The following is a 57671-nucleotide window of genomic DNA, read 5'->3' as shown; positions in this document are numbered from 1 at the left end:
ACCATCGCCCTTTGACGGACTTGTCCAGTTAGGCCATTTTCCAGTAAATCTTGCGCAGCTTTCGGTCTATGGTCTCTCATAATCAATTCGCAGTTGTTGCACTGCCTCAAAGAGTAACAGGGCTTTTGGGTTCTCACCATGCCTGTTACATAGAACAGAGAAAAAGTGAAAGAATAACTGAAGATAAAATGCACTAATATCGAACACAAAATGCACTAACTTGGCGTTGCTCGTTGGGCGGGTTCTAATTTTTGTTATCTAACGAGACTCGACCCGCATTACAGGTGGGCTGTACCGCCGATATGGCTTATGATAATTACCCTAAGTGCTAATCTAGTTTGATTAAATGATCCACTGGCCTTGAAAACACCAAATCGAGGCACAAGATCAAAACCACGAAAAGAATAGTCGCTAACTTTTCCAAAAAAGAATTTTGAGCAGAGGGGCATGCTGACTTTCTCTGCCTCGCAGTATCCTGGCTTTGGCCCCCACGCTAAAGCGAAAAAAATGAGAGAAACGGCAAAGCCATGTTATCGAAACTAATCACCAAAGTAATCGGAAGCCGCAATGACCGCACACTGCGCCGCCTTCGTAAAGTCGTAAACGAAATCAATAATCTTGAGCCTCAGTTTGAAGCACTCAGTGATGATGACCTAAAAGCGAAAACTGCTGAATATCGTCAGCGTATCGAACAGGGGGAATCGCTTGATGTTATTTTGCCTGAAGCGTTTGCCACCGTGCGTGAAGCCTCTAAACGTGTATTCGGTATGCGTCACTTCGACGTGCAGCTGATTGGCGGTATGGTTCTTAACAATGGCCAAATCGCAGAAATGCGCACAGGTGAAGGTAAAACCCTGACCGCAACACTGCCTGCTTACCTGCATGCGTTAACGGGTAAGGGCGTTCACATTGTTACCGTGAATGACTACCTTGCTAAGCGTGATGCCGAAACCAACCGCGCGTTGTTTGAATTCCTTGATATGACTGTTGGCATTAACGTGCCAAACATGCCACCTCCAGAGAAAAAAGCGGCTTACTTAGCGGATATTCTTTATGGAACAAATAACGAATTCGGTTTTGATTACCTGCGTGACAACATGGCATTTCGTGCTGAAGACCGTGTTCAGCGTGAGCGCTACTTCGCAGTGGTCGATGAAGTCGACTCCATCCTTATCGATGAAGCGCGTACGCCACTGATCATTTCTGGCCCAGCTGAAGACAGCTCAGAAATGTACACGCGTATCAATGCACTGATCCCACAGTTGATCCGCCAAGACAAAGAAGACAGTGAAGAATATCGCGGTGAAGGTCACTTCACAGTAGACGAGAAATCGAAGCAAGCTCACCTGACTGAAAATGGTCAAGAGTTTGTGGAAGATATGCTGAAGAAAAATGAATTGATGGAAGAGAACGATACGCTTTACTCTCCAGCGAACATTTCATTGCTTCACCATATCAATGCCGCATTGCGTGCACACGTGCTGTTCGAAAAAGACGTTGATTACATCGTCAAAGACAACGAAGTTATCATCGTCGATGAGCACACGGGTCGTACTATGCCAGGCCGTCGCTGGTCTGAAGGTCTTCACCAAGCGGTTGAAGCCAAAGAAGGCGTTAAGATCCAAAACGAAAACCAAACGTTGGCATCTATCACCTTCCAGAACTTCTTCCGTTTGTACGACAAACTGTCTGGCATGACAGGTACTGCTGATACGGAAGCGTTCGAATTCCAATCCATTTATGGTTTGGATACCGTGGTTATTCCAACCAATAAACCTATGGTTCGCGATGACATGGCGGATCAGGTTTATATGACTGAGCGCGAAAAATTCGCCGCGATTATCGAAGACATCAAAGTACGCAGCGCAAAAGGCCAGCCAAGCCTAGTGGGTACTGTGTCTATCGAGAAGTCTGAACTACTTTCAAACGCCCTAAAACAAGCCGGTGTGAAACACGCCGTCTTGAATGCTAAGTTCCACGCGCACGAAGCTGATATCGTTGCTGATGCGGGTTCACCGGGTGCCGTGACAATCGCAACCAACATGGCAGGCCGTGGTACGGATATCGTGTTGGGTGGTAGCTGGCAGACTGACGTGGCTAAGTTGGAAAACCCGACTGAGCAACAGATTGCCGATATTAAAGCGAAATGGCGTGAGACCCATGAAGCGGTGAAAGCGGCGGGTGGTTTACACATCATTGGTACTGAACGTCACGAATCTCGCCGTATCGATAACCAGTTACGTGGTCGTTCTGGTCGTCAGGGTGACCCAGGTTCAAGCCGTTTCTACTTGTCGATGGAAGATTCACTGATGCGCATTTTTGCGTCTGACCGTGTGTCTAACATGATGAAGAAGCTGGGCATGGAAGAAGGCGAAGCGATTGAGCACCCATGGGTGAATAAGGCGATTGAAAACGCCCAACGTAAAGTTGAAGGTCGAAACTTCGACATTCGTAAACAGCTTCTAGAATTCGATGATGTTGCTAACGATCAACGTAAAGTGGTTTACGAGCTGCGTGATGAGTTGATGGAAAGCAATGACATTAGCGAGATGATTGAGCACAACCGCGAGGATGTGATCGGTGATGTCGTCGACCAGTACATTCCGCCTCAATCTCTTGACGAGATGTGGGACATTGATGGTCTGGAAAAACGTTTGAAAGCCGACTTTGACGTTGAGCTTCCGCTACAAGAGTGGTTGGATAACGACGACAAACTGTATGAAGAACAGCTGCGTGAGCGCATTCTGAATAACATCATTGATGTTTACCGCTCAAAAGAGAGCGCAGTCGGTGTTGAAACCCTGCGTAACTTCGAAAAAGCCGTCATGCTTCAAACGCTAGATACCCTGTGGAAAGAACACTTAGCGGCAATGGATCACCTTCGTCAAGGTATTCACCTACGTGGCTATGCACAGAAAAACCCTAAACAAGAGTACAAGCGCGAATCGTTTGAACTGTTTGAAGGCATGCTGGACTCATTGAAGTCAGACGTTGTAATGACGCTGAGCCGTGTTCGCGTTCAACAGCCTGAAGAAGTTGACCGCATGGAAGAGCAGCGCAGAGCGCAAGCGGAAGAGGCTGCTCGTCGTCAACAAGTTAGCCATGCAGACGCGGTCAGCCAGCTAGATGATGACCAAGGTGATGCTTCTGAAAGCGTCTCTGAAACGGTTGTTCGCGATGGCCGCAAGGTGGGTCGTAACGATCCTTGCCCATGTGGTTCAGGTAAGAAGTTCAAACAGTGTCACGGTAAAATTAACTAATTTTACGGTGTTAGCCCTAGTGGGTTAGACTCTGAATAACACCCGAAAGGCCGCTTAGCGGCCTTTTTTATGGAAAGAGAGTTCGTATTACATGGAAAAGAAGCAAATACACATCGCAGCGGGCATCATTCTTAGTGCCGATTGCAGTGAAATCTATATTACTCAACGCGCTGCTAAAGCGCACCAAGGCGGCTTTTGGGAGTTTGCTGGCGGCAAAGTCGAGGCAGGTGAAACACCAGAGCAGGCGGTGACACGTGAGCTTGATGAAGAAGTGGGTATTGTGGCTACAACGCTTGAGGCATTTACATCACTGGCACATGACTATCCTGATAAAGCCCTCCAGTTCGATTTTTATCTCGTGAAAGCTTTCAATGGCGAGCCATTTGGCAAAGAAGGACAGCCGGGGAGATGGGTTAAGATTGCGGAGCTTGGTAACTATCCGTTCCCAGAAGCGAATGATGCGGTGTTGGACAAGATCAAAAAAGTATTGGGTTAGAATTGTACGCTTAAGGACGAGTCATAAACGTTGCTTTGAGCAGCGTTACGCAAATGACTCGAGCCTTATATACCCAAGCACAGGTTACCTGAGTATATTATCGTCATCGTGTCTTATTGGTTTTCCGACCAACCATCACCGTCTGACATATCGGGTGCGCCAGCAATGCGCTTTTCTTCGTCGGCCCATTCACCTAGATCAATAAGCTGGCAGCGCTTGCTGCAAAACGGTCTGAAAGGACTGATTTCGCCCCATACAACGGGAAGTGAGCATTGTGGGCATTTTACGATGATAGGCTTATCTTGATTCACTGAAACCTCTTTTCAAAAACTGTTTAACACACCGCTATTGATAGTGCCATGGTATCTGCAACGGCTTGGTTTTCATCAAACGGCATGAAGCGTATAGCAAACCGAGATTTATGACCAGACACTAATGGAAATGCGTTGTAGTCCGGTGAAATCTGAATACGAAGCAAGGTCGCGCCTTCAACATCTTGTTGGTAAAAACCATTGATGACGATACTCGGTTGAAGCGCAGCGCCTCCTCGCGTCAAGCGAAGCCAAAACGTCAGCGCGTTTTCCAACGGTTTAAGGGAGCTTATCCAAGCATTAGCATCAGATTGGCGGTGCGCCAAAGGAAGGTTCAGCCAATGATGCAGAGACGGTAAGTCAAAGCTGCATGTTCCGCCTGGAATTGAGAATCGCTGGCGGATGGAGGAAAGAAACTTATCTTCTCTCAGTGCCTGTCCTAATCGAGGAGCTTGAAGTAAGACCTGTTGTAGTCGACGACTTTCTAGCAATAGCTGAGTCAGTTGTTCGGTATCGACATTCGGTACATTAAGCCATGCTTCTAACTTGGATCGTTGCTTTTCAAGATCTTTGGCAAGATCGCCTTTCACTTGCACTTGTTCCAAGATCTCAGCCAGCTCGAATAGGCTTTTGAAGAAAACACTCCAATGAGAATCACTGGTCAGTGACGATGACTGATTGATTTGTTTGAGAAGATACTCGAGCCGCAGGTAAACGCGAACCTGCTCATTCAAAGGGTGCTCGTATAAGGTATCGTTACTCATGGTGATTCTCAGTATCTTGTTCGGCTAAAGTCAGGTATTGAAGGTGCAACTTGTTCACTTGACGGATTAGTTCGTCCTGCGCGCATTCATTAACGATAACGTCATCGGCAAGGGCAAGTCTATCCTCTCGCGTTGCTTGAGCGGCTAAAATTCGCTTTACCTGCTCATTTGAGACGCTGTCTCGTCGTGATGCACGTTCAATTTGGGTCTGTTCAGGCACATCAACCACAAGGACGCGGTCACACAGGGCTTGTAGTCCGTTTTCAACAAGCAAAGGAATAACGAGCAAGCAGTAAGGGGATTGAGCTTGCTGAGTCTGGGTGCGCATTTCATGGCGAATTTTTGGGTGCAGCAATGCATTGAGCCAGTCTTTGTCTGCGGGGTGCGAAAAAACGTGCTCACGAAGCGCCGCACGGTTAAGTGCGCCGGTGTCATCCAGCATTGTCTCGCCAAATTTCGCGGCGATGGCGTTTAGTCCATCAGAGCCTCGCTCCACGACTTGGCGAGCAATGATATCGGCATCCACTACCTCAATGCCTTTGTCTGCAAACAGATTCGCCACCGTGGTTTTTCCGCTACCAATGCCGCCAGTGACGCCAATAACAAAAGCCATTTAATAACCCAAATAAGACGTTAAATACCAATCTAGGATGTTATTGCCCCAGAGCAGACTAATCCAGCCCGCAATCGCAAGATAAGGGCCAAATGAGAAAGGTGTTTCTTTCCCTGTCCCTTTTACGCGCATTAAGACGATGCCACAAATTGCACCAACAAATGAGGCAAATAAAATCACCATAGGCAGTGCTTGCCAACCGAGCCAAGCCCCAAGAGCGGCTAAGAGCTTGAAGTCGCCATATCCCATACCTTCTTTGCCAGTAAGCAGCTTAAAGAGTTGGAACACACTCCATAGCGACAGGTAACCTGCCATGGCACCAATCACGGCATCTTGTAGCGAAAGGGGAGATATACCGATTACAGCCAGTAACATCCCACTCCACATTAGCGGAAGCGTCATTTGATCTGGCAGCAGCATGGTGTCGATATCGATAAAGCACAGGGCAACCAGCACAAAAGTAGCCGCAATCACAGCCAGCGACCAGTAAGAACCCGGTAAGGTATATGCGGTGACGCCAACGAGCACTGCGGTTAGCAACTCAACGAATGGATAACGAACACTGATAGGCGTTTTGCAATGTCGACATTTACCACCGAGTACTAGCCAACTAAGAACGGGCACATTGTCGATGGCTTTAACGGGCGCCTGACAAGACGGACAATGTGAGCGAGGAAGGCTTAGATTGAATACCTCATCGTCTTTAGGCGCGGGCATCTCGTCAGGAAAGCACTCGTGGCACTCTGAGCGCCATTGCGCCTCCATCATTTTTGGAAAGCGATAAATGACGACATTGAGAAAACTGCCAACGATGAGTCCAAATAAAGACGCGAGAAATACATACAGACTCGGTGAGTCGAACAGCCAATCCATGTTGAAATCCAGTGGTAGTGTATAGCGACATGATAACGGGTTGTGAAGCCGGTCTCTATCCTCTTATTCACTGAATTTAAACATCTATCGAAAGTCAGAAGCATTTTCGTGTAATAAGAGAATTGAAATTACCAATGCAACAAAGAACTATAAATGACAATAGCTGGTTAGCCCATGACACTCATTAAGTCGAACATCGGCAAATACATGGCAACCACCAAGGAGCCGATCAATAACCCCAATGTCACGATGATCAGTGGTTCGAGGATTTTACCGAGGTTATCGACGGTGTTATCGACGTCCGCTTCGTACAATCCCGCCACTTTGTTGAGCATGTCATCGAGTGAGCCGGACTCTTCGCCAATCATCACCATTTGCGTCATCATGTCTGGAAATGCATCTGTTTCTTGAATGGCGCGATGCAATGGACGCCCCCCTGACGTTTGCTTATGAACGTCCTCGATAACCTGCTTGAAGTAGGTGTTATTGGCGGTTTTTCCTGCAGCGGATAGGCCGTTGAGTAAAGGAATGCCCGCACTGAAGGTGGTTGCTAGGGTGCGAGTGAAGCGTGCCAGTGTGGCTTTGGTGAGTACATCGCCCAAAATAGGGATGCTAAGTGAAAAGCGACTGGCTTTAAGCCGAAATTGATAGCTTTTTTGGTGATAGGCTTTGAATACTAGCCCCGCAACCACAATGGCAATGAACATATACAAGCCATAGTTTTGTAGCGCATCGGATACGCCAAGTACTTTTTGGGTGAACCAAGGTAATTCAGAATTAAACGACGAAAAAATATCTTTAAACGTTGGGATAACAAATAGCAGCATGCCAATGCTTACCAATAGGGCAATCGTGAACACGATGCTCGGGTAAATCATTGCCTTGATGACTTTGGATCGTGTTTCTTCGCCCTTTTCGCGATAAACACAAATGCGGGCGAATATAAGCTCTAAGCGACCGGTTTGCTCGCCTGTTGCGACAAGATCGCAGTAAAACTGATCGAACAGGGTTGAGCTTGATTTCATCGCCTGAGCCAGTGAGGATCCCGCTTCGATATGGCTATAAATTTGGCCGATGATAAGCTTCATTTCGGCTTTCTTGGCGCTGGTTTTTAAAAGTTGTAGGGTTTCTCCTAGCGGAACGCCAGCTTCCAGCATAGTCGCCATTTGGCGCGTAAACATGGTGATGTCTTTGGCTGTGGCGGTGTTTTTGCGTTTGACCCATGACGACGGTGAACTGCGTTTGATTTTGACGATGTGAACACGCTGCTCAGCCAATATGCTTCTGGCATCTTGTTCGTTGTAGGCCAGCAATTGCCCTTTGATTTTTGCGCCTTTGGAGGTGTTGCCGCGCCATTGGAATACGTAGAGCTTTCGAGTCGTTGAGGCCATGAGAGTTCCTTTTTACAGGCTAATAACGCGTTGGAGTTCTGCTAGACTGGTGGTGCCCTGATTGAGCTTTTCAATGCCAGAAAGAGGAAGCGTCAGCATGCCATTACTAAGGGCAATACTTTCAAGTTGCGAAGCGGATACGCCACTGCCGATGGCTTCAGACAGCGCACGGTCAATGCGCATCACTTCATAAATCCCAATCCGACCCAAATAACCATGGTTACAGTGATCGCACCCTTCAGGGTTTGCTTGATACACATGAGTTGGTAACAAACTTGGGTAATGAGCTATCAAGGCTGTGAGCTGATGATCATCTTGATCATGAGGCACTTTGCAATGGTGGCACAAGCGGCGTGCCAGACGTTGCGCAATAATCAAGGTTAACGATGCGGCAAGGTTATAGGGTGCGACGCCCATGTTCGCCAAACGGGTAATGCTCTCCGCGGCTGAGTTAGTGTGTAGTGTCGATAATACCAAGTGTCCGGTTTGCGCTGCTTTGATGCCAATCTCAGCGGTTTCAAGATCGCGCATCTCGCCAACCATGACCACATCAGGATCTTGGCGCAGGAATGCACGCAGGGCAGTGGCGAAATCCAACTTGATGTCGTTGTTGATATTAACTTGGTTAATACCAGGCAAGTTGATTTCGACTGGGTCTTCCGCAGTGGAAATGTTGCGCTCGGCAGTGTTGAGGTATTTAAGACCTGTATACAAGGAAACTGTTTTACCGCTGCCTGTTGGACCCGTCATGAGAATTAAGCCTTGGGGTTTATCCAGTGCCGTCAAGTAATCCTGCTTTTGTTTTTCACTGTAACCCAGCGAGTCGATGTCCAGCGCGACACTGCCGCCATCAAGTATACGAAGCACCACTTTCTCGCCAAACAATGTGGGCAAAGTGGAAACACGCATATCAATGGACTTTCCGTCTGATAACGTCAGTTTGATGCGCCCATCTTGCGGTAAGCGGCGTTCAGCAATATTTAGCTTGGCAAGGATTTTCAAGCGGGTAGACAAGCGGCGTGATATACCCACTGGCGGAGAGCCGTGGGTTTGCAAAATGCCATCTAAACGAAAACGAATTTGATAGCGCTGTTCAAAGGGCTCGAAATGAATATCAGACGCTTGCTTGCGCACTGCATCCATTAATACTTGTTGAATATAGCGGCTAACCGGGGCTTCGTCAGTGACAAGCTCATCAGTATTAGCATCGTCATCGAATTGAGCAAGATCCTCGAGTTCCGAATCACTGACGGATTTGGAGTCACTATGAGTAGATGCTATCTGCTTGCCGTAGAGTTTGCGTATCGCGCCAACTAATTGTTGGTGATCAACAAGAACCGGTTTGATTTGCAAGCCAGTGGCGAAGCGGAAATCGTCTTGGGCCTCGAGATTGGTAGGGTCACTGACTGCTAAAATTAATGTATTAAAGGTACTGCTAAGTGGTAGTGTCTTATGTTTAAAAATAAGCTCTTTTTGGTTTACACTTTTACAAGTATCTTCATAAGGAAAGTCAGTTACTGAGTGGACTTCCTCGCCAAGAATCGATCCTATGGTTTTTGCAAGACTTAGACTACTAAAATACCCGCGAGAAATAAGAAAATCAGGTAAAAAGTAGTTACCTTTTACCTGTTCTTCGGAGAGCTCTTTGACTTGCACCTCAGAAATATAACTCTTTTGGTGCAAGAGCCCTATAAGTTGGCTGTTCAATTTAGAACGCTGTATTAGCTATACTTAACTACCTGTGTTACAACCATCAAGAGGACCTACAGCGGTTATTATTGCTGCTGATGCCAGACAGTGCCAAGCTTCTGCATTGCGAGTAAATGTTATTGTAGAGCCGCTGAAGGTTGCATGGTCAGCGTCGAATGTAAATACTAGAGTACCTGAAACAGCTTCATCGTCACCCTCAGCTGGAGTAGCTGCAGTACCGGTGATTTCACCCAAGCCACCAACCACGAAAGTATCGCCAGGTGCTGGGTCTAAATTAGTAGCAAAAGTTGCAAGGGAGTTTGTGCCATTTTCTGCTATGTGAAGTTCTGCTTTTGTCAGTAAGCTTTTAACTGATGCTAGGCCAGCACTCGCATCTGCTTCCAGCTTATATTTACTGTAAGCGGGCACGGCAATTGCCGTCAACGCACCAATAATCCCAACAACAATCAAAAGCTCAATTAAGCTAAAACCTTTTTGTTTTTTCATTGCCTTTTCTCTCCATTTCTTATGTGCAGCAAAGTGCTGTAGTGGCGTTACGATACGGCGTATAAAAAGAGGAAAACAGCAGATAAAAAGGGACTTTCGAGCGGTGAGTTGTCTTTTTTGTAAATGAGTTGTTTATCAGTTGCGAGCGTGTGACAGCGACATGAATAATGCAGACATAATGTCTGCATTATCGATAGTTCTTAATACTTTTAGGGGGTTACTTGAGACGCATGGACAAATCCATGGCATGAATATGTTTCGTCAGCGCCCCGACTGAAATGTAATCAATCCCCGTTTCTGCAAACTCGCGCAGAGTTGCCAAGGTGACATTGCCGGACACTTCCAGCGCGATACGGCCTTGGTTGAGTGCCACGGCTTCACGCATCATTTTTGTGGTGAAGTTATCAAGCATCACAATATCAGCGCCGGCATCAATGGCTTGTTGCAGCTCTGCCAAACTTTCGGTTTCCACTTCGACGGGTTTACCTGGATTCAGTTGCTTGGCGGTGCTCACTGCGCCTTGAATGCCACCACAGGCAATGATGTGGTTTTCTTTAATCAGATAAGCATCGTACACACCGATACGGTGATTAAAGCCACCGCCACAAGTCACGGCATATTTCAGCGCGTTGCGAAGACCGGGGATGGTTTTTCGGGTATCGAGCAGGCGCGTTTTTGTACCTGCGAGTTTTTCGACGTAGCGTGCGGTTTCCGATGCACAGCCTGAAAGGGTTTGGATAAAGTTCATGGCATTACGTTCGCCAGTGAGCAAAGCGCGAGCTGGACCACTTAATTCACACAGCACTTGGTTGGGTTCAACCTTGTCACCATCTTTTACTTTCCATGTAATGGTCACTTCACCGCCCAACTGGCGGAACACTTCATCAGCAAAGTCGCGTCCACAAAACACCCCATGATCACGGGTGATAATGGTGGCATTGGACCTTGTGCTGGCAGGGATAAGGCTGGCTGTGATGTCTTGTTCTGCATCTATGCTTCCGCCAAGGTCTTCTTTTAGCGTATCCGCCACACAACGAACGATGTCGTCTTGCAGGTGTTCTTTCAGGTAGGTCAATCGAGTTTGGCTATCGTGAACGCGTGACGCATTGGCTTGTTCTGACATGGTGGTTCCATCACAGGTAAATACAAAATAATGACAGGGCGGAGCCCAAAGCTATGGTTAGCAAGTTTACCTGTGAGGGAATGAGATTGCGAGGCATGCATTTGTGAGATCAGCGCGTTTAAATTGTTAGGGATTTTGATGAAAAGGATTAAAATGCTCAGCACTTGTTTATAGGGACGAAACAAAGAATCACTTCATGTTAACTATTACTTGTCATCTGTTGGATTGTGCGTCTCATATACCGTCGCCGCACCATAATCAAAGACCGAACCCTAGCGATATTTCCCTGCTCGTCATTCATAACATCAGCTTGCCGCCTGGCGAGTTTGGTGGCCCTTATATTGAGCAGTTTTTTCAAGGTGAGTTAACGTCGACCGCGCACCCTTATTTTGATGAAATCCGAGAAATGAAGGTGTCAGCGCATTGCTTGATTAAACGAGATGGCGCAGTGGTGCAGTTTGTTCCTTTTGATCAACGTGCTTGGCATGCTGGCGTTTCTTCTTTTGAAGGTCGCGATCAGTGTAATGACTACTCCATTGGTATCGAATTAGAAGGCACTGATGATTTGCCTTATACCGATTTGCAATACCAACGTTTGGCAGAAGTGGCCAAATCCATTCAACACCACTACCCCGCTATCACAGCGTCACGAATCACCGGCCATAGTGATATCGCGCCCGGAAGAAAAACCGATCCTGGCAGGTCATTTAACTGGAAGGCATTTCGCGCTCTGATCCGGTGATTGGCGAAGGGATAAAACACCTCTTGTCGTAACGCTTTGTTTACGCATGTGTTCCTGAAATGAAACCGTCATGAATCACATAGTACATTTTTATGGAAGTATCCAAATAAATTGGTCTGACCATTGTGAATTCAGGGTTTAAAAGGCATTCAGCGTCTTAGTGTAATTTCTATGACGCAAATCAAGTTTACGGTAGACACTTAAGCCTCATTCTGGTAACTTTTCACCTGCTTTGTAATTGGTCTTACCAATTGACAAGATCGGTAAATGGGAAGGGACGCGCAGGCACTCCGGCGCCAAATAACTAAGAAGAACGATGGCTATACAACGGATTCGTCAACCCAAACTGTCAGATGTTATCGAGAAAGAGCTAGAAAGCCTGATTCTTGAAGGCACATTATCGCCGGGGCAAAAACTGCCTCCAGAGCGTGAACTTGCTAAGCAATTTGATGTTTCTCGCCCTTCTGTTCGAGAAGCTATTCAGCGATTAGAAGCAAAGAAATTACTGAACCGTAAGCAAGGTGGCGGCACCTTTGTCAGTGAAGGGTTATGGCAACGATTTTCTGAGCCACTCATTGATTTATTGGCCGAACACCCAGAAAGCCAACTTGATTTATTAGAGTCTCGTCACGCACTTGAAGGTATCTCTTCATATTTTGCTGCATTACGAGGCACTGAAGAAGATTTAACGCGAGTGTGTCATTGTCACGATAATATTCGCGAAGCTCAGCAACTTGGTGATATCAAAGCCGAAGCCGCTGCTGTTATGCAATACTTGATAGCCGTGACCGAAGCGTCACACAACGTGGTATTGCTGCATATTATGCGCAGCCTGGCTCCTTTGCTTGAGCACAACATTTTACAAAACTTTGAATTGCTGAATCGACGTAACGATGTCGTCGATAAAGTAAGCAAACACAGAGCTAACATTGTGCAAGCCATTACTGCCGGGGAACCAGAAAAAGCCCGTCAGGCATCGCATGCACATTTGGCTTTTATAGAGGAAACACTGTTGGATTTGGGCAGAGAAGATAGTCGCCGTGAGCGCTCGCTTCGCCGGATTCAGCAACGCAAGGACGAATCGGAATAATGCCAATCGCACTAGATATTTGTTCAGCCTTTCGAGGCAGCATTTGGGCAAATACATAGTGCGATTGGTGTATGAAATCCGAAAACTTTAACGCGTTGTCAGGATGCGTTTTTCAGCTGCGACAACATTAGTTTTGTACAAGTCAATCAACGAAAGGATAGATCGCCATGTCTGAAGTCATGAAAAGTGACGTGGACGTACTTGAAACTCAAGAGTGGTTAGAAGCTCTTGCATCAGTCGTCCGTGAAGAAGGTGTAGAACGCGCCCAGTTCCTACTTGAGCAAGTAATGGAAAAGGCGCGCCTTGATGGTGTTGATATGCCAACAGGCGTCACCACCAACTATGTGAATACCATCCCTGCGGATAAAGAACCAGCATATCCAGGTGACGTAAACCTGGAGCGTCGTATTCGTTCTATCATTCGTTGGAACGCGATCATGATCGTGTTGCGTGCATCGAAAAAAGACTTGGATTTGGGCGGCCACATGGCGTCTTACCAGTCTGCTTCTGCATTCTACGAAGTGTGCTTTAACCATTTCTTCCGTGCACCTAACGAGGTGGATGGTGGTGACTTGGTTTACTACCAAGGTCACATCTCTCCGGGTATCTACTCGCGTGCGTTTGTTGAAGGCCGCCTGACTGAAGAGCAGCTAGACAACTTCCGTCAAGAAGTGGATGGCAAAGGTATTCCTTCATACCCGCACCCTAAATTGATGCCTGAATTCTGGCAGTTCCCAACCGTTTCTATGGGTCTGGGTCCTATCTCTGCTATCTATCAAGCTCGCTTCCTGAAATACCTAGAAGGTCGTGGCCTGAAACAAACTAATGCTCAGCGCGTTTATGCGTTCTTGGGCGATGGTGAGATGGATGAGCCAGAATCACGCGGTGCGATCTCATTCGCTGCTCGTGAAAAGCTTGGCAACCTATGCTTCCTGATCAACTGTAACCTTCAGCGCCTAGATGGCCCAGTTATGGGTAACGGCAAGATCATCCAAGAACTGGAAGGTCTGTTCAAAGGTGCAGGTTGGAACGTAGTGAAAGTGGTTTGGGGTAGCGGCTGGGATAAACTTCTTGCTAAAGATACCACGGGCAAACTGCTTCAACTGATGAACGAAACCATCGATGGTGACTACCAGACGTTTAAGTCTAAAGATGGTGCCTACGTTCGTGAGAACTTCTTCGGCAAATACCCAGAGACTGCAGCACTGGTTGCTGATATGACTGACGATGAAATCTTCGCGCTTAAGCGTGGCGGTCATCAGCCATCTAAGTTGTATGCAGCATTCAAAAATGCCGAGCAAACCACTGATCGTCCAACCGTTATCCTAGCGAAAACCGTTAAAGGTTACGGCATGGGTGAAGCGGCGGAAGGTAAGAACATCGCGCACGGTGTGAAGAAAATGGACATGACCCATGTTCAGCACCTACGTGATCGCCTAGGCCTGCAAGAGCTGGTTTCTGATGAAGACATGAAAGCTCTTCCATACTTGAAATTGGAAGAAGGCTCAGCAGAATACGAATACATGCATGCGCGTCGTAACGCACTGCACGGCTACACGCCTAAGCGTCTGCCTAAGTTCACTGAAGAGCTTGTGGTTCCAGAAGTGGAAGAGTTCAAACCTCTGCTTGATGAGCAGAAGCGTGATATCTCAACCACCATGGCATTTGTTCGTACTCTGAACATTCTGCTAAAACACAAAGGCATTGGTAAGAACATCGTTCCTATCATTGCAGACGAAGCACGTACTTTCGGTATGGAAGGTCTGTTCCGTCAAATCGGTATTTACAACCCATCGGGTCAGGAATACACCCCTGAAGACCGCAGCGTTGTTTCTTACTACAAAGAAGCGACCTCAGGTCAGGTTCTGCAAGAAGGTATCAATGAACTGGGCGCAATGTCGTCTTGGGTCGCTGCTGCAACTTCATACAGCACCAACGATTTGCCAATGATCCCGTTCTACATCTACTACTCAATGTTCGGCTTCCAACGTGTGGGCGACATGGCGTGGATGGCTGGCGACCAACAAGCACGTGGCTTCCTATTGGGTGCAACGGCAGGTCGTACAACGTTGAACGGTGAAGGTCTACAGCACGAAGATGGTCACAGCCACATTCAGGCGAACACTATCCCTAACTGTATTTCTTACGACCCGACGTTCGCGTACGAGTTGGCAGTTATCATGCAAGACGGTATCCGTCGCATGTACGGTCCAGAACAAGAAAACGTGTTCTACTACCTAACGCTGATGAACGAGAACTACGCAATGCCAGCAATGCCAGAAGGCGCTGAAGAAGGCATTCGTAAGGGTATCTACAAGCTTGAGTCTTATGCTGGTGCAAACAAAGTTCAATTGATGAGCTCTGGTACCATCATGAACGAAGTTCGCAAAGCCGCTCAAATCCTTAGCGAAGACTACGGCGTTGCGTCTGACATTTACTCTGTTACCTCTTTCAATGAGCTAACGCGTGAAGGTCAAGATGCTGAGCGTTTCAACATGCTAAACCCAGATGCAGAGCAGAAAGTGCCATACATCACCCAAGTGATGGGTTCTGAGCCAGCAATCGCAGCGACTGACTACATGAAGAACTACGCAGAACAAGTTCGTGCGTTCATGCCTTCTGAGTCTTTCAAAGTGTTGGGTACGGATGGCTTCGGTCGTTCAGACAGCCGTGAGAACCTGCGTCGTCACTTCGAAGTGAATGCAGGCTACGTTGTTGTTGCTGCACTAAGCGAGCTAGCAAAACGTGGTGATATCGAGAAATCTGTCGTGGTTGAAGCGATTAAGAAATTCGATATCGATACTCAGAAAGTGAACCCACTGTACGCGTAAGAGGCATAAATCAATGGCAATCGAAATTAATGTTCCAGACATCGGTGCCGATGAGGTTGAAGTAACAGAAATCCTCGTTAGCGTTGGTGACACAGTTGAAGAAGAGCAGTCGCTGATCACTGTTGAAGGTGATAAAGCGTCTATGGAAGTACCAGCATCACAAGCGGGTGTTGTTAAAGAAATCAAAATCGCTGAAGGCGACACGGTTTCTACCGGTTCTTTGATCATGATCTTCGAAGCGGAAGGCGCAGCAGCTGCTGCTCCAGCTCCAGCGGCAGAAGCACCTGCAGCGGCTCCGGTTGCTGCTCCAGCGGCTGCTGAGCTGAAAGAAGTTCACGTTCCTGATATCGGTGGTGACGAAGTAGAAGTCACTGAAATCATGGTCGCTATCGGCGACAGCATTGAAGAAGAGCAATCTCTTCTGACGGTTGAAGGCGACAAGGCTTCGATGGAAGTGCCTGCACCGTTCGCTGGCGTACTGAAAGAAATCAAAATCGCTGCGGGCGACAAAGTGTCTACCGGTTCACTGGTCATGATCTTTGAAGTTGCAGGTTCTGGTGCAGCGCCTGTTGCGGCAGCACCAGCGGCTGAAGCGCCAGCAGCAGCTCCAGCTGTTGCAGCGATGAAAGAAGTTCACGTTCCTGATATCGGCGGCGACGAAGTAGAAGTCACTGAAATCATGGTTGCGGTTGGCGACAGCATTGAAGAAGAGCAATCTCTTATCACTGTTGAAGGTGACAAGGCTTCAATGGAAGTCCCTGCACCATTCGCGGGCGTACTGAAAGAAATCAAAATCGCTGCGGGCGACAAAGTATCAACGGGCTCGTTGATCATGGTCTTCGAAGTGGCGGGTGCAGCACCGGCAGCTCCTGTTGCAGCGGCACAAGCTCCAGCAGCAGCGCCTGCGCAAGCAGCGGCACCAGCTCCTGCGGCTCAAGCAGCACCAGCGGCATCTGCTGAATTCGTTGAAAACAACGAATATGCACATGCATCGCCAGTTGTTCGTCGTCTAGCGCGTGAGTTTGGCGTTAACCTATCTAAGGTGAAGGGTTCTGGTCGTAAGAGCCGTATCCAGAAAGAAGACGTTCAAAACTACGTGAAAGAAGCGCTTAAGCGTCTTGAGTCTGGCGCAGCAGCGTCTGCTTCAGGCAAAGGCGATGGCGCAGCACTTGGTTTGCTACCTTGGCCGAAAGTTGACTTCAGCAAGTTTGGCGAAACTGAAACCAAACCGCTGTCTCGCATCAAGAAGATTTCTGGCGCGAACCTGCACCGTAACTGGGTAATGATCCCGCACGTTACACAGTGGGATAACGCAGACATCACTGAGCTAGAAGCATTCCGTAAAGAACAGAATGCGGTGGAAGCGAAGAAAGACACTGGCATGAAGATCACCCCATTGGTGTTCATCATGAAAGCGGCTGCGAAAGCACTGGAAGCGTTCCCATCGTTCAACTCTTCTCTGTCTGACGACGGTGAGAGCTTGATTCTGAAGAAATACGTAAACATCGGTATCGCGGTGGACACGCCAAATGGCTTGGTTGTTCCTGTATTCCGTGACGTTAACAAGAAAGGTATCTACGAGCTGTCTGCTGAGCTAATGGAAGTGTCTAAGAAAGCACGCTCCGGTAAGCTAACTGCATCAGACATGCAAGGTGGTTGCTTCACTATCTCTAGCCTAGGTGGCTTGGGTGGTACTGCGTTTACCCCAATTGTTAACGCGCCAGAAGTTGGCATCCTGGGTGTGTCTAAATCGGAAATGAAACCGGTTTGGAATGGTAAGGACTTTGTTCCTCGCCTAATGTTGCCTCTGTCACTGTCATACGATCACCGCGTGATCGACGGTGCAGAAGGTGCACGTTTCGTGACTTACCTGAACGAGTGTCTGTCTGACATCCGTCGCTTGGTACTGTAATACGACACCCGATCAGCGTTCGCCTGCATATGGCGAACGCTGATTTGATGTATAGCTCACAGGCTATGGGTTTTTATTTTTCAGCTTGTTAACACAGCTGTAAAATGTTGGACCAAAATAAGTGCTTTCATTGCAGAGTGCTTGTCGTGAAACAAAATGGCTCCACCATAAAAAGAATCTCTTAGCCTGTCAGGGATATAAGACTACAACGAGGTCAGAATGAGTAAAGAAATCAAAACCCAAGTCGTGGTACTGGGTTCAGGTCCTGCTGGTTATTCAGCCGCATTCCGTTGCGCGGACTTGGGTCTAGAAACCGTTCTGGTAGAAAAATACAGCACGTTAGGTGGTGTGTGTCTGAATGTGGGTTGTATCCCATCTAAAGCCCTACTTCACGTTGCGAAAGTTATCGAAGAAGCCAAAGCAATGTCTGCGCATGGTGTTGTGTTCGGTGAGCCACAAACCGACATCAACAAAATCCGCCTATGGAAAGACAAAGTTGTTACTCAACTGACTGGCGGTCTTGGCGGTATGGCTAAGATGCGTAAAGTTAACGTGGTTAACGGTTACGGTAAATTTACTGGCCCGAACACCATCGTTGTTGAAGGCGCTGAAGGTCCAACGACCATCAACTTTGATAACGCAATCATTGCGGCGGGTTCTCGTCCAATTGAATTGCCATTTATCCCACATGAAGACCCACGTATTTGGGACTCAACTGACGCGCTAGAACTGAAAGAAGTTCCAGAGAAGCTGTTGGTTATGGGCGGCGGTATTATCGGCCTAGAAATGGGTACGGTATATGACGCGCTGGGTTCACAAGTTGACGTGGTTGAGATGTTCGACCAAGTTATTCCTGCTGCTGATAAAGACATCATCAAAGTCTTTACTAAGCGTATTAGCAAGAAGTTCAACTTGATGCTTGAAACCAAAGTGACTGCGGTTGAAGCAAAAGAAGACGGCATCTACGTAACGATGGAAGGCAAGAAAGCACCTGCAGAAGCGGTTCGCTATGACGCAGTGCTGGTTGCTATCGGTCGTGTGCCAAACGGCAAATTGCTAGACGCTGAGAAAGCGGGTGTTGAAGTTGACGAACGTGGCTTTATCAATGTTGATAAACAACTGCGTACTAACGTTGCTCACATCCATGCGATCGGCGACGTCGTTGGTCAACCTATGCTTGCTCACAAAGGTGTGCATGAAGGCCACGTAGCGGCAGAAGTGATTTCTGGTAAGAAACACTACTTCGATCCTAAAGTGATCCCTTCAATTGCTTATACTGAGCCAGAAGTTGCTTGGGTTGGTAAGACCGAGAAAGAAGCGAAAGCAGAAGGCATCAACTACGAAGTTGCGACCTTCCCGTGGGCTGCTTCTGGTCGCGCAATCGCCTCTGACTGTTCAGACGGTATGACCAAGATGATTTTTGACAAAGATACTCACCGTGTTATCGGTGGTGCGATTGTTGGTACTAACGGTGGTGAACTGTTGGGCGAAATCGGTCTGGCTATCGAGATGGGTTGTGATGCAGAAGATATCGCATTGACCATCCACGCTCACCCGACTCTGCATGAGTCAGTGGGTCTTGCTGCTGAAGTGTTCGAAGGTTCAATCACTGACCTGCCAAATGCAAAAGCAGTGAAGAAGAAAAAGTAATTCTTCTCCGCATTGAATAGAAAACGCCTCGAAGTTCGAGGCGTTTTTTTTTGGTTGGAATTTAGCCACTCATAAAGGTGGTTTTTGTTGGCTTTTCGTCGTTATTACAAGCGATTAACGATTTCGTGAAGGAATCTAACAAAACAAGAAAATACACTGTATTTTTTACGATGTTATATCAATAAATAACCATATTATATTTCTTATCAATGGTTTCAGTTGCTACCATTAGCCCCTTGTTCTTTACGACGTTCTCACCTTGCGCCTTATGCTCTGGGGCGTGTGTTTTGAACGAAACCGTTAGAGATAAAGAGTTGCACGACCTTCCGCGAACAGACGCTGAACCACTTCTTACTATTTCTTTTTTACCAACGTCACGTATTCGCTCTTGAGGAACTCATGCAGTTAATTAACCAACTTTCGTTTCGAACCAAGTTATTCCTTCCCCTTGGTTTTGTTTCAACTATTTTTACGCTTGTGCTCGCCATGTCTTATCAAACCTTTGAACGTCAGGTAGCGCTGAATACGGTATTGAACGAGAAAATTCACCCAACCATTGAAAGCATTGATGACGCGTATCGCGATTTGTATCAAGTGCTAGGAAGTGTCGAAGGGCTTATCGCTAAAGGTGTCACTCAAGAAACGATTGAAAAGCAACAATTTGAATTTTATGACAATGCGCCGAAAGCCATTCCGAGACTTAAGTCGATTCAAACCGTGATTGATGCGGGCGTGATCGATGCGAGCCATCAAGTTAAGTTGGATCAACTCATCGACGACACAAGAGCTTGGGGTAAAGCGTTAGAGGTGATGATGTTGAATCCCGAAACGATTCAACAAGAATATGCAGACAACTCTAAAGAGATTGAGCAGACATTTTCAGGTCTTCGCCGTGATCTTAAAACACTACTGAAAGCCATTAACCAAGCGTCATCTGATATCACCCAAGACATTGACGAATCAACCATTCAAGCAGAGCGTTTGATTGTTGGTGGTACTATCGCAGCGCTGTTACTCGCCATGTTTGGTGGGATCGTGCTTTCTCGTATGCTGTTGCAACCCGTTAAAGAAATGGGTGAGGCTCTAGAGAATATCGCCTCTGGCGATGGCGATCTGACGCAGCGTTTGACCGTGCGATCGCACGATGAAATCGGTCAGCTTGGTGAGTCATTCAACCGCTTCGTCGCTAAAATCCAAGCGAGTATCAAAGAAGTGGTGGATGCCTCTAACCATCTACGCGAGCACACAGTGCGCATTGAGGGCGCTATTCGCAGCAGCGTGACTGAAACTGAAAACCAGCAGCGTGAGAGTGACATGATAGCGGCTGCTGTGCAGGAGATGAGTGCGAGCAGCACCCAGATCAGTCAGAACGCCTTGGATGCTGCTGACGCTACGGGCGCGGCAACACAAGAGATTGGTGCAGCACAAAGCAGTGTGGCGGGTACCGTGAATGCAGTGTCTGCGCTGAGAAGCCGTATTGAGCAATCTCAAGAGATGATTACCTCCCTGAATCACGATGTGGATAGCATTGCGTCTATTGTTGATGTGATTCGCGGCATTGCGGAACAAACCAACTTGTTGGCCTTGAATGCTGCCATTGAAGCGGCCCGTGCGGGTGAGCAAGGTCGTGGCTTTGCAGTTGTTGCCGACGAAGTGCGAAACTTGGCAAACAAGACCCAGCAAAGCACCGAAGAAATTCGCAATATGATTGAGCGTCTGGAGACGGGCACCAAAAACGCGGTCTGCGCGATGAATGAAAGCAGCGAAGCGAGCAATGATACCGTCTCGCACATTCAGCAAACGGCGGAATACTTGGATGCGGTATCGGCGATGATCATTACGATCAATGACCAAAACTCTCAAGTGGCGACAGCGTCCTCACAACAGCGTGCCGTCTCTGAAGACATTAACCGTAACATTCACGGTATCGTCGACAATGGTCAGCGAGTTCATCAGAACTTGGGCAGCGTCGAGCAGACGTGTAGCGAACTAGCACAGAAGAGTCAGCAGTTGGATAAAGTCGTGAGCGGCTTTCGTGTCTAACGTGCTGATAAATATGTAATAAAAAACGCCGCAATTGCGGCGTTTTTTATTGGGTCTGAACCATGTGCTTGGAGCTTGGAGCTTGGAGCTTGGAGCTTGGAGCTTGGAGCTTAAAGCTTAAAGCTTCGCACCAACGCATCCAGTTTATGTGAGAGATCACGAAGTTCATCACTGGCACTGGCCATGTTATCCGCCGTCTCAGCGGTTAGCTGGGTGGTGGTGTTGATGTCTTCGATGTTTCGATTGATATCCGTTACTACGGTCGACTGCTCTTCGGTGGCAGTGGCAACCTGCGTATTCAGATCTGAAATACGCACGATTTGATCATTGATTTGCACCAATGCAGAAGAAGCATTCTGAGACGCATCAGCGCCTTGAGCGGTTAGTTGCTGGCTGTTTTCCATGGCGCTTACCGCGAGTTGCGCTTCTTGCTGAAGCTCGTCAATCATGGTTTGGATTTCATTTGTCGATTGCGCTGTGCGACTTGCCAAACTTCTGACTTCATCTGCTACAACGGCAAAGCCTCTGCCTTGCTCTCCTGCACGAGCCGCTTCAATCGCAGCGTTAAGTGCCAAAAGATTCGTTTGTTCAGACACGCCACGGATAACATCCAAAATGCTGCCAATTTGCTGCGTGTTTCCGGCTAACTTACGGATCATGTCCGTCATGTTGTCCATTTCACTCGCAAGCTGCTGAATGTTGTTTTGTGCTGACATGACCACGCTCTGGCCTGTCGCTGTTTCATTGGCGGCATGGTTGGCAGAATCTGCAGCATGAGCTGCATTAGCGGCAATTTCATTGACCGTCGCACCCATTTCATTGATGGCAGTGACCACCAATACCGTACGGTCACGTTGGCTTTGACTCTGATCCTGGGTCATTTGAGCTTGTTTAGCGACAACCGAAGCCGCGTTGTTAAGAGAGTGACTAGTTGATGCCACATCGCCAACAACCTGATGAATTTTGCTAACAAAGCTGTTGAAGCCTTGAGCCAGTTGACCTATTTCATCATTTGTTTTTATTTCAAGGCGCTGACTAAGGTCACCTTCGCCTTCTCCAATGTCGCGAAACACTTTCGCAAGATCAGAGATTGGGCGCGTAATGGTCGATGCGAGAAGCACGGCTGCCAGTGCAATGAGTGCGCAAACAAGCACGGAAAGCAGGATGATTTGCTGTGCTGCCATTGTCAGTTCGTCATAGACTTCATCAGTCGGGACTTCTGCCACAACAAACCAATCTAAATCAGGAATATAGCTAGATGCGAGTAAGACATCACGCTCGCCGTTAGATGCGGCTGTTAGGTTAAAGTCACGCTTAACTAACAAGTCACGAACATTTCCCTGATACATCTGAGCGAGGGTGTTGCTTCCCATTTTTGAGGAATCTTTGTGCAATTGCACTTTGCCATCGTGAGAAACCATGAACACAAAGCCGCTTTGTTCGATTTTGAACTGGTTCATGAAATTCACCATGTTATCCATGGAGCGCGAGAGACCTGCGAGCAAATATCCGTTAGTCTGTTGGTAGTTGACGAACAGTTTCAAGTCGCCATTATCTTCGCGATACACACTGGTGGTGCGGGTATCACCACTGTTTACGAGTTTGAAGAACCAAGAGCTATCGTTTGGTTTTAGTTGGCGTAAAAACCCGTCTTGGTTCCAATAGTCACCATTCATGCGGTTGGCGATAGAAGCATCGGTCAATTGATACTGCTGCTTAAGTGCCTGAAGTGTTTTAACAATATCTGATTTGTCACGAGGATCGCCGGGTGCACGCACAGCGGTCACTGCCATAGGCATGACGGCTAGCTGTTCTGCAGCAGAGGTCAGTTGTGATACGTTCTGCTCAATATCTTCGCGAATGTTGGTCAATAGCAGAGGGAGCTCGTTTTCGAGTAAGCGCGTTTCTACCATGTCATGCGCTTTTGTTAAACTCAGGAAACTGACGATAGCGGTGGATGCGATCACTGAAGCGATCATGGCGAAAATAAGTTTTTGTTTGATGGTTAATCGCATGAAGTAAAGGCCTTTCTCCGTGACGCTAACTACCATTCAGCGTCGTTATTTGTATATATGGACATTAAAGAAATGCAAGGCAGCAAAATGTTTAATTGGCTAGTAAAGGGCAGGTTGGTTACTGCGGCACTGCTGTTGTCGGCCGTGCTACCCGCATCTTTAGCGTTTGGAGAAGAAAGCTCTCAAAGACCAACAATTGGTTTGGTTCTTGGCGGTGGTGGCGCGAAAGGCGCAGCGCACGTTGGGGTGTTGAAAGCGCTTGAAGAGTTGCGTATTCCTGTTGATTACATTGCGGGGACGAGCATGGGAGCCTATGTGGGTGGGCTGTATGCAATTGGTATGACCGCAGATGAAATTTCAGTACTGATTGAAACGACAGATTGGAATGAAGGTTATCAAGACCGTGTTTATCGTGGTGATCGTCGGACACGAGATAAAGAACATGAAGACCGATATAACCTGTCTACAAACTTCGGTTTTGATTTCAAAAGCCTGAAAACCCCTCAAGGTATCGTTCAAGGCCAGAATATGATTCGGATCTTACGTGAATCAACTGGCAACCTTCCTTCTTTTGAATCCTTTGACCAAATGGTCGTGCCTTATCGTGCTGTTGCCACAGACATAGAGCGATTAGTGCCTGTCGTTATTGGTGACGGACAGCTGACAGAAGCCATGTTGGCCAGTATGGCAGTACCTGGTGCGCTCCCTCCGGTAGAGCTTGAAGGTCGATACCTTGTTGACGGCGGCTCAGTGAATAATATGCCCGTTGACGTGGCGAAAGCGTTGGGTGCAGATATTGTGATTGCCGTGGATATCAGCACGGATTACAGCCCTGCGGCGGAGCTAGGTTCGTACCTTTCAGTGATGAACCAACTGGTGAACTACATGGTGCGTAACAGCACCGATCAGCAAATCGCCAATATGACTGACAGTGACGTGTTGTTAACGCCCGAGGTTGGCGACATGGAAACCACTGAATTCGACCGAATGCCTGAGGCTTACGAAAAAGGGTATCAGGTCACGCTGGCAAATAAAAAAGCCCTAACATCACTGAGACTAAACTCAGGGCAGTATCAAGCGTACATCGAAAAGAAACAACTTCGCCGTCGCTTGATGATGTATGGCGACACTCTCACTGTTGATAATATAGTCATTAACAATGACACCAGCTTTTCTGATGATGTTCTCAAAGCGAGGTTATCGCTCCAAACTGGGCGAATTGACAGTAAAAAATTAGAGGAATCGGTACAAAATCTTTATGCACTGGATCGTTTTGAAACGGTTCGCTATCACGTTGAGCATCAAGGTGAAGAGAATGTGCTGGTTGTTGATGTGAAGGAAAAAAGCTGGGGGCCTAATTTTGTCGATTTCCGGTTCGCGTTAGAAGATAACTTTGAGTCTGGCACTAACTTCTCAGCAGGTTTCAGTATCAATAGCACGGGGCTAACAGATTATGGGGCGGAAATAAGAAGCCTCTTTGAGCTAGGAACTGACAAGCGTGCTCAGGCTGAACTGTACCTTCCTTTCTCTGCAGATCAGCTCTTTTTCGCTCAGGTGCTTGGTGGATTGGAAGTACGCGAGCGTGATGCCTATTTTCGGGGGGAAGAGCCGAACTTAGAGGATGAAACGTTCACGTTAGGCACGCGTTTCAGTGAAGTCATAGCGGAAGTTGGGCTTGGCTGGCAGCCTCAGCTGTGGGGGGAGTTTATGGTGGGTTATCGCTATCTCGACGGTGAAGAAGAGATAGCCGGTGGCTTTGCTCAGCAGAACTACATACGACAAATGCCTTTTGTCAGCATGACATTGGACACCCTAGATAGCCGAACCTTCCCAAGCCGAGGCGGTTACCTAAACATGGCATTGGGTTACGCGCGTGATGAGCTCGATGGGGAAGATGGACGCGCAAAATCTGAAGCGAGTGTGCTGAACATTGAAGGGATATATGCCAAAACCATCAATAAGCACACCATGTACGGTAAAGCGAAGTACGGCACGATCAATGCGCGTGTCGGCAATGTCGCGATTGAACCGCATGAACTCGGTGGCTTTCTCAACTTATCGGGTATTCCACGTGACTCTTTATGGGCAAACAATATTGCTTATGGTGCTTTAGTTTACCGTTATCGCCTGCTGGATAATGATTTTGGCCTATTTAAATCCCCCGTGTATTTAGGCACTTCATTAGAGTACGGCGGAGTGTGGAACAACCCTGACTTTTCACTAAAAGATGTACCGTTTTATACGGCAGGCAGTATATTTGCGGGGGTTGATTCGCCATTAGGCCCTGTCATTATCGCCTATGGTCGTACAGAAAATGATCTCGATTCGTTCTATTTTATAGTCGGGACTGATTTTTAATGTTCTAAAAGTGAGGGGAGGACTCCCTTTTCTTGTTGCTAAATCAAATGTTTCATTCCGTGGTTGGAATTTAAGATTTGGTTAAAAAGTGATAACATGTCAGCTTCGTCATGCAGGGCACTTCAGAAAGATAGCCATCCCTACGCTTCGATGGGTGCCTGCAAACCGAGCTTAATTCCAAGGATGTTTGACCGTGATGGTTAGACCGCAATATGAGGAAACACGTCGTGCTTGAAGCCTATCGTAAACACGTCGAAGAACGTGCTGCTCAGGGTATTGTCCCTAAACCACTTGATGCGGAACAAACCGCAAGCCTAATTGAATTACTCAAGAACCCGCCAGCAGGCGAAGAAGTTATCCTTGTTGACCTGCTTGAAAACCGTATTCCACCAGGTGTTGATGAAGCTGCATATGTAAAGGCAGGTTTTTTGTCTGCCGTTGCAAAGGGTGAAGCGACGTCTCCACTCGTCAGCAAAGAGAAAGCTGTTGAACTGCTTGGCACCATGCAAGGTGGTTACAACATCGAATCGTTGATTGGTCTGTTGGAAGACGAAGCGCTTGCACCTATTGCGGCAAAAGCCTTGTCTCATACTTTGCTGATGTTTGATTCTTTCTATGATGTGGAAGAAAAAGCGAAAGCGGGTAACGAGCACGCGAAGCAAATTATGCAGTCTTGGGCCGATGCTGAGTGGTTCCTGTCCAAGCCAAACGTGCCAGAAAAAGTCACGTTAACCGTATTTAAAGTTACCGGTGAGACCAATACCGATGACTTGTCACCAGCACCAGATGCATGGTCTCGCCCTGATATTCCTCTGCACGCATTGGCGATGCTGAAGAATGCTCGCGATGGTATCGAACCAGACCAACCTGGTGTGATTGGCTCAATTAAGCAAATTGAAGCACTTAAAGAAAAAGGCCATCAGCTAGTTTATGTCGGTGATGTTGTGGGTACGGGCTCTTCTCGTAAGTCCGCAACTAACTCCGTGCTTTGGTTCATGGGTGATGACATTCCTAACGTGCCTAATAAGCGCGCGGGTGGTTACTGTCTGGGTGGCAAGATTGCACCAATCTTCTTTAACACCATGGAAGATGCAGGCGCACTGCCAATCGAATTGGACGTATCTAAGCTTGGTATGGGGGACGTGATTGACGTTTACCCATTCAAAGGCGAAGTACGCAGCAATGCATCTGACGAAGTGCTGTCTACTTTCTCTCTGAAAACTGACGTACTTTATGATGAAGTGCGTGCTGGTGGTCGTATTCCTTTGATCATCGGTCGTGGTTTGACGGATCGTGCGCGTGAAGCGCTAGGTCTTGAAGCATCAGATGTCTTCCGTCGCCCTCAACCTGTTGCTGATTCAGATAAAGGCTATACGCTGGCTCAGAAAATGGTCGGTAAAGCATGTGGCGTTGAAGGTATCCGTCCAGGCACATACTGTGAGCCTAAGATGACCACTGTAGGTTCTCAGGACACTACAGGCCCTATGACCCGTGATGAGCTGAAAGACCTTGCATGTCTAGGTTTCTCTGCCGATTTGACTATGCAGTCTTTCTGTCACACGTCTGCCTACCCGAAACCTGTTGATGTTGTTACTCACCACACGCTACCTGATTTCATTCAGAACCGTGGCGGTGTTGCGCTTCGTCCGGGGGATGGTGTTATCCACTCATGGCTAAACCGTATGCTACTGCCTGATACCGTTGGTACTGGTGGTGATTCGCACACCCGCTTCCCGCTGGGCATTTCGTTCCCTGCAGGTTCTGGTCTGGTTGCGTTCGCAGCAGCGACAGGCGTTATGCCGTTGGATATGCCTGAATCTATTTTGGTGCGTTTTAAAGGTGAAATGCAGCCGGGTATCACGCTACGTGACTTGGTGCATGCGATCCCTTACTACGGCATCAAGCAAGGTCTTCTGACCGTTGAGAAAGCGGGTAAGATCAACGCATTCTCTGGCCGAGTTCTTGAAATCGAAGGTGTTGAACACCTGACGGTTGAGCAAGCGTTCGAACTATCAGATGCATCTGCAGAGCGTTCAGCAGCCGGTTGTACCGTTAAGCTGTCTCAAGAATCAGTGTCTGAGTACTTGAGCTCTAACATCGTGATGTTGAAGTGGATGATCAGCGAAGGCTACGGCGATCGTCGTACCATCGAACGTCGTGTTTCAGCGATGGAAGCGTGGTTAGCGAATCCTGAACTGATGGAAGCGGACAAAGACGCTGAATACGCAGAAGTGATCGAAATCGATCTGGCTGACATTAAAGAGCCAATTCTGTGTGCACCAAATGACCCTGATGATGCGCGTCTACTTTCTGACGTTGCTGGCGACAAGGTTGATGAAGTCTTCATTGGCAGCTGTATGACCAACATTGGTCACTTCCGTGCGGCAGGTAAACTGCTAGACAAGTTCGGCGGCACGCTCGAAACACGTCTTTGGGTTGCACCACCAACGAAAATGGACCGTGACCAGCTAACAGAAGAAGGTTACTACGGTATCTTCGGCCGTGCAGGTGTACGTATCGAAACGCCTGGGTGTTCACTGTGTATGGGTAACCAAGCGCGTGTTGCTGATAAAGCGACCGTACTGTCTACCTCTACCCGTAACTTCCCGAACCGTTTAGGTACAGGTGCGAACGTTTACCTGTCTTCTGCGGAACTGGCATCTGTCGGCGCGATCATTGGTCGTATTCCAACGGTTGAAGAGTACTTAGAGTTTGCGAAACAAATCGATGCGACAGCAGCCGATACGTATCGCTACCTGAACTTCCACCGCATGGATCAATACACCAAGAAAGCGGATGATGTGATTATTCAGGCAGCTGTTTAATCTCGTCCTAAATCAGCATGATGGAAAGCCAACCCTCGAGGTTGGCTTTTTTTTACGTTTATATTTCGTCTTTTGTGGAAATATCTCGTCTTATAGGAAAAGCGAACAAAAAGACGCTTTGCCAATATAGAGAGAAAAGTCATGCTTAAAGTCATCAGTTTTACTATTTGTCCTTTTGTTCAGCGCATCACTGCGATGTTGGAAGCCAAACAATTACCGTATGAGGTCGAATACACCAGTTTGAGCGACAAGCCACAATGGTTCTTGGATATTTCTCCAAATGGACAAGTGCCTGTTTTGGTTACCGAGGACAATACCGCGTTGTTTGAATCTGACGCCATTGCTGAATATCTGGAAGACAAATACGGCGCGATGCAGCCAGCCTTGAGCCTGGAGCAAAAAGCCATTAATAGAGCTTGGAGTTATTTGGGAACTAAGCACTACCTGGTGCAGTGTGGTGCGCAATCAAGCAGGACTATTGATGACTTAAAAGATCGCTCTGAGAAACTTCGCAAGGCGTTTGAAAAAGTGGAGAACCAGTTGGGCCAATATCGTTTTTTTAACAGTGACGACCTAAGTATGGTCGATATGGCGTGGCTGCCCTTGCTACATCGTGCTGAAATCATTCGGATTGAAAGTGGTTATGATTTCTTGGAGGGGTTCCCAAAGGTAAAAGCGTGGCAAGCAGCACTGTTAGAGACGGGATTCGCTGAGAAAAGCGTATCAGATAACTTTATGGAAAGGTTTCGTTCATTCTATCTATCGGAGGAGCGAGTGTTGGGACGCTGCGATTTTGCTGCGTGTTGCTCCGCTTTAAACATTCAAGAATGCGAGCCTGCTTGCTGCTGATAGTTGATATAGAAATGAACAAAAACGGCACCTCTAGGTGCCGTTTTTTTGTGTGTCAGTTTGGCTTACTTGCTTAGAAGGAGAAGTCTTGCCACGTTTGCGGCGGTGTTTTCAACATTCATCGCACCTTCACGCAATGCTTCTTCCAGTGAGGTTGGACGAGATACCACACTGAATACTGCGTCAATACCGTGACCATGTACGATTTCAACATCGTTAGAAAGGCAGCCGGCAATACCAATCACTGGCAGACCAAAGGTTTTCGCGCAACGCGCCACACCGATAGGGGTTTTACCGTGAATGGTTTGGCTGTCGATACGGCCTTCACCCGTGATCACCAAATCCGCATCTTTCAAATGTTCTGAGAGATTCACTGCATCCATCACGATCTCGATACCTGGACGCAAATCCGCATCAAACAGACCTAACAATGCAGCACCCATGCCACCCGCAGCACCTGCGCCTGCGCGGTTTTTGACATCACTGTTTAGCTGAGTCTTCATGACCTCAGCGTAATGTGCGAGGTTGCTGTCCAAGGTACTTACCATCTCTGGTGTTGCGCCTTTTTGGGGGCCAAACACCGCAGATGCACCTTTCTCACCACACAGCGGATTATCCACGTCACACGCTACTTCGAGCTTAACGTGAGCGAGGCGTGGGTCGATACCTGAAGTATCAATGGTATGCAGTGTGCTTAGAGCGCCGCCGCCAAATGCGATAGGGTTGCCTGCTTCATCAAGCAGTTTTACACCCAACGCTTGCGCCATGCCTGCACCGCCGTCGTTGGTCGCACTACCGCCAATCCCAACAATTAGGTGTTTGACACCCAAATCTAGTGCGGCTTTGATGAGTTCACCCGTGCCAAAGCTGTTGGTCAGCAATGGGTTACGCGCTGCAGTGGGAACGAGGTGCAGACCGGATGCCGCCGCCATTTCAATGACCGCGGTTTCGCCATCACCGAGTAGGCCGAAGAAACCTTCCACTGGTGTGCCTAGTGGCCCCGTTACCGTCACATCGACAAGTCGACCACCCGTCGCATCAATCATGGATTGAACCGTACCTTCACCGCCATCTGCCATTGGCAGTTTGACGTAGGTAGCATCTGGCATGATGTGTTTAAAGCCCGTTTCGATTGCAGTTGCAACGTCCATGGCAGACAAACTTTCTTTGTAAGAATCTGGAGCAATAACAATTTTCATCAGTAACGTCCTTATACAAACAGGCCAAACACACCAAAGATCAGTGTAGAGATGAGAGCGATAACGAAACCAACCGCGGATTCGTAAGGAATAAGCTTCAAGCGTTCTTTCATGTCCATGTGCACAGCGCCGCCGGTCGCATGGAAGAAACTGCCGTGTGGCATGTGGTCAAATACGGTTGCACCAGCATGGATCATCGCAGCGCCAGCAAGGGCTGGAACGCCAAGTTCAAGGATGGTGTTAGCAAACACGCTACTCGCAACCGCCGTACCTGCGGTGGTGGAAGCGGTCGCAAGCGACATCAGCGCACCCGAGAACGGTGCTAGCAGATAAGACGGCAAGCCCGATGTAGTCAGCAGGTCAATCAAGCCGTTTTTTAGGCCAGAGTTAGCGATGATGCCAGCCAGCGTACCAGTACCAAGGAGCATCACTGCAACAGGTGCCATGCGATTCAAGCCTGAAACCGCGAAGTGATTGGTATCACGGCCTCGGCGCATAGCAAGCGCACCCAGTAAACCACCCAAAGGCAGGGCAATCAGCGGGTCGATATTGATACCAGCGATTGGGCGAAGTGCCAGCAATGAAATGGCGACTAACGGCGCGACCATTGCGGCGGTAAAAGAGGGCAGGCGGCTCATGTCGACATCAACCACTTCATGTGCAGCGACTTTGCTGCCACGATTTTTCAGTTTTAAGGCAATGAAGTATGCCGCCATCATGCCGCATAAACCGGGGATCACACCCGCAGCCATCACTGACGTTAACGGAACATTGAAGGCGTCTGCTGCGGCAATGGCATTGGGGTTCGGTGACATCACGTTACCTGCCTTACCGCCGCCTACCATAGCGAGCAAAATCGCCATCTTGGAAAGGTCTGCGCGACGTGCAATGGCGAGAGCAATCGGCGCTACGGTGATCACAGCAACATCCACGAACACGCCAACAGCGGTGAGGATCATGGTCGCTACTGCCAGCGCAAGTAGTGCGCGTGTTTCACCCACTTTCTTCACGATGGTTTCAGCGATGGTTGTCGCCGCGCCAGATTCAATCAGCACGCCAGCGAGAATACCCGCTGCAAGAATGCGAAGTACCGCAGTTACGATACCTTGTGCGCCGCCAATCATTAGGCTCACGGTGTCTGTTAAAGACACGCCACCGACAATACCGCCGACGAGGGCACCAATGATCATGCCGTAGGCTGGCGGTACTTTTCTTAAAATCAGTGTTATGGAAACGATAAGGGCGGCCAATGCGCCCAAGGTAGATACTTCGGTCATCTCATACTTCTCGGCTGAAACGAAAAACTATCAGCACTGTACGCCTAGGAGGAATGGCAAGCATTAGGCAATTGACTAAAGATGGTGCGGTGAAACTCAACGATTATTGTGCAATTGCACAATTTAGGTGTTTTGCTGCCATTTCAAAAACGACAGATAGAGGAGAGTTTTATCTTCTAATTGATTGATATCTAAAGAGGTTGCGTGATTTATTTGCTGTAGGCGATACCGCAGCGTATTGCGATGAATATGCAGTTTTTCGCACGTTTGAACTAAATCACAGTTCTGATCAAAAAAGACGGAGAGCGTTTTAGTCAGTGTGCCGCGAGTATCATTTTGTATGAGCGTCAACATAGGTTCATGCAGCTGACGCGTTCGCCAATCGTTATCGGGCATCGCGCTTAAAAGGACGGGGAGGGTATGATCTTCGTAGAACAAAACCGTTCCTTGGTGTTGCCCAGCAGCGAGTGTCGCGCTGGCAGTTTGGTAAGATCTTGCCAGCCCCTTCAGCGATGGGAAGTAACCGCCATAGGCGATTTGTACATGAAATGCTTTTTGCTCAGAGATACGTTTGAGCAGCTTTTTGACTTTCTTTTGTTCCGGTTGCTGTGACCATTCCCCTTGTTCTGTGGTGATGGGTTTGAGCACGACAATTTCGTGGCGTGATACCGACGAAATCCCTACGAGATTATCTCGTTCAGGGTTTTCGAGCATGTGGACCATTGATTGCAGATGTTCAAGGGAGAGCGTTCCTGCGTCACGAGGCAACAGTTTTACCACTGCGGCGACGCGCGGCTGTTCAAGATCAAGATCCAAGCCGCGGGCAATGGACAGAAGCTGTTGATTGTTAAGCTCTGACTCACTAATCAGCTGAAGCACCAGTTCTTCTCGGTGTCTTTTGTCCCACTGCATTTGAGAAATAAATGCGGCCTGCTCAACGATGAGCTCTGCCGTCATCTTTACCAGTTCACCATAATTACGCACTTGCTCAGGCATGCCTGAGATGCCTACCACACCAATGGCTTTGTCGTTAAACATCACTGGAAGGTTGATCCCCGGTTTAACTCCTTTTAGAGAATTTGATGTTGCTTCATCAATTTCAACAATTCGGTTCTCAGCGAGTGTCAATAATGCGCCTTCGTGTCTTTGATGCAAACGACTTGGATCTCCCGAGCCTATAATTAGGCCGCGTTCATCCATGACATTGACGGAATGACCGATGATTTTCATCGTTCTTTCGACGATTTGACGGGCGATCATGGTATTGAGTTGCATTGGGTCTTCAGATCCTGAAAATGGGCACACTTTTATAACTTGCCAGCTTAGTCGCTGTTTTTGATGACTGGCAATGCGGTGATATCGAGGATACCACGTGGACTATGAATTTCGACGCAATACTTTAGACGACAGTTTCCATGCGGAACTGCCCATGGGACATGAAGCACTCGGTCGCTGGCTAATCGATGAGTTAGGCACGGATCATGCTGAAATAGATAACGTTCTTGCCCATTTGCAGGCGGTGATGGTGCAGGGCGGAGAGTGGAATCGAGCGGGTAAGGTGTTCCATCTTCAACTCACGCAAGAAGAGGCGCTGGTGCAAGCGAATGTGTTGATTGAAGGGTATGACGAAGAGATGCCAGAAAACGACTTACACGCTTACGAAGAAGAAAGCATGTCGCTTTGTGGGCCAGAAGATCTCGCGATACTGCTTGAGGCATGGCAAGACTTTATTCGTCGCTACGGTCGATAATTATCTTTTATTTTCAATTGGTTGCGGAAAGGGAATGCCGCATGCCCAACAATTAATACGCGCTATCTTTTTTTCTGTATGCCACCGAATGGTGCATGATGGAATCTCTTCATACCCTCTGCTTAATAATAGTGAATCCTGCGCACTAATTTGGTGCGTTAAAATCTCCCCACATTCCAGTCTTTATATAAACTATTGATATTTAAGTGTAATAAAACTTGGCACGTGATTTGTTACTCCTTGTGCAGAACATCTTATTTTTGGTTCAAGGAGACAGGAATGAAACTTATCAATGCGATTATCAAGCCATTTAAGCTCGATGACGTGCGAGAAGCGCTCGCCGACGTAGGCGTGGACGGTATGACAGTGTCAGAGGTCAAGGGCTTTGGTCGTCAGAAAGGCCACACAGAATTATATCGCGGTGCAGAATATCAAGTCGATTTTTTGCCAAAGGTGAAATTGGAAATCGCAGCTCACAGTGAAAATGTGGATGAGATCATTGAAGCAATCAGCAAGGCGGCGCAGACCGGCAAGATTGGCGACGGAAAGATTTTTGTGTACGACCTCCAGCAAGCGGTGCGTATTCGTACTGGCGAGATGGACGCGGAAGCAATTTAAGGGTTAAGGGAGAATTTAAAATGGAACTAACAACCACTGTGACAGAGTTGCGATACGCACTCGATACATTTTTCTTTTTGATTTCAGGTGCACTGGTAATGTGGATGGCCGCGGGCTTTGCCATGTTAGAAGCGGGCTTGGTTCGTTCAAAAAACACCACTGAAATTCTGACTAAAAACATTTGTTTGTATGCCATTGCTTGTACGACTTACTTGCTAGTGGGCTACAACATCATGTACGTCGATAACGCTGAGGCTGGCTGGTTGCCATCTCTAGGGTTCTTGATTGGCACACAAAGCGAAGGCGCGGATCACTCTCTAGCTTCTGACTTCTTCTTCCAAGTTGTCTTCGTAGCAACAGCCATGTCTGTTGTGTCTGGTGCGGTTGCAGAGCGTATGAAGCTTTGGGCTTTCCTCGCATTCTCTGTGGTACTGACCGCGTTCATTTACCCTGTTGAAGGTTACTGGACATGGGGCGGCGGCTTCCTATCAGAAGCGGGCTTTAGCGACTTTGCGGGCTCAGGTATCGTTCACATGGCTGGCGCAGCCGCTGCACTTGCTGGCGTATTACTGCTGGGTGCTCGTAAAGGCAAATACGGTAAAAACGGTCAAATCTACCCAATTCCAGGCTCAAACATGCCGCTAGCAACTTTGGGTACATTTATCCTTTGGTTCGGTTGGTTTGGTTTCAACGGTGGCTCGCAGTTGATGGTGTCAGACTTTGAAAACGCAACGGCAGTGGGCGAGATTTTCTTGAACACCAATGCGGCAGCGGCAGCGGGTGCGCTAGTGGCACTGGGTGTATGTAAAGTCGCATGGGGCAAAGCTGACCTGACAATGGTTCTCAACGGTGCGTTGGCAGGCTTGGTTGCTATCACGGCTGATCCGCTGTCTCCGTCTCCAGTTGCTGCACTAGTGATTGGCGGTTTGTCGGGAGCATTGGTTGTTATCAGCATCGTCGGTCTGGATAAACTGAAAGTCGATGATCCAGTTGGCGCGATTTCAGTACACGGTACGTGTGGTTTGTTTGGTCTGTTGGCCGTACCATTTAGCAATGCAGATGCCTCGTTTGGTGCGCAGCTATTCGGTGCTGCGGTTATCTTTGCTTGGGTATTCGGTGCAAGCTTTGTTGTTTGGGGCGCTCTGAAAGCGACTATCGGCATTCGCGTAACTGAAGAAGAAGAGCTAGAAGGTATGGACTTCCACGACTGTGGTGTAGACGCTTACCCAGAGTTTGTTAGCGTGAAATAATACGCTTCGAGATAATGTGACATAACCTGTTACAAATTTCATATTCGTAAAAGCCCCACATCGACAAGATGCGGGGCTTTTTTCTTTCTTAGCGAAAGCATGCTGTTGATTACGGATTGGTAACATGTATACTAACGATACTGATAAACGTTCTCATTACAGTTTCGGTTTAGGAAGGAAAAACATGAAAAAGTTGTTGTCAGCATCTGCTTTGGTGCTAGGGATTGTGGGTACTAGTGGTGCTGCGAATGCTGCGGAAGAAGTCAACGTGTACTCTTACCGTCAGCCATTTTTGATTGAACCGATGCTAAACGAGTTCACCAAAGAAACCGGCATTAAAGTAAACGTGAAGTTTGCGAAAAAAGGCATGGCAGAAAAGGTCGAACAAGAAGGTGAATACAGCCCAGCAGACGTTCTGCTAACGGTTGATATCTCTCGCCTGATGGAACTGGTTAACAAAGATTTGGTTCAGTCAGTTGATAGCAAAATCATTGAAGAGAACGTTCCTTCACAATATCGCGACAGTGAAGACCGTTGGGTCGCACTGACGACTCGCTCTCGCTCTGTATATTCTTCACGTGATCGTGTTGGCCAATTGGGCGATGATTTTGATTACATGGATCTTGCAAAGCCTGAGTGGAAAGGAAAAATCTGTACACGCTCTGGTAAGCATCCGTACAATGTATCGTTAGTTTCTGCCGTTATCGCTAACCACGGTGAAGCAGAAGCGAAAACTTGGTTGGAAGGCGTAAAAGCTAACCTAGCACGTAAGCCGCAAGGCAATGACCGTGGCCAAGTGAAAGCTATCTCTGAAGGTCTATGTGATGTGTCGCTGGGCAACAGCTACTACCTTGGTAAAATGCTGGCAGATGAAGAGCAAAAAACATGGGCTGACAGCGTATACCTGAACTACCCAGGCAAAAATGCCAACGGTACTCACGTAAACATTAGCGGTATGGCAATGGCGAAATACGCGCCGAATAAAGACAACGCGCAAAAACTGATGGAGTTTTTGACGTCAGACGTAGCACAGCAAATGTATGCGGAAGTGAACTTCGAAGAACCAGTTAAGCCGGGTGTTGCACGCTCTGAGCTAGTGGCTTCTTGGGGTGAGTACACTGCGGACGATTTGCCGCTAGAAACTATTGCAGAAAATCACACCAAAGCAATGAAGTTGCTTGATGAAGTGAAGTTCGATCTGTAATCGCTTCATTCTGTAATAGTAAGGGGGAATTTGATTCCCCCTTATGCTATCTGACGCCATGATGTAGTAGGCAATGTTAGAACAGAACCGATTTTTGAAAACCAGTAGTTGGGTATTTTCCCTGCTGCTGGTTTTGCCGATTTTAGCGATCTTCTCTACCGCTTTTGGTGAGAGTGATGATGTGTTCGGTCACCTGATGTCTACGGTGATGGGAGCGTACACGTTAAATACTATCCTGCTGGTAGTTGGCACCGTCTTTTTGTCCCTGCTGATGGGGATCCCTTCTGCTTGGCTCATGGCCAATTACTCAATTCCTGGTGACCGTTGGTTGCAGTGGGCGCTGGTTTTACCGCTGGCGATGCCCGGATATATCGTTGGATATATCTATACTGACTGGTTCGACTATGCCGGACCTATTCAGTTATTTCTCCGTGATGTGACTGGCTGGACGAGCGCTGCGCAATATTGGTTTCCTGATTTGAGAACCTTACCCGGCGCATGCTTTGTGTTGGCGTTGGTGCTCCATCCCTATATTTACCTGCTTGCCCGTGCTGCATTTATGGAGCAAAGCCTAACGCTCACTCAATCGGCGCGATTGATGGGATGCTCTCCATTACAAAGCTTCCTGCGTATTTCTCTTCCATTGGCGCGCCCTGCAATTGCTGTCGGTGCCTCATTGGTCGCCATGGAAGCCTTGGGTGACTTTGGTACCGTGAACTATTTCGCGGTTAGCACACTAACGACTGCGGTCTATGATACTTGGCTCGGCTACTCCAATTTGAATGCGGCAGCAAAGATTTCCGCGATTATGCTGGTGGTGATATTCCTGCTCATTAGCAGCGAGCGATACAGTCGTCGTAAACAAAAACTCTTTAGCCAAAACGTTAGCGCAGACAAAATCGCCAAAGCACCGTTAAATGGGAAACTCAAAGCGCTAGCTACTTTTTGGTGCTGGGGGCTATTTGCTATTGCCTTTCTCGCACCGCTAGGCCAATTGCTGATTTATGCTTGGGATTATCACTCGTCGAGTTCGATTGAAGACTTTATCCAGTACAGTTTTAATAGCCTCTATGTGTCATCAATTGCTGCGGTTGTTGCGTTGATAATTGCGCTCTTGGTGAACTTTTATCGCCGCTTTTCTGCCTCGCCAGCCAGTAACGTACCGATGCGAATCTCCTCATTAGGCTATGCCGTGCCGGGCACTGTGCTGGCGATTGGCGTACTGATTTCTTTGACGAGCATTGATCACGCCATCAATGACGTTGCCAAAGCCATGGATTGGGGCAGGCCAGGGTTGCTGTTCTCAGGCACCATGTTTGCTCTGCTGACCGCATTTGTTGTGCGTTTTAGTGCGGTTGCGATTGGTAGCGTTGAATCGAGCCTTGCGAAGGTATCACCGTCATTGGATATGGCGGCGCGCACCATGGGATGTAATGCCAAGAGCATCATTAAACGCGTGCAATTGCCTTTGATTCGACGTGGCTGCTTGATAGCGATGCTGCTTGTGTTTATCGAATCGATGAAAGAGCTTAATGCGGCCTTGTTACTGCGCCCGTTTAACTTCGAGACGTTGGCGACTTACGTTTTTAACTATGCGTCTGATGAGCATCTGGAATACGCCGCCTTGCCTGCTATATTGTTGGTCGTTGTTGGGCTTATCCCACTTATTATGATTAATCGTTCTTTGGAGCAAAGCCACTCATGAGTGAAGCGCTTACCGTTAGTGATCTAGTTTGTCGTTACAACGGCCAAGCAGTGCTTAGTGACCTGTCGTTACATGTTGAGAAAGGCGAAATTGTCTGCCTTCTTGGAGCCAGTGGCTGCGGTAAAACGACCTTGCTAAAAGCGATTGCTGGCCTGTTGCCACTTGATAGCGGCAAGATGAATATCAATGGTCGCAAGATTGTCGACGAGGCATTTAACATGCCACCCGAGCACCGCAACGTGGGTATGATTTTCCAAGACTACGCACTGTTTCCACATCTTACCGTCGGTGAAAATGTTTCATTTGGTCTGACGGGCTGGGACAAAGCGAGCGTGGTCGCACGAGTGAATGAAATGCTCGCGCTAGTGAAACTTGATGGTTTGGAAGGCCGCTACCCGCATCAGTTATCGGGAGGGCAGCAACAGCGAGTCGCGATTGCTCGTGCGTTGGCGTGTAAACCCGATCTTCTGTTATTGGATGAGCCTTTCTCCAATATTGATACGCAAGTTCGCCACAGCTTGATAAAGGAAATTCGAAAGATATTCAAAGAGCAGGGCGTCACCGCTATTTTTGTGACTCACAGTCGTGAAGAGGCTTTTGCATTTGCGGATAAGCTAGCAGTCATGAACCATGGTGTGATCGAGCAATATGGGCATGCAACGACCTTGTATTATCAGCCAAGCAGTCGTTTTGTCGCTGATTTTCTTGGGCATGGTTCCTACGTGCCAGCTTCAGTAAACAACGACAACACCATGAGCACGCCGCTAGGCGAATGGCCCGTTGAACACACCGACAATGCTGCTGCATTGGAGTGGCTGATCCGTCCTCAAAACCTGACTTTAGAGCCTGACGTGGCAGGTCAGGGTACAGTGACTGATGCGCAGTTCATGGGGGATAGCAGTCGCTACTTGGTGGAAATCAACGAGCAAACCTTGATGGTGTACTCTAACCAGCTACTCAATGTTGGTGATGCGGTGAACCTTGAAATTAGACCCCATTCGCCTGTGTTGTTTGCCTGTCAGTGAGTTAATGGTAGTGGTACATCGCTTTTGTTCAGGCATAAAAAAACCGGCGTATCGCCGGTTTTTTTATTTATTCTTAGCTACTTACTGCAGAGCATATCGATATAGCCTTGAGCTTGGCTTGTCAGCGCGTCTTTATCGGGTTGTTGGTGAGCTTGTAGATAAAGAATGTAACAAACGCCGTCGAACATACGAGCCAGTTCCATCGGGTCTCGGTTTGCTACCAATGCATCATTTTGCTCGAACAAACTCGCGTACTGATCGAGAACGACATTCTTCCCTTTAACAAAGTTAGGCCAGATATCTTCGCGAATAGATGTGCTCCATTCAAACCAGACCTTTAGCCACTCTTTGTCTTCCAATGCTGCATTGATTAATGCTGATGCAACATGAGACAAGGATGCATGTGCTTCACCGTTCCCGAGTGCTAGGTTTTGGGAGATGAGTTGATGAAACTCTTTTTCTGCTTGGTTTAGTACAACATCAACCAACTCTTCTCGAGTGGAGAAATAGTTAAATACGGTGGCAACGGAGACGTTTGCCATATCAGCGATGTCTGCATGCCCTGCACGTCCTATTCCTCGTTTAGAAAACACCTCGAGCGCATAGCCGAGCAGTTGTTCCTTCCTCTGCTCTGGCGACAATCGGGTTCGTGTGCGTCCACTTGATGTAGCCATTCTGATTCCTGCCAACTTTAATTTGCTAATAATGTTTGTATGTTGCAGCGGTTGTATGAATTTAATGTGATATTTAACAACCGCTTGCAAAGTGTACAACAGCAACTGGTTGCAGAACAACGAAGAGCGGGAACAAAGCGTCGAAATTTTGACGTGTATCGAGAGTAGGCGTTGAGTTTGCACAGTGGTAGAATGTTCGACCTCATTTACACAGGTAGTTAGACGGAAATACCGTCGAGGTTGATAATGAAACATACCGTAGAAGTGATGATTTCAGAGCAAGAAGTACAACAACGCGTAAAAGTGTTGGGCGCTGAAATCACAGAGCATTACAAAGACTCCAATGATCTGGTCATGGTTGGCCTATTGCGTGGCTCATTTGTGTTTATGGCTGACCTTTGTCGCGCCATTGACTTGCCACACGCTGTCGACTTTATGACTGCATCAAGCTACGGCAATACGATGGAAAGCAGCCGAGATGTGCGTATCCTGAAAGATCTGGATGATGACATCAAAGGCAAAGACATCCTGCTCGTTGAAGACATCATCGATACCGGCAATACGTTAGACAAAGTGCGCGAGATTTTGTCGCTGCGAGAGCCTAACTCTATCCGTATTTGTACTTTGCTAGACAAACCTGAGCGTCGAGAAGTTGACGTTCCTGTTGATTGGTATGGTTTTAAAATCCCTGACGAGTTTGTTGTGGGTGTGGGTATCGATTACGCGCAGAAGTATCGTCACCTGCCATTCATTGGCAAAGTGGTACCGCTAGAAGACTAATTCTGGTGTGTCATTGAACCCTAGCTTCAGGTGCTGAGTGCTTAGGTAGGGAATTTCACTGACAATGTTGCCGTGAAAAAAAGCGACCAAGATGGTCGCTTTTTTTATGTTTGCGCAGCGTGTCCAAGTATTATTCGTATTTGGACATCGCATTGGTATAACCGGATTCCAAACTTTCTAAGCTATTGGCCGTCATGCCAAGGTCTTTCAATACACCATCGCTAATGTCGTAGAACCAACCGTGTACTTTAATATCCTGACCACGTGCCCACGCATTTCTTAGGATGGTGGAGCTGCCAAGGTTGTACACCTGTTCAGCAACATTGATTTCGCAAAGTATGTTGCCTTGCTCTTCAATACTAAGCGGGCTGAGGTAACTACTGTGTTTGCGATATAAATCGCGAATGTGAAGTAGCCAGTTGTTAATAAGGCCGAGATCAAGATTTTCGATGGAGGCATGGACACCACCACAACGATAGTGGCCACAAATGATGATGTGTTTGACTTGAAGAACATCCACAGCATATTGAACAACAGACAGGCAATTGAGATCCGTATGGATCACTTGGTTTGCCACGTTTCTGTGAACGAATAGCTCGCCAGAATCTAGCCCCGTCAGTCGCTCTGCAGGAACACGGCTGTCGGAACAACCAATCCAGAGATATTCCGGATGCTGGGATTTTGCAAGATCTGCAAAGTAGACAGAGTTGTCTTCCTTGATGGTTTTTGACCACTTCAGGTTATTCGCAAAGAGTTGCTTAATTTGTGCCATATTGCCCCCCAAGACTGACTTCGCGCGTCACTATACACCAGTAAAGATCATATTTAGATACAATTTAACACTTTCTACTCAACATATTAGCTCCTCCTACCAGCATGTGGATTGGTATAACTGATGCCTATGGATGCTTTTCATCGGTATACTAGCGCCGCAATTCGGTGGCTTGCCGATCAAGGAAGTAATAAAGGGAGCAAGTTGTGAATTTTAACCGGTTCAAACAATGGAGCCTGAAAGGCGACGTTTTTGGCGGCGTGACGACCGCAATCATTTCATTACCACTCGCGCTTGCCTTTGGTGTTGCTTCAGGCGCTGGCGCTGAAGCGGGTTTGTGGGGCGCAATTCTCGTTGGTTTGTTTGCGGCCTTGTTTGGCGGCTCATCAACCCTTATCTCTGAGCCAACCGGCCCAATGACAGTGATCATGACGGCCATATTGACCGCGATGGTGGTACGGTACCCAGAAACCGGTGTTGCCATGGGATTCACCGTGGTCATGATGGCAGGGGCATTTCAGGTTCTTTTGGGCACGCTTAAGCTAGGTAAATACGTCACCCTCATGCCTTACAGCGTGATATCCGGCTTTATGTCCGGTATTGGTGTTATCTTAATCTTACTGCAAATCAGTCCGCTCATGGGCCACCCCGCGCCTGCTGGCGGCGTCATCGGAACACTCCAAGCCTTTCCTGAGACACTGAGTAATCTTAGCTTCAAAGAACTGTTTCTTGGCGTGTTGACGCTGGTAATATTGTTCTACTTCCCCAAAAAATACCGTCGATACATTCCCGCACAATTAGTGGCATTGGTATCAGTGACCTTACTCTCACTGATGATTTTTGACTTAGATAGCATCCGCCGAATTGGCGAAATCCCTACGGGGCTGCCATCTATTGTCATGCCAACCTTTACGCCAGAAATGCTGACCACCATGGTGATTGATGCGCTGGTGTTGGGAACGCTGGGGTGTATTGATACATTGCTGACGGCGGTTATCGCCGACTCACTCACGCGTGAAGAGCATAACTCTGACAAAGAGTTGCGAGGCCAAGGCATTGCAAACATGATTTCGGGTCTGTTTGGCGCTCTGCCTGGTGCGGGGGCAACCATGGGCACCGTGGTCAATGTGCAAGTCGGCGCACGTTCGCCGCTAGCAGGGATTGTTCGAGCCTTGATTTTGGCTGCCGTGGTGTTGGTCGCTGGCTTTTTGACTGAGCCTATTCCAATGGCCGTGCTGGCCGGTATTGCCTTGTACGTGGGTATCAACATTCTAGATTGGAGCTTCTTGCAGCGGGCTCACAAGGTTAGCTTGCATCAAACTGCCATTATGTATGGTGTGATGGCGTTGACGGTGTTTGTGGATCTGATTGTTGCTGTGGGCCTTGGGGTGTTTATCTCTAACATTGTTGTGATTGAGCGATTGAGTCGCGAACAAGCCAAGCAAGTGAAAGCCATCAGTGATGCTGACGATGATGATGTGCCTCTTTCCGAAGAAGAGCGTGTTTTATTAGATAGTTCTGATGGAAAGGTGTTGTTTTTCTACTTGTCAGGCCCGATGATCTTTAGTGTATCGAAAGCCATCTCTCGTCAACATGCGAGGATCGGCGAATACCGAGTCATGATTTTAGATTTGAGCGACGTACCGCTCATCGATATGACCGTAGGGTTGGCTCTTGAAAATGCCATTAAAGATGCGCGAGAAGCGAACTGTACTGTCTTCTTGTTATGCCCTCATCAGCAAACCACCGAACAATTAGAAAGACTTCATGTCGGAGATTGGATCAGTGATCCTCATGTCTTCGAGTCGCGTTATGATGCATTGCATGCAGCGAAAAGGCTTACTGAAGTAATGCCTTAAAACACATTTTGGGAATTATGAAAGCAATCGAAATCGAGAATCTGGTCAAAGTATATGGCACAGATGTTAAAGCACTGAAAGGGGTTTCCCTTTCAGTGCAGCAAGGCGATTTCTATGCCTTGCTTGGCCCGAACGGCGCAGGAAAATCTACCACCATCGGTATCATCAGCTCGTTAGTGAATAAGACGTCGGGCAAGGTGAAGATTTTTGGCTACGACATCGACACCGATCTGGTTGAAGCCAAAAAACAACTGGGTCTCGTGCCGCAAGAATTCAACTTCAACCAATATGAAAAAGTTGAGCAAATTCTGCTAAACCAAGCGGGTTACTATGGGGTTGAGCGTGCGGAAGCCAAAGTCCGTGCGAAAAAGTACTTGTCGCTGCTGGATTTGTGGGAGAAGCGAGATGAGCCTTCTCGTACACTTTCTGGCGGAATGAAGCGTCGTTTGATGATTGCTCGTGCCTTGATGCACGAACCTAGACTTCTTATTCTTGATGAGCCAACGGCAGGCGTTGATATTGAATTACGTCGTTCTATGTGGACGTTTTTGAAAGGCATCAATGAGCAGGGTATCACCATTATTTTGACCACTCACTACCTCGAAGAAGCGGAAATGCTGTGTCGAAACATCGGCATCATCAACCGTGGCGAGTTGGTGGAAGACACGTCGATGAAGGCGCTCCTGAAAAAACTGGATGTGGAAACCTTCGTGTTAGACCTCGCGCCAGACAGCCAAGTAACCCAGCTTGAAAACGTGCAATGGCATCAGGTTGATGACCACACCTTAGAAGTTGAAGTTCACAAAACGACGGGTTTGAATACTGTGTTTGCGCAGTTGTCAGAGCAAGGTATCCAAGTGCTTTCCATGCGAAATAAAGCGAACCGTTTGGAAGAACTTTTCGTGAATTTGGTGCGTAACAGCGAGGAGGCATCAGCATGAACAAAGCTTACTGGGTCGCCTTTAAGAGCCTGTTGATCAAAGAGATTACGCGATACAGCCGTATTTGGGTGCAAACCCTCGTACCACCTGCGATCACCATGACACTGTATTTCGTTATTTTCGGTAACCTTATTGGTAGCCGTATTGGTGAAATGGGCGGCTTTAGCTACATGGCTTACATTGTGCCTGGGTTGATCATGATGTCGGTGATCACCAACTCGTATTCGAACGTTGCTTCTTCGTTTTTTAGCACCAAGATGCAGAGAAATATTGAAGAACTTATGGTGGCGCCTGTTCCTAACTACATCATCATTGCGGGTTATGTTGGTGGTGGTGTGAGCCGCGGTTTAGCGGTGGGACTGATTGTATCGGTTGTTTCAATGTTCTTCGTCGATTTGCACATCGCACACCTTGGGGTGATTGTCGCGACGGTGTTGCTCACGTCGATAGTGTTTTCTCTTGGCGGGTTGATCAATGCGGTGTACGCGAAAACGTTCGATGACATCAGTATTATTCCAACGTTTATCCTGACGCCGTTGACCTACCTTGGTGGCGTATTTTATTCGCTGTCTCTGTTGCCTGAGTTTTGGCAGGGTGTGTCGAAGCTCAATCCAATCGTGTACATGGTGAATGCCTTCCGCTATGGCTTCCTTGGCGTATCGGACGTCAGCATTGTGACTTCATTCTCCGTGCTTATCGTATTTATTGTGGCGCTGTATTCTATTGCTTGGTATCTGATCAGCCGCGGCATTGGGTTGAGAACCTAACAACAGGGTTCTCCTCGTTAGAAACAAACCCTTTCAAACACAAAAAAACCGCCAATGGCGGTTTTTTTATTTATAACCAAAGCTAGCATTGAGCCGCTTAGGGGAATTACTCTTCGCTGTTGTCTTCTACCGTCGCAACGGTGAGTTCAACCACTAAGTTATCAATCAAACGAACCTGACCTAGCTTCACAGAAGCAAGGATAACCGCCTTTGATGTGTGCTCAGTAATTGGCTGCAGTGAGAGAGCATCACGAATGAAAATCTCGTCAGGCTCAAGCCCAGCAGCTCTAAGTTGGTCGTTGCCATCAAGGACGAGCTCACTGTAGTCGCTACGACCACCTCGCATCTGGCTGCTGATCCAACGCAGGGTTTTTGCTAGTACTGGCGCACGTTGACGCTCGTCTACAGTAAGACGAGAGTTGCGGCTGCTCATGGCAAGGCCGTCCATTTCTCGAACCGTGGCAACAGGAATGATGGTAATCGGCAGCGCTAAGTCTGTGACCATCTTGTTGATCACAGCAAGCTGCTGGAAGTCTTTCTCGCCAAATAGCGCGACATCAGGCTGAACAATATTGAACAGCTTGCTGACGACGGTTGCGACGCCTTTGAAGTGACCGGGACGAGAAGCACCTTCAAGAATGTTTGACAGGGTAGGCACTTCAACCGAAACGTGATTATCCATACCTTGCGGGTACATGACCTCGGCACTTGGTGTGAAGAGTAAATCAATCGCTTCAGCTTGGAGTTTGGCGGTGTCTTCTTCCAATGTGCGCGGGTAAGCCACTAAATCGTCGCTTTTCTCAAACTGCATTGGATTAACGAAAATGCTAACGACGACAACATCGGCGTTTTCACGCGCTCGTCGAACCAAGGTTAGGTGGCCATCGTGAAGGTGGCCCATGGTTGGGACGAATGCAATTCGCTGCCCTTCGCGACGCCATTGAAGGATCTGATCTCGTAGCGGGGCAATATCAGCGATCACTTGCATATATTCAGCATTCCTTAATTAAACGTCTGCTCTGGGCCAGGAAACTCGCCAGTTGCAACTTCTTCGATATATCGCGCAACAGCCTGACGCATGTCGCCAGTGCTCGCGAGGTAGTTTTTGGAAAAGCGTGGAATGTAGTTAGCAGAAATACCAAACATGTCATGCATGACGAGGATTTGCCCGTCAGTGGCATTTCCTGCACCAATACCAATAACTGGCACACGAAGTGCGTCTGTAATGCGTGCAGCAAGGGCCTTGGGTACGCACTCAAGCAAAATGATTTGTGCACCCGCTGCTTCAAGGGTGAGAGCATCTTGGAGCATTTGCTCTGCTTGCTCTTCGCTACGACCTTGAATTTTAAAACCGCCAAAAATATTCACTGACTGAGGTGTTAAGCCAAGGTGAGCACAGACAGGTACAGCGCGTTGCGTCAACTTGGTCACGGTATCAGCGAGCCATGCGCCGCCTTCCAATTTCACCATGTTGGCACCCGCTTTCACCAGTACTGCTGCGTTTTCACAGGCTTGTTCTGGCGTGGCGTATGACATAAATGGCATGTCAGCCATCAACAGGCAGTTAGGGCTTCCTGCACGCACGCTGCGCGTGTGATAGGCGATTTCGTCGACAGACACAGACAGGGTGTCACTTTTACCCTGTAGAACCATGCCTAGAGAGTCACCGACCAGCAGCAGTGGCATTTCTTGTGATTCAAAGAGTTGGGCAAAGCTAGCATCGTAAGCTGTTGCAGTGGCAAATTTACGCCCTTCTTGCTTCCATGCCATTAAGGTATTTATCGTAATTTTTTTCATATCGTCTCCCAAACCCTGCTTGCTATTGATGTTGATTGCTGAGGCTTTTGTGCTTACGCGATACTGGTCAAACCGTTCTTATCCGTGACGGCGACCAAATCAGCGACAGCACTGCCATCAGGCAGGTGCAAGTCAGGGGCAATTTCGGCGAGAGGGTAAAGTACGAATTCTCGTTCCTTCATCCCGTAGTGTGGAACGGTTAACCGTTCACTTTCTAGCTGGAGATCACCATATAAGAGGATATCCAGATCTAGTGTTCGTGGCCCCCAGCGCTCATCTTTGCGCTCTCGACCAAATTCCAACTCGATACGCTGAGTATGAGCAAGAAGATCTAACGGAAGTAGTGCGGTGTCAATTGCCGCAACAGCGTTCACGTAATCGGGTTGGTCGGCGGGGCCCATAGGCTTACTGCTGTATAGCGATGAACAAATCACCCATCGGCTATCCGGTAGTTGCGCCAATGCTTTGATAGCATTTTGTGCTTTTTCTACCGGATTGCCAAGGTTACTGCCTATCGCAATGTAAGCACGGATCATGATTCAGGGTTCGGCTTGCGACGTCGCGGTTTAGTTTTGCGGCGACGGCGTAGTTTTTTGGCCGAGCTGGCTTTGTTTAGCACCTGCACCATATCGTTGCGGCTATCACGGTCTGCTTTTTGGAAGTCATCCCACCATTGCGCCAACTCTTTTAACTGGCCGCCTTCCACTTCGCCACGCATTTCAAGGAAATCAAATGCAGCGCGGAACTTTTGTTGTTCCAACAGTTTGTAGGCGCGAGTACCAGAGCGACGACTTAGGCGAAGCTGCAGTTGCCAGATATCACGAATCATGGCGGTAAAACGACGAGGGATCGCAATGGTTTTCACCTGCTCATCCAGCATATCGTTAGCAGCAACCATAAAGGCATCGTAATAGCTTAAGCCGCTTTCAAACGCGATTTCTTCAGCGCGGGTTTCCAGTGGGTACCATAACATCGCGGCAAACATAAAGGCCGGGTTGATACGCTGCTCAGTGGCGACGCGCTCATCGGTCGAACGCAACACAAGCTCAAGCATTTGCTCGCTCTTGCTGTTTCGATCTTCGGTGAAGTGTTCAGCCAAGATAGGAAACAGTGGCGTGAACAAATCGAAATCACGCAGCAGTTTGTAGGTTTGCAAACCATGGCCAGACTGAAGCAGCTTTAGGCTTTCTTCAAACAAGCGTGCAGCGGGAATATCACGCAGCAAATGGGCCAACGCTGGAATAGGCGCTGCCGTTGCATCATTCACTGTCATGTCCAGTTTGGCTGCAAAACGCACCGCTCGCAGCATACGCACTGGATCTTCACGGTAGCGCGTTTCAGGATCGCCAATCAGGCGAATCACACGGTTGTTGAGGTCTTCAACACCACCGGCATAGTCGCGCACTGAGAAATCATCGATATTGTAATAAAGCGCATTCACCGTGAAATCGCGGCGTTCTGCATCTTCATCTATCGTGCCATAGACGTTATCACGCAATAGCATGCCATCGTTGGATTGGCTGCTGGCGTTCTTTTCACTGGCTTCGCTGCCGTGGTGTCCACGGAACGTTGCCACCTCAATAACATCACGTCCGAATAAGATATGCGCCAGACGGAATCGACGGCCCACCAAACGACAGTTGCGGAAAAGCTTACGCACCTCATCTGGGGTCGCATTGGTGGCAATATCAAAGTCTTTGGGTTGCGTGTTTAGCATTAAATCACGCACGCCGCCGCCAACAAGGTACGCCTCAAACCCCGCCTTATTCAGGCGGTAGAGCACTTTCAGCGCATTTTCGCTGATATCTTTTCTTGATATACCGTGCTCTTGGCGAGGAATAACTTCTAGCTTCAGGTCTGTGACCTCGCGCGTTTTATTATCGCGATTCAACACCTTACGGCAAAAGCTGGTAACTCGATTAAAGATAACTCACCTCGTATTTGACAGGTCGGGTCATAAAAACGACGGCATATGATATATCACGCCCTCGTATTTTAGAAAGCTGTAATCACTTCTGTGTCGTTCGGCAATTTATTAACATGCCAATTTTGTGCGCCCCAAAGCAATAATTCTTCGACGCTAGCTCCGCATAAATCCTTTGGAGTAGGGTGACCTAAAAAGGCTAATGCAGCCTCTAAAGCAGGTCCCGGATTCGCATTGTCGATGGCTGGCGCGTGGTTTTGTTTAGAAAGCTTATTACCGTCAGCGTTGAGTGCAAGTGGCAAATGCAAATAACTGACAGCGGATGCGCCGAGTTTCTGATAAAGAGAAACTTGTCTGCCTGTCGGCTCAATCAGGTCAGCACCTCTTACGACTTCGGTTACGCCTTGATAAATATCATCAAGTACCACCGCGAGGTTGTAAGCAAATAGGCCGTCGCGACGTTTGATAATGAAGTCTTCCGCAGCCATGGCAGTGTCGAGTGGCATCACGCCATGTTTAATATCGACAAACTCATTAACGGGATTGTCGATGCAAACGCGCACTGCGGATTGTTCACGTTCCAATTCACGGTGACGACACGTTCCGGGGTAAATCCCCCCCGCATCTTTGATTTGGCGTCGTGTACATTGGCAGAGATACGCATTGCCATTGCTTAGCCAAGAGTCAATGTGTGCTTGGTAAGCATCATATCGCGTGTGCTGGTATAGCACGTCACCATCCCAATGCAGGCCATAAGCGTCTAAGGTACGGAGAATGGCGTCAGCCGAGCCTTCAACTTCACGTGGTGGATCGATGTCTTCAATCCGCACTAGCCAATGTCCTTGGTTAGCGCGAGCCTGCAAATAACTGCCAAGCGCAGCGACAAGAGAACCAAAGTGAAGTGGGCCTGATGGAGAGGGAGCAAATCGCCCGACGTAATGCATGGTCATGTTGCCTGTTATGAAAAAGGAAAAAGGGAGCATCCGCTCCCTTTTTGCCATTAATCTCGATGAGGCGGAAGGCTTAGCCTGCCATTTGCCTCTCTTTGATTTCTGCCAAAGTTTTGCAATCGATACACATATCTGCGGTTGGGCGAGCTTCAAGGCGACGAACGCCAATCTCTACACCACATGAATCGCAGAAGCCGAAATCGTCGTCTTCCAGACGTTGCAATGTTTTGGAAATCTTTTTGATCAGCTTACGCTCGCGGTCTCGGTTGCGTAGTTCAAGGCTGAACTCTTCTTCTTGGGCTGCACGGTCGACAGGATCAGGGAAGTTAGCTGCTTCGTCTTGCATGTGGTGCACAGTACGGTCAACTTCTTCTCTTAGCTGGTTACACCATGCTTGGAGGATTTTACGGAAATGATCAACTTGCTGATCATTCATGTATTCCTCGCCGGCCTTCTCTTGGTAAGGTTCTAACCCAGCCGTAGCCAGGATGCCCAGCGATTTTTTAACTTTGCTTTCTGGCATTAAGCGTTCTCCTAAATACACCCTGACCTGCTTGGTCAAAAGAGGGCGGTATCTATATCAGAAACCCTATATCGAGGCAATCTTTGTTTTTGCCTCTTGTCATCCCAGTGTGAAGATGTCTACATTTTTTCTCAATACTGGGAGAACGGGACCCTATTTTTTATGCTCATCAGCGCGGATGAGAGCGAGGCTTGGTAACACATCACTTCGACACCAAGTTGCTCGGCTTCTATAAGTAACTGATTATAGACCTCATCTATATGTTTTGCTGGGGAAACCTTTTCAATGCCAGAATGCAAGACGGCAAAAAAGAGCACTGCGCGCTTGCCTTGCTGCGCCAACGTCGCTAATTCTCTGAGGTGCTTCTGACCTCGCGTGGTGACCGTATCTGGAAAATAGCCCTGATTTTCGTCACCAAGTAGCGTCGCGCTTTTTACCTCTATATAGCAGTCTTCTTTTGAAGGTGATTGCAGCAAAATGTCGATGCGACTTTTTTCCTCGCCATAAGGTACTTCGGTTCGAAGCGTAGGATAACCCTGAAGCTCCTTCACCACTCCTGCTTCGATAGCCTCAACCACCAAACGGTTCGCCTGCGCCGTGTTCACACAAATCATATGACCAGACTGAGTTTCGGTCAGTTCCCAACTGTTGGGGTATTTTCGTTTGGCATTATTCGATGTGGAATACCACACCGTGTCTCCGGGCGTCGCGCAGCCTGTCATCGCACCGGTATTGGCACAGTGAATAGTACGTTCGGAGCCATCCGGAAGTTTAATGTCTGCCAGAAAACGTTTGTAGCGACGAAGCAAAGTTGCGGGTTGTAAAGCAGGGTCAAACTTCATGAGTGTCCTTGGCGTGAGAATGAATAACGCAATGTGGCGTTATAATGTCCAACGAATCAGGCAATTAACAGTGTCTGTTTGCTATCCGCCGTTTGTCGTACATGTTCAGATGTCCGTAACATGCATCTTGGTGTTACTCGGGTATACTCTGCAGGTAATTCTGACATAAAGGCATTAAATTTGTCACAGCTCCCCATCGATAGCGTCCTTGACGACGTGATATCTGCTTTGCATTCCCATTCTCAGGTCATTCTTAAAGCGCCTCCTGGTGCAGGTAAGTCAACGCGCCTCCCATCGGTGTTGCTAGAGCGACAGGCCTTCGACGGGAAAATTATTTTGCTTGAGCCTCGTCGTTTGGCTGCCCGTAACATTGCTCGTTTTCTGGCAGGACAGCGCGGTGAGCGAGTGGGAGAGACGGTTGGTTTACGTGTACGCGGGGAAACACAGGTAAGTGACAAAACGCGTATTGAGATTGTCACCGAAGGCGTGCTGACAAAAATGATCCAATCTGATCCCGAGCTATCAGGTGTTGATTTGGTGATCTTTGATGAATTTCATGAACGAAGCTTACACGCGGATCTTGCGTTGGCATTGTCGTTAGACGTGCAAGCAGGCTTACGGGATGACCTCACAGTACTGGTGATGTCTGCCACCCTCGATAGTGATGCATTGACGGAACTGCTGCCCGATGCGGCGTTAGTGACATCGGACGGACGAAGCTTTCCAGTTGAAGCTCGCTATCAGCCGATCGCAAAACAATATGGTTATGAAAATGCGATAGCCAGTGCCGTGGCAAAGTTGATGGAAAATGAAGACGGTTCGGCGTTGGTTTTTCTGCCGGGCGCTGGCGAAATTCATCGTACTGCGATGGCGCTAGCCGACAAAGTGCCAAGCGACGTGATGGTGTGTTCCTTGTTTGGGCAGCTCTCTGCCAAAGAACAGCAAGAGGCGATTGCACCCGCACCCAGCGGTAAACGCAAAGTCGTGCTAGCAACCAACATTGCAGAAACCAGTTTGACTATCGAAGGCATCCGCCTAGTGGTGGATTCGGGTATAGAGCGTGTGGCGAGGTTTAACCGAAAGTCAGGGATTACTAAGTTAGAAACCGTTCAAATTGCCCGCTCTTCAGCCATTCAACGCATGGGGCGAGCAGGGCGATTATCTGAAGGGATCTGTTTGCGTCTATATAGTGAAGATACGTTTCAACGTATGCGCGCAGTTCCGGACCCAGAAATCGTCACCAGCGATTTAATGCAGCTCGTGCTTGAAGTGGTGCAGTGGGGCTGTCGCGCAGAAGATTTGCAATGGCTTGACCTTCCTCCAACGCCGCATTGGCAACAAGCCATTAGGCTGTTAGAGCAATTAGGTGTTTTAGACGCAAACGCTGCGTTGACGGCGAAAGGCCAACAGGTGGTCGCCATTGGCACGGATGCCAGAATAGGCGCCATGCTCCATGAGGCGAAAGCCATGGGTGATCGCGCACTGTCTACCGCTTGTTGGTTGGCAGCATGGGCAGAAGAACCCCGTCGCAGTTCACGTGAGCCTGACTTACGTTTGCAGCTCTCCATGATAGCGACGCAAAAAGGGCCGCATAGGCAAAGAGCCAGTCAGCTTGCTCAACGTCTTGGCGTAGCGCTAACCAATGACATTAGTGCCGATTTCCTTCCCGCATTGGCGGCATCAGCATGGCCTGATCGCGTGGCGAAATCTCGCGGTAATGATGGTCGCTTCTTATTAAGTAACGGCCACGGCGCGCAGGTAGATGCTGACCATCCGTTGTCGGGTGAAGACGCCCTAATCGCAGTGGACTTGATGAGCGTGTCACAAGGTGACAGTCGTATCTTCACCGCCTGTCGTGCAGACTTTACCTCGCTGCAAACCCTACTACCCTCACTGTTTTCTGAACGAGAATGGGTAGACTGGGACGATAAGAAAGGCGCGCTGATCGCGGAAACGCAATTGCGCTGCGGAGAGATAGTACTGTCGCGTAAGCCCATCACTCAGCGAAATGAAGAGATGATGACGCAAGCGTTGCTGCAAGCGATAAAGCGAAAGGGTATCGCCCGTTTGGCGTTACCGAAAAAAGCGGAAAGCTTATTGGTTCGCGCTCGTTGCGCTATAGCATGGCAACTGCCAGTCAGCCTGCCCGCACTTGATGATGAAAGCGTACTTGCTGCACTAGACGAATGGCTTGCACCGTTTATGGTCGGTGTGAAATCAATGAAAGGTTTACAAAGCGTCGATACCTTTAGTGCACTGGAAGCCTGGTTTGGCTGGGCCACCACCAAAGAGCTAAATCGTTTGCTGCCAGAAACCTATCAAGTGCCTACAGGGTCTCGTTACTCTATTCGATATCAAGTCGACCAAAAACCAGCGCTCGCGGTGCGTATGCAGGAAATGTATGGGCAAGCGCAGTCACCGAGTATTGCGGACGGTAACGTCACCTTGCTGGTGGAGTTGCTCAGCCCTGCCAAGCGACCCCTTCAGATCACGCAAGATCTGGCTGGTTTTTGGCAAGGTTCATACCGTGAAGTGCAAAAAGAAATGAAAGGCCGATACCCGAAGCATGTGTGGCCAGATGATCCAGCAAATCATCAGCCGACGACATTGACTAAACGACATTTTAAACCGGACGCGTAACCCACACATTCATGACTAAACCAACACCCAAGAAAACGCCAAGCCGCGCACGTAAGCCATCCACGTCTGCCGCGAAAAAGAAGAAAGCGCCACAGAAGAAAGGCTGGGGGAAAAAGCTGCTGCTATTAGGCATGAAGCTGTCCCTTGTCGGCATTGCCGCGCTCGTGATTCTAGGGATTTACCTCGATGGGAAAATCCGCGACCGCTTTGATGGTCAGATCTGGCAACTTCCCGCTGTGGTATATGGGCGCGTTTTGCACCTCGCACCTGGCGATGCTGTGGACATCACGACGTTAAAGCGCGAGCTCGACCTGCTAAATTACAACAAGGTGCGTTCACCCAAGCGTGCGGGTGAGTACTCCGCTTCCAAAACGCGTGTCGAGTTGATCCGTCGCCCGTTTGATTTCGAAGATGGCCCCGAAGGAGCGCAGCATGTGATGCTGACATTTGGCTCTGAAGGTGTCACCGCCATCAAACAACTGGATAGCGGCAAGCAGCGCGGCTATTTGCGGATAGAACCTAAATTGCTCGGCATGATGGAATCCAACACCGATGAGCAGCGTATCTTCCTCCCGCGTGAGCGATATCCTGAGTTTTTGGTTGATGCGCTGCTGACCACGGAAGATCGCGATTTCTATCATCATGATGGCGTCGCTCCGCTGGCGATTGCACGCGCCATGATTGTGAATCTCAAAGCCGGTCGAACCGTTCAAGGTGGCTCAACCCTCACGCAGCAGCTCGCCAAGAACTTATTTCTTACCCGCGACCGCACCTTATGGCGAAAAGTACAGGAAGCGTATATCGCGATAATTCTCGATTACCGTTACAGCAAAGACCGTATTCTCGAGGCTTACCTAAATGAAGTGTATTTGGGTCAGGCTCGCGGACAGGCAGTGCACGGCTTCCCTTTGGGCGCGCGACTGTATTTTGGTCGTCCGATTGAAGAGCTTCGCATTGATCAATTAGCCATGCTGGTGGGCATTGTCAAAGGCCCGTCGTATTACAACCCTTGGCGCTACCCTGAGCGCGCACAAACGCGTCGAGATTTGATACTACGCCTGATGATGGAGGGTGGCGAACTAACGGCAAGCCAGTATGCACAAGCGGCAGCACGTCCGTTGGATGTGCAAAAATCACCAAGCCTCAATAGTCGTCAACCGGCTTATTTCGAGCAGCTGACTCGAGAGATCCGAGAGCGTGTTGGTAATCAGTTCAATCCTGAAAGCGGCCTACGTGTATTCAGTACCCTAGATCCTTTGTCTCAGTCTTTGATTGAAAAGACGGTCGTTAACAAAGTGAAGGCGCTGAAGAAAACAGCGGGGAATGAATTGGAAGTCGCGGTGGTGATCGCCGACCGTAAAAGCGGAGAGATCCGCGCTATGGTCGGAGGAAGTCGCCCAGGCTATGCCGGATTTAACCGCGCTTTGAACGGCAGCCGACAAATTGGCTCCCTGTCAAAACCCGCCGTGTTTTTAGCGGCGCTGTTACAACCAGAGAAATACAACCTCGCTACGCCACTGGACGACAAGCCTTTGGTGCTGAAAGGCGATCAAGGCAGTGAGTGGAGACCGAGAAACTACGACAGGAAATACAGAGGGCAGGTGCCGCTGCTTAAAGCATTGGCGCACTCTTACAATATTCCAACGGTGAATTTAGGTTTAGCGATCGGGCTCGATAATGTCATTTCGACATTTGATGATTTGGGTGTGGACCCCGATCAGATCACCCGTGTGCCGTCGCTGCTTCTAGGGGCATTTACCCTAACACCAATGGAGGTCACGCAAATGTTCCAAACACTAGGCAGTGGTGGGCGCAAAGCTGAATTAACGGCGCTGCGTGCCGTGGTCACTCGCGAAGGGCAAGTGCTTTACCGCAATTGGCCCAAGGCAAGCCAAACGGTGTCAGAGCAAGCCAGTTGGCTCACCGTGTATGCCATGAAGAATGTGGTGAAAGAGGGAACCGCGCGTTACCTCAACCCTTCGTTTGCGTGGGCATCGCTAGCAGGTAAAACCGGCACGACGGATAACAACAGAGACAGTTGGTATGTTGGGATCGATGGACGTGAAGTCGTGACAGTATGGCTAGGCCGTGATGACAATAAACCCACTAAGCTCACCGGTTCGTCTGGGGCATTACGTGTTTATGCGGATTACATCAAAGCCAGACAGCCAGAAAAACTCACACTTAACTGGCCTTCAGCAGTCACCAGTGTTCCTTACCAAGTTAAAGAAGGGCAATTTCTCACGGATTGCTTTAGTCAGCAGAAACTACCGATGTGGGATCCAAAAGGACATTGGCGTGAGCGCTGCGAAAAACCGGATCCTGTGGGATGGCTCAATAGCTTGTTTGACTGATGGGGCTGAATAAAGTGTAGGTAGTTGCTCCGAGATGGTGAGGCTGATGGACATAGCCTCGTCATTTCTATGAGCAGAATGGTTTGCGATAGGATAGCAAAGCGTTTTGCCATATTGCAGATACGAAAAAGCCTCGTCCTTAGACGAGGCTCTCGTAAAGATGGTGCCGGCTACCGGAGTCGAACTGGTGACCTACTGATTACAAGTCAGTTGCTCTACCAACTGAGCTAAGCCGGCACACAAACTTTGGAAACGTTGCTTCTTATTGAAGACCATTTCCTCGTTACCGCTAACAGCGTTAACAAAAAGATGGTGCCTCGAGGCGGAATCGAACCACCGACACGGGGATTTTCAATCCCCTGCTCTACCGACTGAGCTATCGAGGCAACGAGCGCTATTAAATAGGAGAGGCGCGTTCTTGTCAAAATAATTTGCATCAAAATTGTCTGACTGCTGCTTTTTTGCTTGATTTGCCGATAATCCGACCATGCTGCTTTTTCTTTGAACACACTTCATTTCCTTAAACCTCAATAACGCGGTTTCTCGTCTGCATTTTCATGACGAACACAAACATCTTCCTAATTCTCATCGTGATAAGCCTGCTTTTTGTGCGTGATATGTCAAAAAAACCACACAATCTGTCTCTAATTAAATCTTAGTGACTAAAAAACTTTCATTTTTCGCATTATTGCTACACTTACAGAGACATAAATATTTCTGACATTCTTCAATAGGTACAGGAAGGAATTCTGCGATGGGTTTCTCATTGGGAGAACAATTGGACATTACGCAGGTGATGGGGTTGAAAGATCGCCTGCAGGTCGAGTTAGGGCAGTCTGATAGCTTGCTCGTTGATGGCAGCGAAGTGTCTCGTGTTGATGCACCAGGACTGCAGCTTTTATTGACTGCCAAGTTTTTGTGCCAAAACCAATCCATTGTATGGAAGTGGGAAGGCGCATCCGCTGAATTGGTGGGGGCAGCTAAGACATTGGGATTGGTTAAGCCGCTAGGTTTAGACAATTTTACTGAATAGTTTTCGAACGGTTTTCGGGTAGTTCAATCAGGGTGACAGTATGCGAAAAATATTAGCGGCAGATGATTCTGTTTCAATTCGTCAAATGGTTAGTCATACGCTCAAAGAAGCGGGTTATCAGGTAGAAACTGCAAACGACGGCGCTGAAGCACTTTCAAAAGCTAAAACAGGCCAATATGACGTCATTATTTCTGACGTGAATATGCCCAACATGGATGGACTTGAGTTCGTACGCCAAGTTCGTGCCGTCCCTCAATATAAATTCACGCCTATTTTGATGCTGACTACCGAAACGTCAGCAGAGAAAAAGAGTATGGGTAAATCTGCAGGAGCAACAGGCTGGATTGTTAAGCCTTTTAATCCCGATACGCTTCTGAAAACGTTGCAACGCGTTATCTAAGTTCAAGCGAGGAGATCACTATGGCTTTGGACATGGACCAACTGC

48 protein-coding genes and 2 tRNA genes (2 of these 50 only partly in view) are annotated in these 57671 nt (G+C 48.3%); 26 read left to right on the top strand and 24 right to left on the bottom strand.

Annotated elements, in window-relative coordinates; genetic code table 11:
• Positions 1-80 carry the 5' end (the start) of a DUF721 domain-containing protein gene (locus tag Q365_RS0109290; protein ID WP_028023085.1) on the bottom strand. It extends 391 nt beyond the left edge of the window, so only the first 80 of its 471 coding nucleotides appear in the window; its start codon is at positions 78-80; its stop codon lies off the left edge, out of view.
• A gap of 447 nt (positions 81-527) precedes the next feature.
• Here Q365_RS0109290 and secA point away from each other — a divergent pair, with 447 nt between their 5' ends.
• Positions 528-3260 carry a preprotein translocase subunit SecA gene (gene secA, locus Q365_RS0109285; RefSeq protein ID WP_028023084.1) on the top strand — a complete coding sequence of 911 codons (2733 nt, stop codon included), beginning with the start codon at positions 528-530 and terminating at the stop codon, positions 3258-3260.
• 91 nt (positions 3261-3351) lie between these two features.
• A complete protein-coding gene (gene mutT, locus Q365_RS0109280; RefSeq protein WP_028023083.1) occupies positions 3352-3756 on the top strand; it encodes an 8-oxo-dGTP diphosphatase MutT in 405 nt (134 codons plus the stop codon).
• 113 nt (positions 3757-3869) lie between these two features.
• Here mutT and yacG read toward each other — a convergent pair whose 3' ends face one another.
• The 8 genes from yacG to nadC all read right to left on the bottom strand — a co-directional run bounded on the left by yacG (position 3870) and on the right by nadC (position 11027).
• The gene (gene yacG, locus Q365_RS0109275; RefSeq protein ID WP_028023082.1) at positions 3870-4067 is read right to left on the bottom strand and encodes a DNA gyrase inhibitor YacG; all 198 of its coding nucleotides are present in this window, start codon (positions 4065-4067) and stop codon (positions 3870-3872) included.
• A gap of 23 nt (positions 4068-4090) precedes the next feature.
• Positions 4091-4831 carry a cell division protein ZapD gene (gene zapD, locus Q365_RS0109270; RefSeq protein WP_028023081.1) on the bottom strand — a complete coding sequence of 247 codons (741 nt, stop codon included), beginning with the start codon at positions 4829-4831 and terminating at the stop codon, positions 4091-4093.
• Positions 4824-5444 (bottom strand): dephospho-CoA kinase, encoded by a 621-nt coding sequence (coaE, locus tag Q365_RS0109265; protein ID WP_028023080.1) that lies wholly within the window; start codon positions 5442-5444, stop codon positions 4824-4826. The genes zapD and coaE overlap by 8 nt, the downstream gene beginning before the upstream one ends.
• On the bottom strand, positions 5445-6317 hold the full coding sequence (locus Q365_RS0109260) for a prepilin peptidase (protein WP_028023079.1): 873 nt from the start codon (positions 6315-6317) through the stop codon (positions 5445-5447).
• A gap of 167 nt (positions 6318-6484) precedes the next feature.
• The gene (locus Q365_RS0109255; protein WP_028023078.1) at positions 6485-7708 is read right to left on the bottom strand and encodes a type II secretion system F family protein; all 1224 of its coding nucleotides are present in this window, start codon (positions 7706-7708) and stop codon (positions 6485-6487) included.
• Between the two features lie 12 nt (positions 7709-7720).
• Entirely contained in the window at positions 7721-9415 is a 1695-nt protein-coding gene (gene pilB, locus Q365_RS0109250) for a type IV-A pilus assembly ATPase PilB (RefSeq protein ID WP_028023077.1), read from the bottom strand.
• Between the two features lie 24 nt (positions 9416-9439).
• Positions 9440-9904: a pilin gene (locus tag Q365_RS27330; RefSeq protein WP_028023076.1), complete on the bottom strand. Its 465-nt coding sequence runs from the start codon at positions 9902-9904 to the stop codon at positions 9440-9442.
• Positions 9905-10121: 217 nt separating this feature from the next.
• Positions 10122-11027 carry a carboxylating nicotinate-nucleotide diphosphorylase gene (gene nadC / locus Q365_RS0109240; RefSeq protein WP_028023075.1) on the bottom strand — a complete coding sequence of 302 codons (906 nt, stop codon included), beginning with the start codon at positions 11025-11027 and terminating at the stop codon, positions 10122-10124.
• Between the two features lie 196 nt (positions 11028-11223).
• Here nadC and ampD point away from each other — a divergent pair, with 196 nt between their 5' ends.
• The 6 genes from ampD (at position 11224) to Q365_RS0109210 (ending at position 21295) form a co-directional block, all read left to right on the top strand.
• Positions 11224-11769, top strand: a complete 546-nt coding sequence (ampD, locus tag Q365_RS0109235) for a 1,6-anhydro-N-acetylmuramyl-L-alanine amidase AmpD (RefSeq protein ID WP_035024725.1) — start codon at positions 11224-11226, stop codon at positions 11767-11769.
• Positions 11770-12085: 316 nt separating this feature from the next.
• Complete coding sequence (gene pdhR / locus Q365_RS0109230; RefSeq protein WP_028023073.1) at positions 12086-12859, top strand: pyruvate dehydrogenase complex transcriptional repressor PdhR; 774 nt, start codon at positions 12086-12088, stop codon at positions 12857-12859.
• Between the two features lie 167 nt (positions 12860-13026).
• Positions 13027-15690 (top strand): pyruvate dehydrogenase (acetyl-transferring), homodimeric type, encoded by a 2664-nt coding sequence (gene aceE / locus Q365_RS0109225; RefSeq protein ID WP_028023072.1) that lies wholly within the window; start codon positions 13027-13029, stop codon positions 15688-15690.
• Positions 15691-15703: 13 nt separating this feature from the next.
• On the top strand, positions 15704-17602 hold the full coding sequence (gene aceF / locus Q365_RS0109220; RefSeq protein ID WP_028023071.1) for a pyruvate dehydrogenase complex dihydrolipoyllysine-residue acetyltransferase: 1899 nt from the start codon (positions 15704-15706) through the stop codon (positions 17600-17602).
• Positions 17603-17821: 219 nt separating this feature from the next.
• Positions 17822-19252, top strand: coding sequence for a dihydrolipoyl dehydrogenase (gene lpdA, locus Q365_RS0109215; protein WP_028023070.1), 1431 nt, complete (start codon positions 17822-17824; stop codon positions 19250-19252).
• A 399-nt stretch (positions 19253-19651) separates the two neighbouring features.
• Positions 19652-21295 carry a methyl-accepting chemotaxis protein gene (locus Q365_RS0109210; protein ID WP_028023069.1) on the top strand — a complete coding sequence of 548 codons (1644 nt, stop codon included), beginning with the start codon at positions 19652-19654 and terminating at the stop codon, positions 21293-21295.
• Between the two features lie 110 nt (positions 21296-21405).
• On the opposite strand, the gene Q365_RS0109205 is transcribed toward Q365_RS0109210, so the two are convergent.
• Entirely contained in the window at positions 21406-23310 is a 1905-nt protein-coding gene (locus Q365_RS0109205; RefSeq protein ID WP_028023068.1) for a methyl-accepting chemotaxis protein, read from the bottom strand.
• Positions 23311-23397: 87 nt separating this feature from the next.
• Here Q365_RS0109205 and Q365_RS0109200 point away from each other — a divergent pair, with 87 nt between their 5' ends.
• From Q365_RS0109200 to Q365_RS0109190, 3 genes are all read left to right on the top strand, one after another.
• On the top strand, positions 23398-25668 hold the full coding sequence (locus tag Q365_RS0109200) for a patatin-like phospholipase family protein (protein WP_028023067.1): 2271 nt from the start codon (positions 23398-23400) through the stop codon (positions 25666-25668).
• Positions 25669-25895: 227 nt separating this feature from the next.
• Positions 25896-28493: a bifunctional aconitate hydratase 2/2-methylisocitrate dehydratase gene (acnB, locus tag Q365_RS0109195; RefSeq protein ID WP_028023066.1), complete on the top strand. Its 2598-nt coding sequence runs from the start codon at positions 25896-25898 to the stop codon at positions 28491-28493.
• A gap of 141 nt (positions 28494-28634) precedes the next feature.
• Positions 28635-29342: a glutathione S-transferase family protein gene (locus tag Q365_RS0109190; protein WP_028023065.1), complete on the top strand. Its 708-nt coding sequence runs from the start codon at positions 28635-28637 to the stop codon at positions 29340-29342.
• A 65-nt stretch (positions 29343-29407) separates the two neighbouring features.
• Here the strand turns inward: Q365_RS0109190 and Q365_RS0109185 are convergent, their stop codons facing one another.
• The 3 genes from Q365_RS0109185 to Q365_RS0109175 all read right to left on the bottom strand — a co-directional run bounded on the left by Q365_RS0109185 (position 29408) and on the right by Q365_RS0109175 (position 33093).
• Positions 29408-30541: a glycerate kinase gene (locus tag Q365_RS0109185; protein WP_028023064.1), complete on the bottom strand. Its 1134-nt coding sequence runs from the start codon at positions 30539-30541 to the stop codon at positions 29408-29410.
• Between the two features lie 11 nt (positions 30542-30552).
• Entirely contained in the window at positions 30553-31818 is a 1266-nt protein-coding gene (locus Q365_RS0109180; RefSeq protein ID WP_028023063.1) for a GntP family permease, read from the bottom strand.
• Positions 31819-31941: 123 nt separating this feature from the next.
• A complete protein-coding gene (locus Q365_RS0109175) occupies positions 31942-33093 on the bottom strand; it encodes a sugar diacid recognition domain-containing protein (RefSeq protein ID WP_028023062.1) in 1152 nt (383 codons plus the stop codon).
• Between the two features lie 97 nt (positions 33094-33190).
• Here Q365_RS0109175 and Q365_RS0109170 point away from each other — a divergent pair, with 97 nt between their 5' ends.
• From Q365_RS0109170 to Q365_RS0109145, 6 genes are all read left to right on the top strand, one after another.
• Complete coding sequence (locus Q365_RS0109170) at positions 33191-33568, top strand: YacL family protein (RefSeq protein ID WP_028023061.1); 378 nt, start codon at positions 33191-33193, stop codon at positions 33566-33568.
• A 279-nt stretch (positions 33569-33847) separates the two neighbouring features.
• A complete protein-coding gene (gene glnK, locus Q365_RS0109165) occupies positions 33848-34186 on the top strand; it encodes a P-II family nitrogen regulator (protein ID WP_028023060.1) in 339 nt (112 codons plus the stop codon).
• Positions 34187-34206: 20 nt separating this feature from the next.
• A complete protein-coding gene (locus Q365_RS0109160) occupies positions 34207-35436 on the top strand; it encodes an ammonium transporter (protein WP_028023059.1) in 1230 nt (409 codons plus the stop codon).
• A gap of 184 nt (positions 35437-35620) precedes the next feature.
• Positions 35621-36640, top strand: coding sequence for a Fe(3+) ABC transporter substrate-binding protein (locus tag Q365_RS0109155; RefSeq protein WP_028023058.1), 1020 nt, complete (start codon positions 35621-35623; stop codon positions 36638-36640).
• A 73-nt stretch (positions 36641-36713) separates the two neighbouring features.
• On the top strand, positions 36714-38345 hold the full coding sequence (locus Q365_RS0109150) for an ABC transporter permease (protein WP_028023057.1): 1632 nt from the start codon (positions 36714-36716) through the stop codon (positions 38343-38345).
• Positions 38342-39370, top strand: a complete 1029-nt coding sequence (locus Q365_RS0109145; protein WP_028023056.1) for an ABC transporter ATP-binding protein — start codon at positions 38342-38344, stop codon at positions 39368-39370. Before Q365_RS0109150 ends, Q365_RS0109145 begins: the two co-directional genes overlap by 4 nt.
• 77 nt (positions 39371-39447) lie before the next feature.
• On the opposite strand, the gene Q365_RS0109140 is transcribed toward Q365_RS0109145, so the two are convergent.
• Positions 39448-40044 (bottom strand): TetR/AcrR family transcriptional regulator, encoded by a 597-nt coding sequence (locus Q365_RS0109140; protein ID WP_028023055.1) that lies wholly within the window; start codon positions 40042-40044, stop codon positions 39448-39450.
• 246 nt (positions 40045-40290) lie between these two features.
• Between Q365_RS0109140 and hpt the strand changes: the two genes are divergently transcribed.
• Complete coding sequence (hpt, locus tag Q365_RS0109135) at positions 40291-40824, top strand: hypoxanthine phosphoribosyltransferase (protein ID WP_028023054.1); 534 nt, start codon at positions 40291-40293, stop codon at positions 40822-40824.
• Positions 40825-40954: 130 nt separating this feature from the next.
• On the opposite strand, the gene can is transcribed toward hpt, so the two are convergent.
• Entirely contained in the window at positions 40955-41596 is a 642-nt protein-coding gene (gene can / locus Q365_RS0109130; protein WP_028023053.1) for a carbonate dehydratase, read from the bottom strand.
• A 206-nt stretch (positions 41597-41802) separates the two neighbouring features.
• Here can and Q365_RS0109125 point away from each other — a divergent pair, with 206 nt between their 5' ends.
• Genes Q365_RS0109125 through Q365_RS0109115 form a run of 3 tightly spaced genes read left to right on the top strand, consistent with a single transcriptional unit; the run spans position 41803 to position 45163 of the window.
• On the top strand, positions 41803-43455 hold the full coding sequence (locus Q365_RS0109125; RefSeq protein ID WP_028023052.1) for a SulP family inorganic anion transporter: 1653 nt from the start codon (positions 41803-41805) through the stop codon (positions 43453-43455).
• Positions 43456-43472: 17 nt separating this feature from the next.
• Positions 43473-44396 (top strand): ABC transporter ATP-binding protein, encoded by a 924-nt coding sequence (locus Q365_RS0109120; RefSeq protein WP_028023051.1) that lies wholly within the window; start codon positions 43473-43475, stop codon positions 44394-44396.
• Positions 44393-45163, top strand: coding sequence for an ABC transporter permease (locus Q365_RS0109115; protein WP_028023050.1), 771 nt, complete (start codon positions 44393-44395; stop codon positions 45161-45163). The genes Q365_RS0109120 and Q365_RS0109115 overlap by 4 nt, the downstream gene beginning before the upstream one ends.
• 106 nt (positions 45164-45269) lie before the next feature.
• On the opposite strand, the gene panC is transcribed toward Q365_RS0109115, so the two are convergent.
• From panC to sfsA, 7 genes are all read right to left on the bottom strand, one after another.
• A complete protein-coding gene (panC, locus tag Q365_RS0109110; RefSeq protein WP_028023049.1) occupies positions 45270-46151 on the bottom strand; it encodes a pantoate--beta-alanine ligase in 882 nt (293 codons plus the stop codon).
• A 14-nt stretch (positions 46152-46165) separates the two neighbouring features.
• Positions 46166-46960 carry a 3-methyl-2-oxobutanoate hydroxymethyltransferase gene (gene panB, locus Q365_RS0109105; RefSeq protein WP_028023048.1) on the bottom strand — a complete coding sequence of 265 codons (795 nt, stop codon included), beginning with the start codon at positions 46958-46960 and terminating at the stop codon, positions 46166-46168.
• 53 nt (positions 46961-47013) lie between these two features.
• On the bottom strand, positions 47014-47496 hold the full coding sequence (gene folK, locus Q365_RS0109100; RefSeq protein WP_028023047.1) for a 2-amino-4-hydroxy-6-hydroxymethyldihydropteridine diphosphokinase: 483 nt from the start codon (positions 47494-47496) through the stop codon (positions 47014-47016).
• A complete protein-coding gene (gene pcnB / locus Q365_RS0109095) occupies positions 47493-48887 on the bottom strand; it encodes a polynucleotide adenylyltransferase PcnB (protein ID WP_081796215.1) in 1395 nt (464 codons plus the stop codon). The genes folK and pcnB overlap by 4 nt, the downstream gene beginning before the upstream one ends.
• Positions 48888-48955: 68 nt before the next feature.
• The gene (gluQRS, locus tag Q365_RS0109090; protein WP_028023045.1) at positions 48956-49828 is read right to left on the bottom strand and encodes a tRNA glutamyl-Q(34) synthetase GluQRS; all 873 of its coding nucleotides are present in this window, start codon (positions 49826-49828) and stop codon (positions 48956-48958) included.
• Between the two features lie 79 nt (positions 49829-49907).
• Positions 49908-50357: an RNA polymerase-binding protein DksA gene (gene dksA / locus Q365_RS0109085; protein ID WP_028023044.1), complete on the bottom strand. Its 450-nt coding sequence runs from the start codon at positions 50355-50357 to the stop codon at positions 49908-49910.
• A 131-nt stretch (positions 50358-50488) separates the two neighbouring features.
• Complete coding sequence (gene sfsA, locus Q365_RS0109080) at positions 50489-51199, bottom strand: DNA/RNA nuclease SfsA (protein ID WP_028023043.1); 711 nt, start codon at positions 51197-51199, stop codon at positions 50489-50491.
• Positions 51200-51379: 180 nt separating this feature from the next.
• Here sfsA and hrpB point away from each other — a divergent pair, with 180 nt between their 5' ends.
• The gene (gene hrpB, locus Q365_RS0109075; RefSeq protein ID WP_028023042.1) at positions 51380-53839 is read left to right on the top strand and encodes an ATP-dependent helicase HrpB; all 2460 of its coding nucleotides are present in this window, start codon (positions 51380-51382) and stop codon (positions 53837-53839) included.
• Positions 53840-53850: 11 nt separating this feature from the next.
• Entirely contained in the window at positions 53851-56193 is a 2343-nt protein-coding gene (mrcB, locus tag Q365_RS0109070; RefSeq protein ID WP_028023041.1) for a penicillin-binding protein 1B, read from the top strand.
• 161 nt (positions 56194-56354) lie between these two features.
• Here the strand turns inward: mrcB and Q365_RS0109065 are convergent.
• Positions 56355-56430: transfer RNA gene (locus tag Q365_RS0109065), tRNA-Thr, on the bottom strand.
• Positions 56431-56503: 73 nt separating this feature from the next.
• Positions 56504-56579, bottom strand: a tRNA-Phe gene (locus tag Q365_RS0109060).
• Positions 56580-56947: 368 nt separating this feature from the next.
• On the opposite strand from Q365_RS0109060, the gene Q365_RS0109055 reads away from it, so the two are divergent.
• The 3 genes in view from Q365_RS0109055 to Q365_RS0109045 are tightly spaced (at most 40 nt apart) and all read left to right on the top strand, a layout consistent with a single transcriptional unit that may run on beyond the window.
• Entirely contained in the window at positions 56948-57226 is a 279-nt protein-coding gene (locus Q365_RS0109055; RefSeq protein ID WP_028023040.1) for an STAS domain-containing protein, read from the top strand.
• 40 nt (positions 57227-57266) lie between these two features.
• Positions 57267-57626 carry a response regulator gene (locus Q365_RS0109050; protein ID WP_028023039.1) on the top strand — a complete coding sequence of 120 codons (360 nt, stop codon included), beginning with the start codon at positions 57267-57269 and terminating at the stop codon, positions 57624-57626.
• A gap of 20 nt (positions 57627-57646) precedes the next feature.
• Positions 57647-57671, top strand: the 5' portion of a protein-coding gene (locus Q365_RS0109045) for a chemotaxis protein CheA (protein WP_028023038.1). 2054 nt of this gene lie beyond the right edge of the window; the window shows 25 of its 2079 coding nt (coding positions 1-25); its start codon is at positions 57647-57649; its stop codon lies beyond the right edge, outside the window.

The organism is Enterovibrio calviensis DSM 14347, assembly GCF_000621165.1.
GTDB lineage: Bacteria > Pseudomonadota > Gammaproteobacteria > Enterobacterales > Vibrionaceae > Enterovibrio > Enterovibrio calviensis.
The sequence above is the reverse complement of the archived record's forward strand: the minus strand, read 5'-3'. Positions and strand labels throughout refer to the sequence as shown.

Coding starts and splice junctions, on each gene's coding strand:
- panC (WP_028023049.1), bottom strand. CDS start 46,151: ATGCAAGTGATCGCTGATATTGCCCCGCTACGAGATCAGATCCTTCAA.
- Q365_RS0109205 (WP_028023068.1), bottom strand. CDS start 23,310: ATGCGATTAACCATCAAACAAAAACTTATTTTCGCCATGATCGCTTCA.
- folK (WP_028023047.1), bottom strand. CDS start 47,496: ATGATCCGTGCTTACATTGCGATAGGCAGTAACCTTGGCAATCCGGTA.
- aceF (WP_028023071.1), top strand. CDS start 15,704: ATGGCAATCGAAATTAATGTTCCAGACATCGGTGCCGATGAGGTTGAA.
- secA (WP_028023084.1), top strand. CDS start 528: ATGTTATCGAAACTAATCACCAAAGTAATCGGAAGCCGCAATGACCGC.
- ampD (WP_035024725.1), top strand. CDS start 11,224: ATGTTAACTATTACTTGTCATCTGTTGGATTGTGCGTCTCATATACCG.
- nadC (WP_028023075.1), bottom strand. CDS start 11,027: ATGTCAGAACAAGCCAATGCGTCACGCGTTCACGATAGCCAAACTCGA.
- Q365_RS0109050 (WP_028023039.1), top strand. CDS start 57,267: ATGCGAAAAATATTAGCGGCAGATGATTCTGTTTCAATTCGTCAAATG.
- sfsA (WP_028023043.1), bottom strand. CDS start 51,199: ATGAAGTTTGACCCTGCTTTACAACCCGCAACTTTGCTTCGTCGCTAC.
- zapD (WP_028023081.1), bottom strand. CDS start 4,831: ATGAGTAACGATACCTTATACGAGCACCCTTTGAATGAGCAGGTTCGC.
- mrcB (WP_028023041.1), top strand. CDS start 53,851: ATGACTAAACCAACACCCAAGAAAACGCCAAGCCGCGCACGTAAGCCA.
- Q365_RS0109260 (WP_028023079.1), bottom strand. CDS start 6,317: ATGGATTGGCTGTTCGACTCACCGAGTCTGTATGTATTTCTCGCGTCT.
- Q365_RS0109210 (WP_028023069.1), top strand. CDS start 19,652: ATGCAGTTAATTAACCAACTTTCGTTTCGAACCAAGTTATTCCTTCCC.
- Q365_RS0109140 (WP_028023055.1), bottom strand. CDS start 40,044: ATGGCTACATCAAGTGGACGCACACGAACCCGATTGTCGCCAGAGCAG.
- Q365_RS0109175 (WP_028023062.1), bottom strand. CDS start 33,093: ATGCAACTCAATACCATGATCGCCCGTCAAATCGTCGAAAGAACGATG.
- aceE (WP_028023072.1), top strand. CDS start 13,027: ATGTCTGAAGTCATGAAAAGTGACGTGGACGTACTTGAAACTCAAGAG.
- dksA (WP_028023044.1), bottom strand. CDS start 50,357: ATGCCAGAAAGCAAAGTTAAAAAATCGCTGGGCATCCTGGCTACGGCT.
- hpt (WP_028023054.1), top strand. CDS start 40,291: ATGAAACATACCGTAGAAGTGATGATTTCAGAGCAAGAAGTACAACAA.
- Q365_RS27330 (WP_028023076.1), bottom strand. CDS start 9,904: ATGAAAAAACAAAAAGGTTTTAGCTTAATTGAGCTTTTGATTGTTGTT.
- Q365_RS0109160 (WP_028023059.1), top strand. CDS start 34,207: ATGGAACTAACAACCACTGTGACAGAGTTGCGATACGCACTCGATACA.
- glnK (WP_028023060.1), top strand. CDS start 33,848: ATGAAACTTATCAATGCGATTATCAAGCCATTTAAGCTCGATGACGTG.
- gluQRS (WP_028023045.1), bottom strand. CDS start 49,828: ATGCATTACGTCGGGCGATTTGCTCCCTCTCCATCAGGCCCACTTCAC.
- Q365_RS0109185 (WP_028023064.1), bottom strand. CDS start 30,541: ATGAAAATTGTTATTGCTCCAGATTCTTACAAAGAAAGTTTGTCTGCC.
- Q365_RS0109145 (WP_028023056.1), top strand. CDS start 38,342: ATGAGTGAAGCGCTTACCGTTAGTGATCTAGTTTGTCGTTACAACGGC.
- Q365_RS0109180 (WP_028023063.1), bottom strand. CDS start 31,818: ATGACCGAAGTATCTACCTTGGGCGCATTGGCCGCCCTTATCGTTTCC.
- Q365_RS0109155 (WP_028023058.1), top strand. CDS start 35,621: ATGAAAAAGTTGTTGTCAGCATCTGCTTTGGTGCTAGGGATTGTGGGT.
- mutT (WP_028023083.1), top strand. CDS start 3,352: ATGGAAAAGAAGCAAATACACATCGCAGCGGGCATCATTCTTAGTGCC.
- Q365_RS0109055 (WP_028023040.1), top strand. CDS start 56,948: ATGGGTTTCTCATTGGGAGAACAATTGGACATTACGCAGGTGATGGGG.
- can (WP_028023053.1), bottom strand. CDS start 41,596: ATGGCACAAATTAAGCAACTCTTTGCGAATAACCTGAAGTGGTCAAAA.
- Q365_RS0109115 (WP_028023050.1), top strand. CDS start 44,393: ATGAACAAAGCTTACTGGGTCGCCTTTAAGAGCCTGTTGATCAAAGAG.
- Q365_RS0109190 (WP_028023065.1), top strand. CDS start 28,635: ATGCTTAAAGTCATCAGTTTTACTATTTGTCCTTTTGTTCAGCGCATC.
- Q365_RS0109150 (WP_028023057.1), top strand. CDS start 36,714: ATGTTAGAACAGAACCGATTTTTGAAAACCAGTAGTTGGGTATTTTCC.
- lpdA (WP_028023070.1), top strand. CDS start 17,822: ATGAGTAAAGAAATCAAAACCCAAGTCGTGGTACTGGGTTCAGGTCCT.
- coaE (WP_028023080.1), bottom strand. CDS start 5,444: ATGGCTTTTGTTATTGGCGTCACTGGCGGCATTGGTAGCGGAAAAACC.
- Q365_RS0109120 (WP_028023051.1), top strand. CDS start 43,473: ATGAAAGCAATCGAAATCGAGAATCTGGTCAAAGTATATGGCACAGAT.
- Q365_RS0109255 (WP_028023078.1), bottom strand. CDS start 7,708: ATGGCCTCAACGACTCGAAAGCTCTACGTATTCCAATGGCGCGGCAAC.
- Q365_RS0109200 (WP_028023067.1), top strand. CDS start 23,398: ATGTTTAATTGGCTAGTAAAGGGCAGGTTGGTTACTGCGGCACTGCTG.
- panB (WP_028023048.1), bottom strand. CDS start 46,960: ATGAAAAAAATTACGATAAATACCTTAATGGCATGGAAGCAAGAAGGG.
- pdhR (WP_028023073.1), top strand. CDS start 12,086: ATGGCTATACAACGGATTCGTCAACCCAAACTGTCAGATGTTATCGAG.